The organism is Sivoneniella epilithica UHCC 1019 (genome assembly GCF_040830845.1).
Classification (GTDB): domain Bacteria; phylum Cyanobacteriota; class Cyanobacteriia; order Leptolyngbyales; family Leptolyngbyaceae; genus ULC077BIN1.
Genome location: NZ_JBFPDP010000012.1, coordinates 1 through 57671, shown reverse-complemented (window position 1 = coordinate 57671; position 57671 = coordinate 1). Strand labels below are relative to the sequence as shown.

Sequence of the window (57671 nt, the reverse complement as noted above, 5' to 3'; positions counted from 1 at the left end):
TTGAGCAAGCAGAATATGAAATCACGGTGGGTCTTGCCGATGATAAGGAAACCCCTATCAATTTGGCAACCTGTCAAACTTGGGTTGAAGCGGTGTTGAACAGCCCAGAGATTTGGATAGAGCAGACGACTAAATCTGGGAAAACTCGTGCCGTGAATTTGCGCGATCGTCTATTTCATCTAGAACTCATTGCCTCGGCTGGCTCCTTCCCTTTCTCTTCTCACTTTTCCCTAAAATATGTCGGTAGCTGCCGCAATGATGGCACACTACTACGTCCCGATGCGCTGCTTCGGATGCTGGAACAAGTCGCAAATCAACCGCTATACCTCCTCAAAACCCATCGCACCCGCTTGATTTTAAGGACGGCTTCAGATTGAAGACTTGCAGTAATTGTTATTCGGTCTTGTGCTTGCTCTTGTTTTTAAACTTTCTTCAAAATCAACAAACAGTTGCGAGCATCCGGCATCCGGGTATAGGTGAGAATATCTGAGATTCGCTGCATTAATCTTAGTCCCCGTCCACCTTCTGCCTCCGTATCCCATTCATGCGGCATGTCTTGGAGTCGCTTTTCCAAATCGAACGGTGCGCCTTGATCCCAAATCCGAATTTCAATACTATCTTCAAACACTTGTACTTCTAAATCAATCAAAGTTTCCGTAGATAAATTACGATGAGCATGACGCACTGCATTCGTAAATCCTTCGGCTACTGCCAATTGGCACTGCATCCAAGCTTGGGAATGAATTGGAGGATGATTAAATTGGTCAAACCACTCAAGCACTTGAGCAAGCGCGTCAAGATCTGTATTAACTTGAAGGAATGCTCGATGGAGTGGTTGCAATGTTGAGGCTCTGAAAAGTGTCACCAGTGTAGTCCTAATAAACTGGAAGAATGGTTTGATGAAATAGTCAGAAAATGGCAGATATCTGAACTATAGCCCCTGACTCTCTAGCCTTCCATCCTAGTGTATGGTTGATCCTTGACGATTTAATCGCTTCACTAAGTTAAAACTCCTTAGTCATTCCTTTGAAGACAAGTATTCCCTGACTATCCTGCACGGTATCTGTGTTTCTATGTCTAATTTTGCAACAAGAATTCTCATTATTGAAGATGATCCGATCGCTCAAGTCTTTTTAGGAAGAATCCTTGAAGAGCAAGGATATGAAGTTGTGATCGCGAATGACGGTGAAGAGGGCGTGAAGCAGGCGGAGTCATTTCGTCCGGCGCTGATTATTTGCGATTGGATGATGCCCCGCATGGATGGACTGGAGGTATGTCGCAAGCTGAAAGCTGATCCAGAACTTTCGATGATTTTTCTTATTTTACTCACGGTTCGGGGAAGCGTCGAAGATCGGATTTTAGGCTTGGATAGCGGGGCGGATGATTTTTTGGCAAAGCCCGTCGATCCAGACGAGTTGAGGGCACGGGTGCGGGCAGGATTGCGGCTGAATCGAGTTTATCAAGCACTGCAAGAGCAAAAACAAATGCTGGAGGCAGAACTGGTGGAGGCAGCGGGATATGTGCGATCGCTGCTTCCGGCTCCCCTAGATGGCAAAGTGAATATTGACTCGCGCTTTATTCCTTCTCGGCAGTTGGGCGGGGATTGTTTTGATTATTACTGGCTTGATCCAGATTATTTGGCGATTTATTTATTAGATGTGTCGGGACATGGGTTGGGGGCGGCGTTACCGTCGATTTCGGTCTTAAATTTGCTGCGATCGCAATCGATGGACGGGGTAAATTTTTATCAACCAAACCATGTATTGCGCGCCTTAAACGAAGCGTTTCAAATGGATGACCAAAACGATAAATATTTTACGATTTGGTATGGAGTTTACAACCAGGCAAAACGCCAGTTAGTTTACTCTAGCGCTGGGCACCCTCCAGCCTTGCTAATTTCCAACACGAATCCCGACGATACTGAAGTGAAGCAGCTTAAAACCATTAGTTTGCCGATTGGCATGATGCCAGACACAAAATTTAGCAATCAACGCTGCGATATTGATCTGGCTAGCACTCTCTATATTTTTAGCGATGGCATTTATGAAATTATGCAGCCCGATGGGGATATCTGGGGGTTAGATGGATTTATTGCGCTGCTGAGTGATCATCGCCGGACGATCGCGGATCAAGGACTCAACTATGTGTTAAATCACGTCAAAACCCTTAGCCCTAACGAATCGCTGGATGATGATCTATCCCTGCTGCGGATTAACTTTGGCTGAAGTCTCAACAGTGATTTTCTATCAAGTGTCGGGCATTTGTTGAATAACTTTCATAGTTTCTACGCTGACGGTGCAAACCTTTTGCAATAGTTCAATGACGTGTTCTTTGTAGTCGGCAAAGCGATAGGTATTGAACAGTTTAGCGATCGTTGGATCTTTAGGTTTCTTTTCTTTGTATTGATCTAAAATCCACTCTAAGGCGGAACGATTGCCAAGTTTATAATCCCACGCGATCGCGGGAATGCCGCTTAAGCTAGTCACACTATCCAACTCAATTGTTCCTGCCACTTTATCGGCTTTGAGTTTGCATTTAGGGGTTGCTTGGTTAGGGATAATTGTTTGTGTATTGGAGTTTTCATCTAACAAAGAAGCTTGAATTGTAGCGTGAGTTTCGTCTATTACCCCTTCACCAATGCGCTCTAGATCATAGAGTTCAACGTCCTCAAAGTTGATGTGTAAATCCATCAATTGTTTACCCCAATTTGCCCATTGTTGAAAGTTTTCATAAAACGGAATCCGGGGAAACTCGCGTTTGAGGTTGAATTCGTATTTACTGCGGTAAGCAGGATGATGAAGAACCGCATAAACGTAATGGAAAATATCAAGTTTGGTAATTTCAAGAGTGCTGTAGTGAGTTTGAAATTGATTTAATCCCCAGTCGGTAATGTTATCAATGCGAGTTCCATCTTTTTCGTAGCGATAAAGAGGAAGACATTGTGTTCCACCGGACGCGGGGCTAATACAATTCAAATCAGGAATTAGATTTGTTGCAATTACAGCAAATGGTTTACCCGCAGATTGTCCCATAAATCCAATCAGAGAATTCTCTCGATTCAAGTCGGAACCATAAATCTCGTAGTGATTTTTTGTAAGACGCTGACTAGTAAGTTTTTCAGAGTAAAAATATTGTGATGAATATGGTCTATAAAGTGCTTTTATTATTAACTTTGCTTGGTAAAGAATATTGATTTTACTATTTGCATATTCTGTTAGAGAAGAACTCCATTTAATGGAATCACAGCTTTTTTCATCAGTAATACTTTTATTATAATTTTCTATAAAAAACTTGATTTTATTTCTAATATTTGCTTGAGAGAAGTCATAAACCCATTCATCTCTCGTTGTTTCCACACCTCTAGAAAATAAAATAAAGATTGCCTGCTTAGATTTACCATCTTTTACTTCTTTATCAATTAATGGCAAAAGATGATCAAAATCGTTATCGCTTAAATTAATCCAATTTGCTTTCTTATCTGGCGTGATTTGCTCAAACGGGATCTTTTCAAACTTCGCCCGTTTAAACCAGGCAAGCTTTTCTGCTTTTGTCTGCTCATCTTGCAGTGTAAAGTAAAAGATTTTCGCTTTCTTCATGCCCAAATTCGTTGAATTGGATAAGCGTCAAGTTTAGAATCTTTGCTGACTAAAACTAGCGAGTAATTGATCGCTTGACTCACTAACATTCGATCAAATGGATCGCGATGATTTGATGATAAAGGTAGATTGATGTACGTTTGAGTATCTTCAATAGTGATAAGTAAGATCTCAGCATTAATAAATGCTAGGCGAGTTAGTAAATCATCATAGGAACAATTAAGCTGAAGTTTGCCAATATTTATTTTGATTGAAATTTCCCATAAACTAGCAATACTAAAACTTAACTCCGCCCTAGAATCAATAATCTCTCTAGCCTGATTACTTAAACTTGGATCACCCATCACGTACCAGATAAACGCATGAGTGTCTAAAAGCTTTTTCATACTACATATAGTCTTTTAAGTCTTCTAGCGGCTCATCAAAATTATCAGACATAAAAATTTTTCCAGCTAAGCTTCCATAGCCATATTTTTTTTCAATCTCGGTTTTAGATACAGCTTCTTCAGGCTTTTTTTCTGCATATTGACTAACCAAAAAACTAGTGTAAAGCAATACGGATTGCTTAATTGATTCAGGAAGTTTCTCAATATTTTTCAAAATAGCAGTTTCTGTTGTCATGATTTATTCTCCTTTTTAACTCTCACTAGAAACATTACAGCAATGCCAGTTTGGATACCAAATACGTTGTTTTTCGTACCTGAGATTTTGGGATTGTTTCTCACATCCGATTGCGTATCCACAATGTAAATATAATCAAACTCGCGATCGACACACTTACGAAAACCATCAAACGTTTTAGATTCAATAAACGACCGATTGGTGATGAAGGCAATCACGCCATTTTCCCCTAAGCGATCGCTTGCCCATCGAAGGAAGCGAGTATACATATCGTAGACAACAATTTGATTTTGCGCTGTCCCCTCTTTGATGTAAGACTCTTTGATTGCTTTATCAACATTTTTATAAGGACGGTTAGAATTACGCTGATTGAAATTTTCCTGGTGAGCGTTGTAGGGTGGGTTGCCAAGAATGACAGAAATAGTGCGATCGTTTTGTCGTTTGATCCGTGATGTATTCTCCACGCTCAACGCAAATAAATCACCTTGCTTGCCTTCAAAACTGGTGTGATCCAACGTATCGACAAAGCAAATATTTTGAAACTCTTCGTATTTGCCCATCTTTTGTTTATAGGTCAACTCAATATTTAAGTTGGCAACGTAATAGGGCAAAATTGCCACTTCGTTACAGTGAATTTCGTTTTTGTATTTATATTCCAGTTTGTGGGCTGGCAAATATTCAATCAACTCGGTAATAAACGTTCCGGTTCCGGTTGCCGGGTCAAGAATTTCCACACCTGGATCGGCTAACAGTTTGCCAAAATGTTTATGGGTTAAATAATCGGCGCTTTCGATCATGAAGCGAACAATTTCGTTGGGCGTATAGACAATTCCCAAGCGATCTGCTGCTTTTGGATTGTAGGCTTTATAAAAATTTTCGTAGATGACTTTGAGAAATTTTTGCTTTTCGTGATGGTTGGCAATACTCGCCGCTGCGCGATGAATGACGGCATAAAAATGGTTGGTGCGATCGCGGGTATCGCGCTTAATGTTTCCCTTAAAAAAGGTTTGGACAACGGCTTGTAATTCTGAGGCAATGTTGTTTTCTTGGTGAAACTGCGACTCGCCAAAAATGTTGAGAAAAATATCCTCAGTCAAAATATGCTGAATCAGCATTTCTTGAATATCAAAGGCGCTAATTTCAGGATTAATCGATGCCTGACAAATCTTCCAAAACTGGTCGCGCTTTTGCTTAAACGGCTCGTTGCTGTCTTCCTGCGCCTGAATTGTGCTGCGAAGTGCTTCCAAAATGTCGGGCACGTCTTCCTTAAATTGGGCGATCGCCGCCCGAAAATCGCGCACTTCTGGGCGATCGTAGTGGATAAATTGGGTCAGCAGGCGATCGAGGGCATCCACATCTTGCATTGATACGCGCAGCACTTCCTCCCCGTTCTGATATAAAACGGCTGACTGCGAATCCTCAAAAATGATGTTGTCGTTGGGGTAACCCTTGGCAAACTTTTTCTCAATTTCGTCATCCAAATTGTCGTACTGGTCTTTGCTTTCCCAATACCCGATCGCCATCCGAATCGCATCTTTCACCGTGCCATCGGGCTTGACTATCTTGCCGCTTTTCGTCGAATACTCCAGTTCGGCAATCAGTTCATAGTTTTTGGTTTTGCAATACTCATCCAGCAGATTCTCAAATGCCCGCCGAATCGAAGCCTCATTTTTGGAGCCGCCATGCTGAATCAGCTTTTCGATCTTGGTTTGATATTGCGACACCAAAAACTTAGACATCAGGATACCTGCGAGTGATTTTACTGCTGCTTGCGATGAAGCGAGATCTAAAACGCATTTTTTGACTAACTGATCATAGTGATCATTTTGTGGTGGCAGGTTGGCAGATGGGAATCTCAATCCGAAACTCCACTCCCTGCCCCGGCAGAGAGCAACATTTGAGCCTGCCGCCGTGAGTATCGGTGACGATTTGATAGCTGATGTAAAGCCCTAATCCGGTGCCCTGTCCAACCGGTTTAGTCGTAAAAAATGGATCAAATAGGCGATCGCGCAGGCTCTCATCAATACTGTCTCCATTGTTGTGAATCGAGATGGCAACCTGGTTTGGGGCGATTTGCTCAGTCCGAATGGTGATCAGCAGATTAGAAGCATGAGATACAGGGTACGGCGATCGCGGCGATCGCTCTACACGCTCCATTCCGCACTCCGAATTTTCTTCTAACGCATCAATCGCATTGCTTAAAACGTTCATAAATACCTGGTTGAGTTGCCCTGCATAGCATTCCACAAGGGGCAAATCGCCATACTGTTTAATCACTTCAATATCGGGCTGGCTGCCTTTCGCTTTTAGCCGATTTTGCAAAATGAGCAGCGTGTTGTCGATGCCTTCATGGATGTTGACGGGCTTCATGGCGGCTTCGTCTAGCCGAGAAAAGTTGCGGAGTGACAGTACAATTTGCCGAATTCGCTCGGCACCCATTTTGAGCGATCGCAGCAAATCTAATAAATCTCGCTGCACAAATTCCAGCTCGGCGGTTTCAATTTCAGCCTGAATTTCGGGTGCAGGTACAGGATAATGCTGCTGATAAAGATGCAGCAATCTGAATAAATCTCGAATATAGCCTTCGGCAGGAAAAATATTGCCATAGATGAAATTAACTGGATTGTTGATTTCATGGGCAACGCCAGCGACCAATTGACCCAAACTCGACATTTTTTCAGTCTGCACCAGTTGCGCTTGGGTTTTTCCCAACTCGATCAGCGTTTGCGTCAGTGTTTCGGCTTGCTGTCGCGATTGTGCTTCGGAAGTACGGAGGGCTGTTTCAGTCAGTTTTAGGGAGGTAATATCGTGGAAAACCGCTACGGCTCCCTTTTGGTTGTCGTAGTCATCTTTGAGCGATCGCGCCGTCACACTCAGCCAAGTGCCATCTGGATCATGGGCTGGATGAACCAAGATTTCAGCCCGGTCAATCCGTTTGCCGCCCATGGCTTGCAGTAAAGGAAACTCCTCAATGGAGCAGGGTGTTTTGGCATCCGCCAGATAGATTGCTTGAGAAACGCCGCCAGCCTCAGTCCAATCCTGTAACGAAGTATGAGTCGGAGCGATGCCTAAAACCTGTTGAGCATCTGGGTTGAGAAACAAAAACTTTCCAGTTTCATCAACCACGACTACGCCATCCCCCATACTGCCCAAAATGGACTTCAGCACCCGCAGCGCATCTTCTGAATAGGCTAACTGTTTCAGCGCTTTTTCTAGATGCCGTGATTTGTCTAACGTTTCTTGCTCATAGACTTCGAGTAATTCTTTTAAAGCACTAACCTGAGCTTTTAGCTGCTCTACTTCTGGGTTTACAGTTCGCTCATTCACAGCCAGATTGTCTGCGCTCATGGAATAGTTCTATCCTTAACTGGGCGATCGCGAATGATGCACACACTACTGAACTTAATGACTGATTAAAAGTTGTTGATCAAACACCGCACCCCGATCAAACGGCAACACTGCCAGTTTTACATTCAACGCCAATGTCTTAAACATGTCCGCAGTTTCCCGTGAAATTGGCACCTTCGAGAACACAATAATGGCAATCAGATTCCCTGAAGGCAGCATTCCCCCAAAACCCAACACCGATCGCACTTCTAACGGCACAACAAACTCCTGTTGGGCTGGCACATATGGACTGTTGACGGCATCCAACACATGGAACACGTTAAATGTTTTTTGCTCCAAATCGACTATCAGCGTTGGGTCAGGATCTAACACAGCATGAATGGGTAACTCAAACTGAGCAATCAGTTGAGAAATCATTGGCGATTGGGCAACCAACTGTTCACTAATCAAAGGAATGGCTTGATGTCCAACGGATGTCTGTCGCGATCGCCACTCAACGCGATCGCCCTGGGTCGCCAGCAAGGTCAAACACTTGGTTGCAGGTGGAACCGCTTGCTGATTCAGCATCGTTTGAGCGTAGATTTGTAGATCTCGGGGCAAGTCACCAAATGGATGAGTTTTGAAAAAGCGAACCAACGTAAACGCACTTGCGCCATTCGATAAATCAATAAACTGATCATAGAAATAATTGACAATCCGGTCTGCCACTTCCTCCATGCTGTCTGCACCTGTGCCCAGCTTGCGAAGAGCCACACCGCATTCTGTCATGTCACTGAGGGTAAAGGTTGCTGGGTTATACATGGATGGTTGTACTAAAAGAAATGCCTTTAGTTTGAGAAGAAACACCTGGAAAAAAGTGATAAAAATGTGACATTTCTATAGTTCCTTCAATAATCTTTAAACTAACTCTTCAATTGAAATATCTTGTGCAGGGGGCGGGTTCGGGGTTTGGGGTTTAGGGTTCGGGTATAGAGAGCAGAAACTGACTGATCAACTCTATCCGCCACTCGCCATTTTCGCCACTTGCTATAAAACTCAAAATTCCTCTCTGCTAATGACTGCATAGAATAGGATGCAAAGCAGGGGTTGATCTTTTCCAAAACGTTGGGGGCTGGTGATAGGTATGAATTTTGGAGTTTTGCCGCTGCGGGCGATCGCGTTTCAAGGGTTGTTTTTGTTGATTGCGATCGCGCTAGAGGCGATCATTTACTTCAGGCGACTCGGTTTCGATTATAAAACGAGTGTTCGCTATGCGGCATCGGTTAACCTGTTTTCTACTTTTATCGGCTGGTTAATCTTTTTTAATGTGCAAACACTTTTACCCCAGCCTTTAAAAGAGCAACTGATTAGCTACTTTTTTTTTGAACGGTTTTTTATCAATCCTTGGGCACCTAGTATTGCGCCTTTGCTAGCCCTTTCAGGATTATCTGTATTTATGGGTGTCTTTTTTTTAGAGCTTAAAAGCTTGGAACTGCTAGACCTTTTATTAGGAAAAATTAAGACAGAAGACACTCTACTGACTAGAGAAGAATCCCGCACATCGCGTTTGCGGCAGCAAGGTATCCTATTTAAGTCGAATAGTCGAGCGTATGCTGTTCTAGTCGCAAATGCTTATAGCTTTAGTGCAATATTGTTTCTGCTTATTGTTCGTTCGGTTGAAAGAATTCGCTAGCGTTTTATACCAAAATGCTTGATTTTTTTAGACAGTTTATCTCTTTCATTCCTCCAGCCTTGGTTCCCTTGGCGCTATTGGCGATCGCCCTACTGCTGGTTGCCCCTTTGGGATTATTTGCCTTTAACTTTTTGGCAATTAAAACACTTTTTGAAGAGCTTCGTAAAATCTTTCAAGATATTTTCAAGCTAATTATTCCTAAAAAGTGGGATTCTGCAAAAACACTCATTTGGCTAAGCGTTTTCTCTTGGGCAATGTCCTTGCCGACCCGATCATTTGTTCAAAGCTTTATCGCTTTTTGTGGATGGCTTCTGCTCATTCCAGGTATTCATTGGTTGATGCATGAAGAGAAGAAAATTAAAGAGTTTCTCACTATCGAAAAAATCTTGATTGCTCCTTGGATTACGGGTGCCTTAATTTGCTTTTTCTTATTTGCAACTCCAGAAAGTTTACCTGGCATTATGGTAATAAGCTGGCCCATTGTTTCTGCCATTATTGCGGCACTACCAAAATTTATTAAATCGGGTCCTGCTTATAAAGTGCCTGATCCTCCGGTGCGGCAAGATTTGATTATTATGGTGCTGTTTAACCTATTGCTAAGCTGCTGGATTCAGCTTTGTTATTCAACTCAGGTCTGGTTGGCGCAATATCCTAGCTTTCAGGCAGACGATTTAACCAATAGTTCTTTTGTCGTCAAAACCCCATCAAACGAGAGTGCTGTTTCTCAAGGCTTTGATATTTTGAGACAAGCAGAAACTGCATTAAAAGACTCATTGCAAGGACAATCATGGTCACAGGTTGAACGGTGGCTATTGAATTTTGACGATCGCATCCGTGATTTGAATGAGCAAATTATTGACCGACTCCCACCTAAAGCAGAGAATGCTTATTGGCAAGTTGAAGGGCGGGTTTTACCGGGCGAGTATAATGTGCAACTGTTTGCAGTCTGGAAAGGTCCATCTTCCGATAACTTGGGGTATCACCTGGCAAAAACCTGTCAAATTTCGCAAGGGGTGCCAGTTGATCGCACGCCGTGGCAAACCTTGTCGCCCGTGGGAAGTGCTTCTCCAAATACACAGGTTGATACCGCCACCGTGTCTTGTGAGCCAGTAACAAAACGGATTAAGGGACAGCCAGATATGGCACAGTGAATTGAAAGGCTGAATGGTTGTGAGGGGTTGACCGGATGAACATTGGCAGAGTATTTGTAATTGCGTCGAATGTATTTCGAGAAGTGATTCGCGATCGCGTCTTATATCTGATTGGGCTATTTGCTCTATTTCTGGGTGTCTGTTTTCGCTTACTGCCCGAAGTTGCAGCCACAACAGAAGACAAAATCATTTTAGATTTAGGGTTGGCAGCCATGCACCTACTGGGGTTAGTGGTGGCTATTTTTGTTGGTACAGGTTTAGTGAATAAAGAAATCGAAAAACGCACGGTGCTAGTGCTGATGGCAAAACCAATTAGCCGCACCGAATTTATTGTGGGTAAGCATTTAGGGTTAACGGCGGTGCTAGCGGTGCTAGTGGCAGCAATGACCGCAATTTTTATGGCGTTACTGGCGTTTAATCAAGTCGCTTATCCACTGCCTAGTCTTTGGGTTTCGTCGTTGTTTCTTTGGTTGCAGTTGTCTCTCATCACTGCGATCGCTATCGCTTTTGGAGTATTCACTGGCTCCCTTCTCGCCACGCTGCTCACCTTCATGGTTTTTCTCATGGGCAGCTTTAGCGCCAATTTGGTTACCTTAGGGGCGCAAAGTAAAGATGCCACGGTTACCGCTATCACCCGCAATCTATACCTAGTCCTACCCGACTTATCGCGACTCGACTTAAAAAATCAGGCAGTCTATGGGGTGCTGCCGCCGTTGAATACCCTGCTGCTGAATACAGGCTACGGGATGCTTTACATCATTTTGCTACTGGCGATCGCCACGTTGCTTTTTTCCCGCCGCGAGTTTTAGGCAAGTCTTCGGCAAGTTTTTCGCAAGTCTTCGGCAAGTCAACACCTACGCCGCCATATCAAACAGAAGCACCTCAGCCGGGGCGATCGCCTCTAGCCACAGTAACGATTCCTGAGCGATCGCGGCTCCATCGCCTGCTGCCAAGGGGCGATCGTTCAATTGCACTTCACCCCGCGCCACTTGCAACCAAGCGACCCGTCCTGCTACTAACTCATGGTTTACCGTGTCCCCTTTTTCTAAAACAGCGGCATATAAGTCTACATCTTGATGAATCGTAATCGAGCGATCGCGTCCATCACGAGATCCAACCAGCCGTAAAGTGCCACGCTTTTCAGCCTCGGTAAAGGTCTTTTGCTCATAGCTGGGTTCAATGCCCGTTTGGTCTGGCAACATCCAAATTTGTAACAGGTGAACTGGCTCGGTGCTAGAAGCATTAAACTCACTGTGACGAATGCCTGTTCCAGCCGACATTCGCTGAACGTCGCCCGGTCGAATAATTGACCCCGTACCAATGCTGTCTTTATGTTCTAAGGCACCTGACAAAACATAGGTAATAATTTCCATGTCACGATGTCCGTGAGTTGGAAACCCTTTGCCGGGGATAACTTTATCTTCGTTAATCACCCGCAACGTCGCAAAACCCATGTGTTGAGGGTCATAATACTCTCCAAAGGAAAACGTGTGCCGACTGTCGAGCCAGCCAACATTTACCGCCCCTCGTGCTTGAGCGGGACGAATTGTAATCATTTTGCAGACCTCCTGAAAGATGTGGCAACGGATGAATGGGGTAGAACACAAAGATCCTTGAGTAACGGCTAGCTGTTGTCTTGACTTTGCCTCGTCCCGCTATAAGAGCAAAATAAGCTGTTGTTTTAAGGACTGACCAATGTGGGTTGTTCTGGAATTTTAGGTTGCTCTAACTTTTGCTCTATTCTAACTGAGGGCGTTTTGGGCGTTTTCATCACAGGAACCTCTACAGAAGCCTTTGGAGAAGGTGGGGGTTGAGGGCTGACGATGGAAGTATCCCGACGTAGCCGCTGCCGTAGTTGATTCAGTTGGGATGTAAACCCTGATTTTAATTGAGCGGTTTTTTCGCTGACCTGCGATCGCAGGTCTTTTTGCGGCACGGCATCCTGTGGCGATTGTAGTGGTTTAGGAATGTTTGGTGTCTCAGGAGTGTTTGAAGGCGCAGGCTCTTTTTCTAGCAACTTTACGGGTGATTCAGGAGTGATTAAACGCGGGGCAACCGTTTTAACAGGTTCATCAGAGCGAACAGATTGACTAGAATTGGCTGGCTCCGATTGAGTGGAGTCTTTGAGCATCGGCTTCTGCTCAGGAATAGGCGTTGGCTTAACTGTCGGTGCTGTAGGTGGCGAAACCAATGGCTTGGGAGAGGGCTTAACTAACTCTTTTGGAGCTTTGGTTTGCGGTTCATGAGTTGTGATCGGGGCGGGAGTGGGTTTGGCGATGGGCGATCGCATCGGTGCCGGGGATTTGTAATTTGGATCGACAATTCCCTGAGCGTCGGCTGTCAAAATCTCTCCGCGCACCAGTTTAGCCAACGTATCCTGACCGCCAGGTTCATAGGTAATCACACGCGCCGTGTTATTAAACGTGTTTTTTACCGGGTCGCCATTTTCGTCTAAAAACTCTAGCTGTACCCAATTTTTGCCAGGTTTAAACCCTTTGAGATAAATAGGTTGCCATTGATCCAAGATGAAACTGCTGCCGTTCACAGTGCAGCGAATTCGCCAATCGGCAATGTCATCTTTTTTAGATTCACGGGCAATTAGGTGTAAAGGTGCATTAGTTAGATAAAAATCCACCATGATTGGCTCTGCGCCATAGGAGCCTTGCGGACGGCTGTAGGTGAGCAAAGGCAAAGTGGAGCTTGGGCTATTGTCTTGAGTTTTGGTGAAAATGTGAAAGGTGGTCTGAGCGAAGGCACCCTCGTTTTTAAAGCTTTCATGCCAAGGACGGGAAGCAAAGGCTCGAATCGTATGGGTTCCGGGGGCAAGATGATCAAAAATGATGGGTTTGCTCGTATCGTAAACCGCTTGATAAGTTTGGTTATCTAAAAACACATGGAGATGATTGCCTAGTCCTAATGCAGCGTTTTTGAAGATGGGCAAATCTTTGACCTGAAACTGAACAGATAGTTTGTCATCGTCCAGAATTTGGTTTGGTTTAGGACTCAAGATAAAAACTTGGGGTTGATACCCGTCTAAAGATGGTCTCAGGTTCTGAATTGCGCCAGGAGGAGCTACTTCTATTAGCTGACCTGCTGCTTTTTCTGTTTTGGCTGCATCAGGTGCCGTTTTCTTAGCACGGGCTGCTAATGCATGGGGTGCAGCGATCGCAGTCAGTGAAAACAGCAACACCAAGATCAACGCAGTTAAAGCGTTAATAACACTACCCCAGTTAAATTTGCCCCAGTTAAATCCAAGCACCAGCACTCTACTCCTTGCGCCTTTTCATAGGGAACTATAGCGGAATGCAGGACAGACTATCTACATATAGATACTAGATATAGAGAGTCTACGGGTGAATTCACTGGCTTGACAAGAATTGGTATCACACGATGGGTAGAGAAAGCGATCGCAATTTGTTGCTTAATAAGAAGTTTTAAGATGCAAAATTTACAACGACTAGACCTCAAATTTGTCATGCTTTGTCAGTAGAAGTAAACTTTAGTAAAGCTAATGCCTGAGTTTGAAACCCTCCTTTAGCTGCTTTGAAGTACAGCGATCGCCCTCAATGCCATACCCATCAAGCAAATTAAGGATGGATAGGAGATTCTTACCGTTTACATAGATCAAACCCAACTTTGAACTTATCCTTACTTTCAGAAAATCGCTTAATCCTCTGCTGTATATGAATTTCACAGTATTTAATAGCGTCTCTTTTGCTTAACCTCGTTACCATAGGTCTTGACTTTCGCAGTGATTCCTGGATATGCAACCTAAGCTACATCTGCACTTGAGCGGTTTTTAATTATTGTTAACCCCGTACAATCGGGTCAGCAGCGATCCTATAATGTCACGATGAGAACCCCGATTAGGCTTCCACTCTGCTTTTTGGACTTTTCCAAGGTTCAACTAGCAAAAGTCGCTCTGATTCCCTCGAATCTCTCGAAGTGATGCCGAGTTGTTCTCTCCAAAAAGCCATGCATCGGAACTTCCCCAATCCTGTCTCCTAGACTTGGTGTTGATAAAGTTTCTGTCTTGGTGAACTTAAGGAGCGAAACGCAGAGCCATCAGAGCCAGTCTATTAAGGGGGGATTCCTCGTTGCCTTGTCTAGAGAGAGGAGAGTCTCAATGACAACTACCCCACAGCGAGAAGCAAAAGTGAGAGTTGTTGTCGATAGAGATCCGGTTCCTACTTCTTTTGAGAAGTGGTCACAACCGGGTCACTTTGACCGCACCCTTGCCAGAGGACCCAAAACTACCACCTGGATTTGGAATCTTCATGCTCTCGCTCACGACTTTGATAGCCATACTTCCGATTTAGAAGACGTATCCCGTAAGATCTTTAGCGCTCACTTTGGTCATTTAGCCGTTGTTTTCATCTGGCTCAGTGGCATGTATTTTCATGGCGCAAAATTTTCAAACTATGAAGCTTGGTTAACTAACCCGACCGTTATTAAACCTAGCGCTCAGGTTGTGTGGCCAATCGTGGGTCAAGAAATTTTGAATGCCGATGTTGGCGGTGGTTTCCACGGAATCCAGATTACTTCTGGGCTGTTTTATCTGTGGCGAGCTTCTGGCTTTACGAATAGCTTCCAGCTTTACTGCACCGCGATCGGCGGTTTAGTGATGGCAGGCTTGATGCTGTTTGCAGGGTGGTTCCATTACCACAAGGCAGCACCCAAGTTGGAGTGGTTCCAAAATGCTGAGTCGATGCTTAACCATCATCTAGCTGGTTTGTTTGGTTTGGGGTCACTGGGCTGGGCAGGTCACCAGATCCACGTTTCCTTGCCAATTAACGAGCTACTAGATAGAGGTGTTGCAGCAAAAGATATTCCTCTGCCTCATGAGTTCATCCTGAACTCCAAGCTGATGGCAGACATCTATCCGAGCTTTGCTCAAGGATTAACCCCTTTCTTCACCCTAAACTGGGGTGCTTATTCAGACTTCCTTACTTTCAAGGGAGGCTTGAACCCAGTTACTGGTGGACTTTGGTTGACTGATAGTGCCCACCATCACTTAGCGATCGCGGTGATGTTCATTGTGGCAGGTCACATGTACCGAACCAACTGGGGTATCGGTCACAGCATCAAAGAGATCTTAGAAGCTCATAAAGATCCCATCATGATCACGGGTGAGGGTCACAAAGGTCTCTATGAGGTTTTGACCACCTCCTGGCATGCACAACTGGCAATTAACCTGGCAATCGGTGGCTCTGTGAGCATCATCGTTGCTCAGCATATGTATGCCATGCCGCCCTATCCCTATATGGCAACCGACTACGCAACTCAGATATCGCTGTTCACACACCACATGTGGATTGGGGCATTCATGATTGTTGGCGGAGCCGCTCACGGTGCCATCTTTATGGTGCGTGATTACGATCCCGCTGTAAATCGTGGCAACGTTCTAGATAACATGCTGCGTCATAGAGATGCCATCATTTCTCACCTAAACTGGGTCTGCATTTTCTTGGGCTTCCATAGCTTTGGTTTGTATGTCCACAATGACACCATGCGTGCATTAGGTCGTCCCCAAGATATGTTCTCCGACACTGCAATTCAGCTACAGCCCATCTTTGCTCAATGGGTTCAAAACCTTCATACTGTTGCACCTGGCGCTACTGCCCCCAATGCCCTAGCTCCTGCTAGTTATGCATTTGGCGGTGGCATCGTTGCGGTAGGCAGTAAGGTGGCAATGATGCCGATCGCCTTGGGCACAGCAGACTTCATGGTTCACCATATTCACGCCTTCACAATCCACGTCACCGTGTTGATCTTGCTGAAGGGTGTGCTGTTTGCTCGTAGCTCTCGCCTAGTTCCAGATAAAGCAAACCTTGGATTCCGTTTCCCTTGCGATGGACCCGGACGCGGTGGTACTTGCCAAGTTTCAGGCTGGGATCACGTTTTCCTTGGCTTGTTCTGGATGTATAACTGCATTTCTGTTGTAATTTTTCACTTTAGTTGGAAAATGCAATCGGATGTGTGGGGAACTCTGAACGCGGATGGTTCCGTAGCTCATATCGCGGGTGGTAATTTTGCTCAAAGCGCAATTACTATCAATGGTTGGTTACGTGACTTCATGTGGGCACAAGCAGCTCAGGTGATCACCTCTTATGGATCTGCCCTGTCTGCTTACGGTCTTCTGTTTTTGGGTGCTCACTTCGTATGGGCATTCAGTCTGATGTTCTTGTTCAGTGGTCGCGGCTACTGGCAAGAATTAATTGAGTCGATTGTTTGGGCACACAACAAGCTGAAAGTGGCTCCTGCAATCCAACCTCGCGCACTGAGTATTATTCAGGGTCGGGCAGTTGGCGTTGCTCACTACTTATTAGGCGGAATTGTGACCACCTGGGCATTCTTCCTGGCTCGCACACTTGCACTTGGCTAAGCGAGGAGAACATACAAAATGGCAACCAAATTTCCAAAATTTAGCCAAGACCTCGCTCAAGATCCGACTACTCGTCGGCTCTGGTACGGAATTGCAACAGCCCATGACTTTGAAAGTCATGACGGTATGACGGAAGAAAATCTTTACCAAAAGATTTTCGCTTCCCACTTTGGTCATATCGCCATCATCTTTTTATGGACTTCTGGCAGTCTGTTCCATGTAGCGTGGCAAGGCAACTTTGAACAGTGGATTAAAGATCCTCTGAATATCCGTCCCATCGCCCATGCGATTTGGGACCCTCAGTTTGGTAAGGCGGCAGTTGAAGCCTTCTCTCAAGGTGGCGCTTCTTATCCTGTCAACATTGCTTACTCTGGTGTGTACCACTGGTGGTACACCATCGGAATGCGAACCAACGGCGACTTGTACAGTGGCGCGATCTTCCTATTGATCCTGTCTTCCTTGTTCTTGTTTGCGGGTTGGCTACACTTGCAACCTAAGTTTCGTCCTAGTTTGGCTTGGTTCAAGAATGCTGAGTCTCGCCTTAACCACCACTTGGCTGGTCTGTTTGGGGTTAGCTCTCTGGCTTGGGCGGGTCACTTGATCCATGTGGCGATTCCTGAATCTCGTGGTCAGCATGTCGGTTGGGATAATTTCCTATCAACATTGCCTCACCCGGCTGGGTTGGCTCCGTTTTTCACGGGAAACTGGGGGGTTTATGCCGAAAATCCTGATACGGCTAGCCATGTTTTTGGCACCGCTCAAGGATCTGGAACTGCTATCCTGACCTTCTTAGGTGGCTTTCATCCTCAAACAGAGTCTCTCTGGTTGACGGATATGGCGCATCACCATTTGGCGATCGCAGTTCTGTTTATCATCGCGGGACATATGTACCGCACGAACTTTGGGATTGGTCATAGCATCAAAGAGATGATGGATGCCAAGACATTCTTTGGCAAACCCGTTGAAGGTCCCTTCAACCTGCCTCACCAAGGCATTTATGAAACCTACAACAACTCTTTGCACTTCCAATTAGGTTGGCATCTAGCAGCGTTGGGTGTAATTACCTCGCTGGTAGCGCAACATATGTATGCGATGCCTCCCTATGCCTTTATGTCAAAAGATTTCACCACGCAGGCGGCGCTATATACCCATCACCAGTACATTGCTGGATTCCTGATGGTTGGTGCTTTTGCTCATGGTGCGATCTTCTTGGTTCGGGATTATGATCCTGAGCAAAACAAAGGCAATGTACTGGCGCGGATGCTAGAGCATAAGGAAGCGTTGATCTCCCATTTGAGTTGGGTTTCTCTATTCCTTGGCTTCCATACTTTGGGTCTATACGTTCATAACGATGTAGTCGTTGCCTTTGGCACTCCAGAGAAGCAAATCTTGGTTGAACCTGTGTTTGCACAGTTCATTCAAGCCTCTCACGGCAAGCTGCTATATGGCATGAACACGTTGCTGTCTAATCCTGATAGTGTTGCGACCACCGCTTGGCCCAATTACGGCAACGTATGGCTACCTGGTTGGTTGGATGCGATTAACAGCGGCACCAACTCTTTGTTCCTCAGCATTGGTCCTGGCGATTTCTTGGTTCACCATGCGATCGCATTAGGTCTACACACCACCACATTGATCTTGGTCAAAGGTGCATTGGATGCTCGTGGCTCTAAGTTAATGCCTGATAAGAAAGACTTTGGCTACGCCTTCCCTTGTGATGGTCCGGGTCGTGGCGGTACATGCGATATCTCAGCTTGGGATTCGTTCTACCTAGCGATGTTCTGGATGTTGAACACCTTGGGTTGGGTGACTTTCTACTGGCATTGGAAGCATTTAGCGCTTTGGTCTGGTAATGCTGCGTCTTTCAACGAGGGTTCAACCTATCTAATGGGCTGGCTGCGTGATTATCTATGGCTCTACTCAGGTCCATTAATCAACGGCTATAACCCATATGGCATGAATAATCTGGCAGTCTGGTCATGGATGTTCCTCTTTGGACATCTAGTTTGGGCAACAGGCTTCATGTTCTTGATCTCTTGGAGAGGGTACTGGCAAGAGTTGATCGAAACCTTGGTTTGGGCACACGAGCGCACTCCTCTGGCGAACTTGATTCGTTGGAAGGATAAGCCTGTGGCAATGTCCATTGTTCAAGGGCGTGTAGTGGGTCTAGCTCACTTTACGGTGGGTTACGTCTTAACATACGCTGCCTTTGTAATTGCTTCAACAGCCGCGAAATTTGGCTAGCGCTGAATTAGCCCTGTAGTCACCCTATTAAAAAATCCCCTACCTTACTGGTGGGGGATTTTTTATAGTTGGAGATCTATCGCTTCTTCAATTGAATAACGATGTAGTGAGCAAGATCTGTTTAGTCGAGGTGTAGACTCTGATACAAACAACCTAAAAATGGATGGAAAGCGACGTGATTAAACTATCAACTAAATTGTTTGCTACCTTAGTTGCTGCGGTTGCAGTAGCACTGATTTGTTTACACTCCTTGGGCACAAGAACCGCTTTATCTCAAATGCCAGAAGCATCACTCGATCAGCAAACTCTGCTCGCGACGGCGGCGGCTCCCCCTGCGCTCATTCCTGCCAAACTAGGAGGAAAACCAGTGTATGTCCTCTACGTGACTCGGTCTGAAGATACTGTACTGGTGCGTTGTTATCCTGGCTATCAGCCTGAGATCGCAGTTCGAGCAATGGGTGACAAACCGGGCGCAGATGCCCAAAAAGAAGGAGTGATGACTTGTAAACAGGGTGGCTAGAGGCTGCACACTAGAATTAAATTCCTACCATCGACAGGGCAGTATCAAATCCTAAAACAGTGTGCGCGTCGTTAGAAATCAAGGCTTCACTCTTAGGAAAGTACTTCTTTAAAAAGAGAACTAAAGTTTTTAAAGTAGGAAAATTCCATTGAACTTTGCAACGAGGACAACCATTGCTGTCGATTTCAGAAATTTGAAGCTGGTAGCGACCTTGAGGATGAGTGCTGCCGTGAAACCGAATGGTGTGTCGAAACTGGGAATTCATATCAATCAACTTTTGTCTAGAGGCTTATGTCTTTATTCTCCTAGAGCTTCCTAGCTTTGAAAGTGAGTCTAGCCGCTGATTTCAGTTGATCTTAAACTGATTATCAAGTGAGATAAAGGCACCTTTTGAATGATGCAAATCACAACTAACCGTCCTATAAAAAATCAGATGTTAAAAGTTTAACTTTTAACATCTGACACTTTTGAATCTCCTATTTTTGATTGCTTTAAGCTTCGTTTCGTGATTGACGAGCCATTTCTAGTAGACTTCCCCAACGCTTTTGAAATTGTTTGGTAGTCAGCTTAAGCGTCTGGGCAATTTCAGCATCGTCCATTTGATGTTGCTTTAGTTGCAGCATCTGGCGTTGTTCAGAGGTGAGACGATCTAGGAAGCTGTCCCATTGGGAGGTTGCCATGCCCAGATTTTGATCAAGGTCAGCACCAAGCCATTGATGCACCAGTTTCCAATTACGGGAAAGGGTAAATTTTTCAACGTGATATTTGAAGCGCTGTTGTAAATAATCGCGCTGACGGGGGGTGAGTCCCAAAATATCATCAATTTCAGGCGCTGACATATCTTGCAATTTAAGCACAAGATAGTCTACACAGTCAGTTTGATCTTCTGATTCTAAATATTGCACCAGTTCGGAAATCACGCGATCGCGCAATACCGCTTCCGAAGCATCCACCGTATCAGATACCATGCGTTCCCGTAGCTGTTGCACAATGGGCATACGATTGTGCATTTCTGCATCTTCGCCGCGTGCCGACTCCAGCGCTTGTTCAATATCTACCGACACTTCCAGAGGTTGACGTTTCCCAAACCGCTGCGATCGCAGCACAATTAGCTGCTGATTTTGCCCAGCAGGTAAGGAAATGCGACGCTTCGCATACTGTTCTGTAAACGCCATATATTCTGCTAGCTCTAATCGACTACGAGGTTGATAGGTTTCTGGTAAGACATTCTCACGCCGAAACGCTTTGAGTGACTCGGTATAAAACCCTTGTAAAAAATCTTCAATTAGGGTGTATCGCGCCTGAAACCCAAGCTGCATACGGGAAGGAGCCACATAGCGATAGACCATTGAAGCGAGGGTGCTGTGCAGTTCAGTCCGCCCCCGTTGGGAGCCAAGCTGATAGTAGGTAACGCATTTTTGCAGACGATGACGTGCTAATGAAATCTGCCAGGATTGCGCTTGTCCAGAGGCTTGAATCCGCCCACTTTTTTGGCAAACTCGCTCAACTTCAGCAGCAATCCGTCCGGCAAGACTTTCTACGCTGCCATTCAGGTTACTCACTTCTTCACGAAATTCTTGCGCTAGCATTTGAACAAGAGCCGTTTGATCGAGAAAGCGAACGGCTTTTGGTGAAGAAATAGAAGCATCTGGACGACTGCGTTGGCTAGGTTGGGGCAGGTCGGCGATCGCTCGATGCTCTGATGGGGCAGAATGAATCGCAACTGATTGGGCGCAAGGGGGGGGAGATTCAATATTCATGGCTTGGTAATGCACATTTAGGGGAGTTGTTAAGACAGAAGATGTTTTAAGGTTCTGCTCTTGTTTTCTAACGTTTTGCTCAGCAACTGTCATAACTATCTACACACTCAGATTTATGAATTACGGGCTAGCGTTTGGTGAGTCTGCGGCACTTCCTATTAGGCAACACCTAACAAAAAATAGAGGCTTCTTCATCGGGTTAGTACACTGAGCTAAAAAGCCTTCAAACCCAAGAGAAGTAGACAAGATGATCCTCGTCATTTCTCTTAAATAGTGCCAATCCGCGTTGACAGTAAAATCCGCTTTGACAGTAAACAGTTGACAAGCTGCTTTCTCCTGATTGCCTCTTTAAGGAAGCCTGCTTCTACTAGCCAGTTTGGGGGGGGGAGCCATCCGGATCTGTATGACGATAGAGAGATGAAAAAAGTTCATTTTGTTGAAATGGGTCTCAGAATTCCCCAATGTCAAAGGTTTTCGCGGATTTTGTCAGCGTCCTGCACTTGTCCACAGTTCTACGGCTTCCCATCCAAGACCCTTCCGAACTAGCACAGGTTCCTCACTGCTCAAATCTAAAATAGTGGAAACCTCATAGCCCGGTTCCTGCTCATCGTCTACAATTACGTCCACCAATTTATCTAAACACTCAAATAAATCTAGGCGAGATGGGTAGTCGATCGCGCTTTGGCTACGGGCGGAATCATTCTCTAAAACATGGGCAGAAGTCGAAATAATGGGATTGCCCAAGCCTTCTAGAAGTGCCTGACAAATGGGGCGATCGGGCACCCGAATTCCTGTAGTGCGGCGTTTGGGACTCATGACCAGTTTTGGAACCAGTTTGGTTGTTGGTAGCAAGAAAGTATAAGGACCAGGAATTAAGCGCCGCATAATTCTGTAAGCTTCATCACTAACGATCGCATACTGAGCGATATTAGATAAGGACGAACACAAAAACGTCAGCGGCTTATCATTAGAAAGTTGTTTAATTTGCCTAACCCGCTGCACAGCACTTTTCGAGTTCAAATCACAGCCGATCGCATAGACCGTATCGGTCGGATACAGCAGCACTGCCCCATCTTTTAGCGCTTTAACAATACGATCTACCGTGCGGGCTTGAGGATTTTTAGGATGAAGCGTATGAAGAGTTGCCATGATAGAAAAGTGCAGAATAAATAATTCAGAACTCAAAACTTAAGACATTTCCTGCGGAAACGCTGCGCGAACAAAACTTGCCTAAAACGCCAATGACCAAAATTGCTTACTTACAATGCCCGACGGGAATTGCTGGAGATATGTGCCTGGGTGCGCTTGTAGATTTGGGCGTACCGATAGCCTACTTAATTGAGCAACTGGGACGTTTAGGAATTTCGCAAGAATATAAACTGTGGACAGAATCAGTCGATCGCAACGGGCAGCGAGCGACAAAATTTCATGTGGATCTGGTGTTTGAGTCGGGGGAAGTGGTAAACCCAGATAACTTTGCAACGTTTGATTCACGTCCTTATCCCCTCCATTCTGCTACAGAAGCGACCGCTTCCGAGAATTTAATTGCAGACCACTCTCATAAGCATAGACATTCCCATTCTCACAGCCATTCCCCTGTTGAGGATTTCGCCCATCCGCTTCCCCCCATTCGACACCTGCCAGAAATTGAACAGTTAATTATGATGGCTCAGCTACCGACACGAGCAGAAACCTGGAGTTTGGCGGTGTTTCGGCAATTGGCAGCAGCAGAAGCCGCAGTGCATGGTGCTCCTATTGAGCAGGTGCATTTTCATGAGGTGGGTGCAACAGATGCGATCGTCGATATTGTCGGAACTTGCTTGGGTTTGGACTGGCTACAAGTTGAGGAACTCCACTGTTCTGCCTTACCCACGGGCGGCGGCACCATTCGAGCCGCCCACGGACGGATGCCTGTGCCAACTCCTGCGGTGCTGAAGCTGTTTGAAATGCGCCAAGTGCCGATTTATTACAATGGTATCGATCGCGAATTAGTTACCCCTACAGGCGCGGCGATCGCCACAACATTAGTCACTCACTTTGGTTCACCTCCCACCATGACGCTGCACAAAGTGGGCTTAGGTGCGGGGACTCAAAATTTGCCGATAGCGAATGTGTTGCGGCTGTGGGTTGGAGAACAGGGAATAGGGAACAGGGAGCAGGGAATAGGGAACAGGGAGCAGGGAATTAGGGAGCAGGGAATAGAGGGCAGAAAACTCAAAACTCAAAACTCAAAACTCAAAACTCAAAACTCAAAACTTCACTCTACTGAAACCCAACGCCTAGCACCTGACACCTACGTTACTGAAACCATTACTGTTTTGGAAACCCAAATTGATGATCTCAATCCTCAAGCGATCGCTTATGTGATGGAGCAATTGCTGGCGATGGGAGTGCTGGATGTGTTTACCCAGGCGATCGCGATGAAAAAATCTCGACTGGGAACGCTGCTCACGGTGATCTGTCGGGTTGGTGATGAGGATGCTTGCGAAGCGATGATTTTTCGAGAAACGACGACCTTGGGAATTCGGCGATCGCAGCAGCAGCGACAGATATTACCGCGAGAAATTCAGTCGGTGCAGACGGACTATGGCATCGTGCGAGTCAAAGTTGCTTGGGCGGAAGGACGCGATCGTGCTCCGACCAATGTGCAGCCCGAATATGATGACTGTGCCCAAATCGCCCATCAGCAGAATGTTTCTTGGCGTGAAGTACATCAAGCGACCTTAGAAAAGTGGCAGCAGACTAGGCAATAGAAGGAATTGAATGGGTTGGCAGGGTTTTGATCACAAGTTTTTTAATCAGTGCGATCGCGCTTTTTGTGCTGCCTCGCCCATCGCTCAAAGTTGTAAAAATCTGAAAAGGCTTTAATAACGATAAAGGGTACAGCGGTATTTAGGCATTAGGTAGTGCGTAAATATCGCGACCACGACCCAGAGAATATTTAAGCGAATGGCTCAGATCCTTGCTGCATAGGGTAACGAAACTGATCACTGCAAGTAAGGCAATGCCTGCGGCAACCCCAAACAGACCTCGATAGCCGATCGCCTCAGCAAAATAGCCCATCACCGGACCCGCGATCGCCATGCCACAGTCAAATCCAGCTAAACATAACCCAAACACCCGACCGCGCTCATGGGGTTCTGAGCGATCCGCCGTCAACACGATGATCATCGGAATGAAAATACCGCCGCCTGCTCCTTCCAAAAAACCAGCCAGCAAAAATTCGGGGGCACTATGGGCACGCCACAGCAGCAGCATGGAAACGGCGTATAGCAACAGGCTAATCGTGATAAAACGTCCCCGTCCGTAGCGATCGGAAGCGCGACCTGTGAGTAGCCTGACCCCAAAACTGGCGATCGCGGCAGCCGTATAAAACAACCCCGCATTCAAATTCACGCCCGTTTCTTGAATGTAAAGTGGCACAAACACGGCTAAAGTGCCAAATGCAATTCCAATCAAGGACAGCACTAAAGTAGGAATTCGCAAACGGGGACTCCATAAAAATTTCCAAAAGGGAATATTGTGAACTTTTTGAGAAGCAGCAGACGATGCTAATTCAACAAAGGGCGCTTTGATTTGAGTCGCACACAAAATTCCGGCAAAGCCTAACCCCGCCGAGAACAAAAATAAGGGCGTGTAGCCTGCCCATACCTGCAAAAAACCACCGATCGCGGGTCCTAATGCCATCCCAATTGGATTTACCAAGGTCAGGTATCCTAACACTTCGCCACGATTTTGAGGCGGAGCCAGATCCGTCACTAATGCGCTGAAAGCGGTAGTGAATGCGGCAATGCTCAAGCCATGAAAGGCGCGAATAGCAAACAATAGAGGAATGGATTGAGTCATCAGGTAGCCTAAAGGGGCGATCGCCACCGCCACCAGCCCGATCATTAGCACTTGAGTACGACTTTTTTGATCGGCTCTGCGTCCTAACCAAGGGCGAAAGACCAATAGCCCAATGGCAAAGGCTCCCATAACTACGCCCACTTCGCGATCGCCGGCTCCCGCCTGCTTGATATAAGGCGACAGCGTTGGTAACAGCGATGCTAAACTTGCCCAAAACAACAGCCCAGACGCAAACAAAAACACCAGATTGCGGCGTTGCTCTGGTTGAAGGGTTTGAAATACTTTCAATCGATGACCTCTGCGATCGCTCCTCTTAATGATGAAGAGATTTGAAGTATTTGGCTATCCTCCGATTGGGCAGAAAGCAGCGCGATCGCGTGTGAAGTAAGTAGAAGTAATAAGCACGATCGCCCCATGAAAAAGCGACAGATGAACATCACCTATCGCTTGAAATGAGTTGAGTTTTTAAGCTACGCGATCGCGCTTTAAACCATTGAATAAATGCGAGTCGCTTCCTCTTTAAGCAACGCTGCCTTATCAGTTTGTTCCCAAGGCAGATCCAGATCCGTCCGTCCCAAATGACCGTATGCTGCTATCTCCTGATAAAAGCGACCGCCGCGCTCAGCAGGCAACTTCCGCAAGTTGAACGTTTGAATGATTCCAGCAGGACGAAGCTCAAAATGCTTTTGTATCAGTTCTAGCAGGCGATCATCATCAATCTTTCCAGTTCCAAAGGTATCAATCATAATGCTGACCGGGCGCGCCACCCCGATCGCATAACTCAGTTGCACCTCACACTTATCTGCCAACCCAGCCGCCACAATGTTTTTTGCCACATGTCGGCAAGCATAAGCAGCACTGCGATCGACTTTTGTGGGATCTTTTCCAGAAAATGCACCCCCACCATGACGAGAATAGCCCCCGTAAGTATCCACAATAATTTTGCGACCCGTTAGCCCCGCATCTCCTTGAGGACCACCAATCACAAATTTTCCAGTGGGATTGACCAAAAAGCGAGTCTTGTCATCCGGCTTAACGGCAATATCCGCAAATACAGGTTGAACAACCAACTCCCACAAATCAGCTTTAATTTTTGCCTGAATTTTTTCATTATCAGTAATGCTACCGATTTCTGCCGCATGTTGGGTAGAAACCAAAATGGTATCAATCCCAACAGGACGATTATCCTCATAGGCAACAGTCACCTGGGTTTTGCCATCAGGACGCAGGTAAGCAAGTTGTCCTGTTTTACGCACAGCCGCCAATTTCCGAGAAATACGATGGGCTAGGGAAATAGGCATCGGCATTAACTCAGGCGTTTCATTACAAGCAAACCCGAACATAATACCCTGGTCACCCGCGCCAACACCATCCAGTTCATCATTGGATAACTCGCGTGCTTCCTGAGCCGTGTTGACCCCTTGAGCAATATCGGGAGATTGATCGTCTAACGCAACTAAAACCGAGCAGCTATTGGCACAGAAACCATTATCTACTCCGGTATAACCAATTTCAGCAATTTTCTGGCGCGTAATATCGATGTAATTCACTTTTGCCTTGGAGGTGATTTCACCTGTGATCAAGACTAGTCCAGTGTTCACTACAACTTCCGCAGCAACTCTGCTCAATGGATCTTGAGCTAGCAAGGCATCTAGAATAGTGTCTGAAATTTGGTCACAAATCTTGTCAGGATGACCTTCAGTAACAGATTCGGACGTAAAAAGGTAACGACGAGCCAAGGACAACTCCTCTCTTCACACTAGAGTTAATAAACAAAGCTAGGTCTTAAAAAAACTTGTGAAAAATTTATTAGTCAATCAGGCTTTATACCTAATTTATCTACAAAGATACACAATGATGAGACTTCAGCGGATCATAGCATTTGTAGGCGCTCGGATGAAGTGAAGGTTAAAAGTTGACGAAGAATTCAACAAAGATAGAACTTAGTACTCTGCTCAAAGATTGCTAGGTTGCAACAATCTGAATGGTTGCGAAGGTTTGCACTAAGGCATTTGCTTGTTTAAGAGAGGCTCGATTGATGGGTTCCCACATCACGCCAATGCAACCAGCCGCTTTTGCGGCACAAGCCATTTCGATGTCAGCGGCAGAATCTCCAATGACGATTGCCCGTTCAGGTAAGACATCCAAGGCCGCACAAGCTTGTCGAAGTAATTCTGGATTCGGTTTGCTTAACCCAGTATCGGTTCCCATGGCAAGTTGAACGAGAGAGTTTAGCTCATATTTATCTACAAAATCTTGCACATTAGCGGTGGTATCTGAAGATAGAATACCGATTTTGAGCGATGCTTGGGCGATCGCCTGCATTAATTCCTTTGCCCCTTCATACAGAGGAGTATTGTCTGCTTTACGATCAAAGACGCGATCAGCTTCCGTGAAGGCGGATTGCACAATACTCAGTGATTCTAGCCAATCTCGTCCTGTTTCAGCCACATAAGCAGCAGCAGCAATTTCGTTTTCTAAACGGGTTCCCACTGCCATTAATCCAGCCGAATTGAGGCGATCGCTCTCTATACCAAATGCCATTAGCAGCGGCTCTTGAACTCCAGGAATCTGAGCATCAATCAAGCGCGCGCGCTTTTGAGCCAGATTCCGCAAAAAATGGTGAGAATTTGCCAACGTTCCATCTTTATCAAAAATAACAGCTTCGATATTTTCAAAGCGCACAGTTCCACATTGAATCAAGGTCATAAAATTCTTATTCGGCAACACTTAAAAAAAAAGAAGAGGATTTTTCCTCTTCTTGAAAAACAAGTTAAATACAGTCTGACCTATTACAAAGCTATTCAGCAGCAGAGATTTCTTCAGTTTCGGTCGTCGTAGCAGAACCTTCGTCCTCTACAGCTAAAGGAACTTCTTCCTCTGTTGCAGCAGGAACTTCTTCCTCAATGTCTCCAGAAATCTCTTCTGCCACCGCAGCAGGCACCTCTGCCTCCTCCATAGCATCAGGAATTTCCGCATCTTCCATTGCGGTAGGAACGTCTTCCTCAATGTCCTGAGGAACCTCCTCGATCAAAGTTCCCTGCTGTTTTGCCAAGATCTGCTCACGATATTTCACCGCCATTTCCTCAGCTTTGTCATAGACGACCTGGGGATTCTTAACCATGTCGCCGGGTTCTGGCTCAAGCTGTTTAGTGGAAAGAGAAATCCGACCGCGGTCGGCATCAAGATCAATAATCATGACCTTTAGCTCATCATTCACATTGAAAACGCTATGAGGCGTATCAATATGGTCGTGGGAGATTTCTGAAATATGTAGTAATCCACTGACCCCACCAATATCAATAAACGCACCGTAGGGCTTGATACCGCGCACGGTTCCAATCACTACTTCGCCCACTTCGAGCTTGTTCATCTTACGCTCAACCAGCGCACGACGATGGCTTAATACCAGGCGATTACGCTCCTCGTCTACTTCCAAAAACTTCAGGGGTAGCTCTTCACCAACGAGTTCTTCCTTCGGTTTACGGGTACTAATATGGGAGCCAGGGATAAAGCCCCGCAACCCTTCAATCCTAACTAAAGCACCACCTCGGTTGGTTGCAAAAACCAGAGAACGAACTGTTGCGTCTTCTGTCTGAAGTTGACGAACTCGTTCCCACGCCCGCATATACTCAATGCGACGGATAGAGAGCGTTAACTGTCCATCTTCGTTTTCATCCGCAAGAATATAAAACTCGCGAGTTTCATTAGATTGCAGCACTTCTTCAGGAGTATCAATTCTATTAATTGACATCTCTTGAATGGGGATGTAGGCAGCCGTTTTCGCGCCAATGTCAATCAGAGCGCCCCGTGGCTCTAAACTAAACACCGTCCCTGCAACTACGTCACCTGGATTAAAGTGATAGTCGTAATCATCTAGTTTTGAAGCGAAGTCTTCGTAAGTAAAGCCAATATCTAGCGTTAATGTGTCCTGATTGACCATGCGAATCGTTTCCTGGTAGTTATCTCCGTGTAAAGTTTGCCTCCTTGATGGGTAAGCACGCCATAACGGGTTACCACACCTGGAAATCTTCTATTCACAGTGTAGAAGATTTAAACGTTCAGATCGATTTAGGCTCGGAAGACCTATCATACCTTAACAGATCGCCCTACGCACACTACTGAGAAAATAGATTTAGAGAAAAGTTTATTTGAAGCAGGTTGTTCACGTGGTAGAAACGGTATGAACAGAGTTATCGTCTGGTTCATTTAACCCCATTGGCTTAGCTTGGTTCCCATTCTCTATTGATCGCAGTGTTTGAGATTTCGGAGTAGTGTTTTGCAGATGAGCGAGAGTATCTACAAAATCACGAATGCCTTGAAATTTTCGATAAACTGATGCAAACCGGATGTAGGCAACTTCGCTAAGAGCTTTCAAATTATCTAGAACAAGTTCGCCAATTTCGCTGCTAGGAACTTCTCGAATGACACGCTGCTGCAAATCGGATTCAATTTCATCGACGATATTTTCCATTTGTGGAGCAGAAATTCCTGTTTTTTCGCAGGCGCGAACGATTCCTTTCAAAAGTTTATAGCGATCGAAGGATTGGCGATCGCCATTGCGTTTGATCACCGTAACGGGAACAAATTCGATCCGTTCATAGGTCGTAAATCTACGCGAACATTTCAAACATTCGCGCCGCCGCCGAACACTTTGACCTGACTCTGCGGAACGCGATTCAAGAACACGATTGTCGCCGTGCTGACAGAAAGGACATCGCATGGTGATAAAGCACTCCAAGCGAAATGAACAGTTGTAGAGTTTTCTGATACTAAAACCTTAAAAATACTTTGCGAAGTACTTTTATTAGCTAGCTTTAATCAAATTAAAAACTCTTACACTTTAGTTAGGCTGATGCACTAACTTAAAGACGATTATGCCCGATTTACTTTGATTGCATTAATATTTTTCTGGTATTTATTTTAGACCCGTCAATGAACTCATTAGGGGTGCGTTATAAACTGCTTTGGGAAGGGCAGTCTAAGAAAGCACGGTTCATCCTAGTGCATCTGTGTGAGTTACTTTTCGTAATCTTTATAGAGTTTAACTAAGTGACCAGATGGCTGGATGCTGTACTAACTGACTTGATTTAAGCTTGTAGATGCCATAGTGGTATACAAGATTAAGATAATAGGGGTGTAATCTCGGTGCTGAAACAGTTGGGGAATGGAGTATATAGCCTTTTGCTTTGGAAGACTTCCTGTTTGACCAAAGGATTTTTAATCCAACTGCCCTTGTAGCAGGAGAGCGGTTCATGAAAGCCCAGCCGAATAACAAACCAAAAATTCTGGTGGTGGACGATGAACCAGATAATTTAGATTTGCTTTATCGCACGTTTTACCGAGAATTTAAAGTGCTGCGTGCGGAAAATGGACTCGCTGCATTAGAAATTTTGTCTAATGAGGGCGATGTTGCTGTAATTATTTCCGATCAGCGAATGCCTCACATGAGTGGGACTGAGTTTCTTAGTTTGACTGCCACTCAATATCCAGACATTATCCGAATTATTTTGACTGGGTATACCGATGTTGAAGATTTGGTGGAGGCAATTAATGCTGGCAAGGTGTTTAAGTATGTGACGAAGCCTTGGGATGATGAGGAACTGAAAGTTGTTGTGCGGCAGGCAGTAGACATTCATACGGTGCTGAAAACTCGGACGCGGGAGTTACGGCGATCGCTCCGACAAGAATCTTTACTCAATGCCGTCACCAGTACGATTCGCAGTGCCTTGAGCTATCGGCAAATTTTGCAAACCATGGGTCAAACTGTGGGTCATATTTTTGAGGCGAGCTACTGTCTCGTGTCTCCTTTTCAAGATGGACGTTTTGATGAGGACAATTTTGTTTATGTCAGTGCCTACGAAGAGCAGGGAATTGAACCCAAGTCTTTCGTTCCTCCGAAGGGCGCAACAGAACAGGTTACCCATGCGAGATCGACTCCATTGCGCGATGCCCTTTTTCAAACGATTTGGGTAACTCAAGACATTCAAATTATTCAAAATACTGAAACAGACGATCGCCTTCAGATAGACACTCCACATACACAACCCCTGCGACAGGCTTATCACGAAGTCAACATCCAATCCAGCTTGATTGTGCCGTTGTGCTATCAACAAGAATTAATTGCAATTTTAGCGCTGCATCAATGTGGGCACCCGCGCTCCTGGCAAGATGACGAAGTGCAGCTTTTAACCATGGTGGCTGATCAAGCAGCCTTGGCACTGGCACAAGCCCGCGCTTATGAACAACTGCAAGCTCTGGCAAAACGAGAAGTGCTGATTAACACTATTACCACCGCCATTCGCTCTAGCCTCGATCCTCAAGATATTTTTGCTGCCATTACTCAACAGCTTGGACAGGTGTTACAAGCCGATGGCTGTGCCTTGTCGCTGTGGACAGAAACCGATGAGTATGTGCAGTGTGTTGGGTTGCATGATGCGGCTTATCCAGGACATTCCCTCTCCCAAAAAGAAACGCTTGAAGATGATCCGGCATCTATTACGACAGTAAATCCGGCGTTTCAGGCTCAGCCGAATCGTCTGCTGGATTTGGAGGAGGATAACCGCCCGTTGCCAAAATCGATGGTGCCCATAGATCGCAACCCAGTGTTAAGGCAATTGATGCTCACAAAACAGCCCGTCGTGCTAAATGACTTAGAACTTTCTACCGAAATGCAGGGGGAGGAGCAAACCTTTCGTAACCCAACGCGGGCGCTGCTCGTGGTGCCGTTGTTGTCAGATGGCAAGATTATTGGCAGTATTTCCTTACGCCAAAATCATCAGCCTCGGCGTTGGAGTTTGTCCGAAATTGAATTAACCCAGGCAGTGGCAGCCCAAGCGGCGATCGCGGTGCAGCAAGCGCGGTTGTATCAAAAAACTCGCCAACAAGCAGAACAACTTTTGGCACTCGATCGCCAAAAAACTGAGTTTTTCCAAAATATTTCCCATGAATTTCGCACCCCGTTGACGCTAACGATTGGTCCATTAGAAGGAGCGGTTGCCAAAGAGCAAGGGCTTTCCTATGAGCAATCTGTGATTGCGCTGCGAAACTCTCGACGGTTGCTGCGGTTAGTCAACCAGCTTTTAGATTTGCAGCGACTGGATGCTAAACGGATGCAGCCAAGTTTTCGCCCTGCTGACTTGGTAGAATTTGTCAGCCAAACGGTTGATTCTTTTCGTGCCTATTGCGATCGCAAAGATATTCGTCTACTGACCCATCTGCAATCTTGCCCAGAAGTTTATCTAGACCTAGAAAAATTTGACAAGGTGCTTTACAACCTCTTGTCCAACGCCATGAAATTTACGCCCACAGGTGGCTCTATCACCGTGCTGCTTAAACCTGCCGGGGATCACTGCTCACTTCAGGTCATCGACACCGGAATAGGCATCCGTCCCGACCAAATTCCTCACCTATTTGAGCGGTTTCGGCAGGCAGAGGGTTCTGCAAATCGCAGCCATGAAGGAAGTGGTTTAGGCTTAGCTTTAGTTAAAGAACTGGTTGAACTCCACGGAGGGCAAGTTTCGGTAGACTCGACCTATGGCGAAGGAACCACCTTTACCGTATGGATTCAAACTGGAGTTGCCCACCTCCCGCCTCAACAAGTGATTGACATGCAAGCCGAGTTGCAACCCAATCGCGCGGCGGTCGAGCTAGCAGACATTGAAGGAACTCAAGATTCTGAAGCAGCCTCTATTTTTAACTTAGAGGGTCTGCCCCTTTTAGGGAGTCAAGACGGTGCAACTGGCTCTACTGCAATGAATCCCGAAGATGGGCGGGTGTTGGTAGTAGACGATAATCCCGATGTGCGGACTTATATCTCTAGCATTTTGCGAGAAAAAGGGTATCAGGTGCAAACCGCTCGAAATGGCGCAGAAGGCTACAAAACGGCTCAAGCCTATGCTCCACACTTAATTGTGACAGACTTAATGATGCCCCATGTGTCTGGTTTAGACCTGATTCGGATGATTCGTCTGGATGACGGTCTTAAAGGGGTTCCTATAATTCTCCTGACTGCCAAGGTGGATGAGAATACACGCATTGAAGGTACAGAACAGGGGGCTGATGCCTACTTATCTAAGCCGTTTAACGATCGCGAATTGCTAGCAGAAGTCCGAAATCTGCTGGCGCTCAAAGCCAATGAACGGCGCGTGGCGGAGTTAAACCAATATCTGACAGAATCGGTGTTGAAGCGATTTTTGCCTGCATCCATGGTCGATCGCGCGGCTCAAGGCGAATTGGTGTTAGATCTCCGCCCTGAACCCCGGTTAGTGACGGTGCTATTTAGCGATATTGTCGGGTTCACCCAACTTTCAAATACGCTGCGATCTCGCCGAGTGGCTGAATTATTGAATGAATATTTGGCAGAGATGACCCATGTGATCTTTAATAATGGCGGCACGATTGACAAATTCATGGGCGATGCCATTTTGGTATTATTTGGCGCACCCGAAGAACTGTCTCCTAATGAACAAGTTCGTCGGGCGATCGCGGCGGCTCGTGAAATGCGGCGATCGCTGCAAACCTTAAACAAACGGTGGCAGGAGCAAGGGATCAACCAAGTGCAGTTCCGGTGTGGCATCCACCAAGGCACCGCAGTTGTAGGGATGTTTGGCTCTTCTGAGCGATCGGATTACACCGCGATCGGTCCTAGTATCAACATTGCTTCCCGGATTCAAGAAGTCGCTGATCCAGACTGTATTCTGGTTTCTGCGGCAGTTGCAGACTATTTAGAAGAAGATGAAATCGTCAAATTTAGCCCGTTAGAGCTAAAGGGAGTGGATGAAACCGTCCTCACCTTTGTGGTTACCCCTGAACCTAGAGCCAGTAAAGACGAAGCGAGTAGAGACGAACCATGAGTGATACCGTTTTGAGTTTTGAGTTTTGAATTTTGAGTTTTGAGTTTTGAGTTTTGAATTGTAGAAGCGTTACTCAGTCACGGTTTCATCTTCAGATCTGCCGTATGCTCCATTTAAATTGGTATGACTTAAATATTGGGTTGCAAACTTGATGAAGCGTTTGGCTGCTATACCTCCTTCCATTCTGCTAGACCCCTTGTTGCGGGGTTGGCTGTTAGAAGATATCGGTCGGGGCGATCGCTCAACGGCGGCTCTTTTTGAAGGTAAACCTCCGATGGGGCAGGCTGAATGGATTGTGAAGGAATCGGGCAGCATTGCTGGATTGCCCATCGCCAAACGGGTGTTTCATCTGCTGAATGAGCAAGTTGCCTTTGAACCTGTTGCTCAAGAAGGAGAAAGCTATGAGCGGGGTCAAGCGATCGCCCAAATCTCTGGCGCGATGGATGCGTTGCTCACTGGGGAACGGGTGGCATTGAACCTGGTCATGCGGTTAAGCGGGATCGCCACTCTGACCCGCCAGTATGTGAATCAAATTGCCGATTTACCTGCTCAGTTAGTCGATACTCGCAAAACTACTCCAGGGTTACGGCTATTGGAAAAATATGCAACGCAAGTTGGCGGAGCCGTAAACCATCGCATGGGTTTAGATGATGGAGTGATGCTGAAAGATAACCACATTGCGGCGGTCGGCGGAATTGCCACCGCGATCGCCCGCATTCGAGGGCAAGTTCCCTACCCGTTGACGATTGAGGTAGAAACGGAAAAGCTCGAACAAGTGGAGGAAGCGATCAAGCATGGCGCAGACATTATCATGCTGGACAATATGCCTTTAGATCAAATGCAGCAGGCAGTTGTCATGATTCGTCAAACCAATTCGCGCATTAAAATCGAAGCATCTGGCAACATTACCCTAGAAACAATTCGCGCTGTAGCTCAAACTGGAGTGGATTATATTTCTAGTAGTGCCCCGATTACGCGGTCTACTTGGCTGGATATCAGCATGAAAATGGCATAGCTGGAACCGGAAATTTTGAATCTGCGATCGCCAAAACAAGGCAAAATAGGTTTTCTGCCAGCTTTTGTTTGGGATGATAGAAGTAGTGCAATGTGCGACTTTCTTAAAATCGCCTAAAAGCAGCCCTCACCCTAGCCCTCTCCCACAGGAGAGGGAACCAAAGATCTCTTGAAAGCTCTTCTCCTGCGGGAGAGGGGTTTGGGGTGAGGGTTCTTAGTTGCACATCGCGTTAAGTAGTGCAATTCATAGTGCAACCCTGTGCGGCTCGAAATTAGGATATTGATAGTTTTATGATTCTTACGATCGCCGAATTGAAAAAGCGCTTAGAACAAGCCATCAGCACCGCTTTTGGTTCAGAATATGCTGCTGTCGATCCAATTTTGGTGCCTGCCAGTAATCCCAAGTTTGGCGACTATCAAGCGAATGTGGCGATGGCGTTGGCGAAACCATTGAGGCAAGCACCACGGGCGATCGCGGAACAAATTGTGCAGCATTTAGAGGTCAGCGATCTCTGTGAACCGCCGACCGTTGCGGGTTCCGGCTTTATTAATTTGCGGTTAAAAACAGAGTATTTGGAAACCCAGTTAAGCAGGATGCTGGCAGATGATCGCTTGGGCGTAGCGTCTGTTAGCAAACCGCAGCGGGTCATCGTCGATTTTTCCAGTCCTAATATTGCCAAGGAAATGCATGTAGGGCACCTGCGATCGACCATTATTGGAGATGCGATCGCCCGTGTTTTGGAATTTCAGGGGCATGATGTCCTCAGGCTCAATCATGTCGGCGATTGGGGCACTCAATTTGGTATGTTGATCACCTATCTGCGAGAAGCGGCACCCGCAGCCTTAATCACGGCTGATGCCATTGATCTCGGTGATTTAGTTGCCTTCTACAAAAAAGCCAAACAGCGATTTGATGAAGATGAAGCCTTTCGCGACACTGCCCGACAAGAAGTGGTACGGCTGCAATCGGGCGCAGAAGACACCTTAAAAGCATGGCGGCTACTCTGCGATCAATCTCGCCGCGAATTTCAAATCATCTACGATTTGCTGGATGTCACTGTGACCGAGCGCGGCGAATCGTTCTATAACTCGCTGCTGTCAGAGGTGGCGGTAGATCTAGATAAACTTGGCTTGCTCGTCATCGATCAAGGCGCAAAATGCGTGTTTCTAGAGGGCTTTTCCAATAAGGAAGGCGATCCCCTGCCGCTGATTGTGCAAAAGTCGGATGGCGGCTATAACTATGCCACGACTGATTTAGCTGCGATTCGCTACCGCATCCAGCAAGATCAGGCAGAACGGATTCTTTACTTAACCGATATTGGGCAGTCCAACCATTTTGCCCAAGTGTTTCAGGTGGCGCGACGAGCCGGATGGCTAACGGATACGGTGGAAGTAGAACATGTGCCGTTTGGGTTAGTGCTGGGAGAAGATGGCAAAAAGCTAAAGACGCGATCGGGGGAAACTGTCCGACTGCGAGAGTTATTGGATGAAGCCGTGAACCGCGCTCGAACCGATTTGGAAACTCGCATTCAAGCGGAAGATCGACCAGAAACAGAGGACTTTATCGCCCATGTTTCTCACGTGGTAGGCATCGGCGCGGTGAAATACGCTGACTTAAGCCAAAACCGCACCGGCAATTATGTTTTTAGTTTTGACAAAATGCTGGCGCTCAATGGCAATACGGCTCCCTATATGCTCTATGCCTATGTCCGCATCCAAGGCATTACTCGCAAAGGGCAGATAGATTTTGAGCAGCTAGGACGCGATCGCAAAGTTCAGCTACAGGATGAAACCGAGTTTGCTTTGGCAAAGCATTTGCTTCAACTAGATGAAATTATTGCTCAAGTGGGTCACGAGTTATTTCCAAATCGACTCTGCCAATATTTATTTGAACTAAGCCAAAAATTTAATCAGTTCTACGATCGCTGCCCCGTTTTGCAAGCCGAAGAACCCCTCCGCACTTCCCGCCTAGCCCTTTGTAACCTCACCGCTAATACCCTAAAACTGGGACTCTCACTATTAGGCATCCCTGTTTTAGAAAGAATGTAGCCCCAAAAAACTAAAGAGATAAAGTTCCGATAAGAACTCAATCTCTTTAAGAGTTAAAACCAAAAAGTTAAAACCATCTGAACTGAGGTGAGCAATTTACTTGCCGATCCGAGGAGGCTCCCGAAACGCGATCGCAAAGAACAACACCCCAATCGCTAAAGTCAAAACCAAAATATACGCAACCGCTTCCATAATCAAATCTCTCAACAACAACCCGACTCACTCTATCTGAGAAAAGGGAATGGCAACCTCTATAAATCTGCCACTCCCTTTCATTGAAGAACTTGCCTAAATAGCTTCTTTCCGACGGGTAGATTTATCACCCAGCTTCTGATAGAAACCCCACTCAACTTGCTCCTCAGATAGTTCTGGATCGATCCCAGCAAACACATCTCGGAATAACGTCCGAGTGCCATGCCAGATGTGACCAAAGAAGAACAGCAGTGCAAAAACCGCATGTCCAAAGGTAAACCAACCTCTGGGGCTGGTGCGGAATACACCGTCCGAGTTTAAAGTTTCACGATCAAAATTAAATGATTCGCCTAACTGAGCCGCACGAGCATATTTCTTAACCTCTGTAGGTTCAGAGAAGGTTTGCCCATTCAACTGACCACCATAGAAGTTAACTTTTACACCCGCTTGCTCAAAACTGTATCGTGATTCAGCCCGACGGAATGGAATATCCGCTCGTACAATCCCATCTTTATCAGTCAAAACAATAGGGAAGTTTTCAAAGAAGTTAGGCAGACGACGAACATTGAGTTCGCGTCCCTCTCGATCCGTGAAAACTCCATGTCCTAACCAACTTTGGGCAATACCATCGCCTTTGTCCATTGCCCCTGTTCTAAACAAACCGCCCTTCGCAGGACTGTTGCCTACATAGTCGTAGAACGCTAACTTTTCAGGGATAGCTGACCATGCTTCTTCTAGGCTTGCCCCCTCTGCCAAGTCAGCTTGAACTTGTTTTTCAATCTCTTGTCTGAAGTATCCCCCATCCCATTGATAACGGGTTGGTCCAAACAGTTCGATCGGAGTCGCTGCATTGCCGTACCACATTGTCCCAGCAACAATGAAAGCTGCAAAGAAGACGGCAGCAATACTACTAGACAAAACCGTTTCAATGTTCCCCATTCGTAGAGCCTTATAGAGGCGCTCAGGAGGACGAACACTCAAATGGAATAATCCAGCAATTACCCCCACAACACCCGCAGCAATATGGTGAGCAACAATGCCACCTGGATTAAACGGGTTGAAACCTGATGGACCCCATTCAGGAGCCACAGGTTGCACACTGCCAGTTAATCCATAAGCGTCTGAAACCCACATTCCAGGACCAAATAGCCCCGTCAAATGAAAGGCTCCAAACCCAAAGCAAAGCAGTCCAGATAGCAATAGGTGAATCCCAAACATTTTGGGTAGATCTAGAGCAGGTTCACCTGTTCTAGGATCTCTAAAAAGCTCCAAGTCCCAATAAACCCAATGCCAACATGCGGCTAGGAATAGCAAGCCCGAAAGAACGATGTGAGCCGCTGCTACGCCTTCAAATGACCAGAAGCCTGGATCAACACCAGACTCTCCAGTAATACTCCAACCGCCCCAAGAACCTGTAACGCCTAGGCGAGTCATGAAGGGTAGCACAAACATTCCTTGCCGCCACATTGGGTTCAAAACGGGATCACTGGGATCAAAAATAGCAAGTTCATAAAGTGCCATTGAACCCGCCCACCCTGCTACTAAGGCAGTATGCATTAGGTGAGCAGCAATCAACCGTCCTGGATCATTAATTAGGACGGTATGTACACGGTACCAGGGTAGCCCCATTGATTACGCTTCTCCTTAGTAGTTAGATCAATTCTGCTTGATGTCTCTTTTTGCATTTTATTAAAGTGCTGCCCCCTTGGTAAATCTATTAAGACAGTCTTTAATCAAAAAAAACATCCTTCAGGCGCTGCACTTGGCAGTTTATCCAATACACAGCCCTAGAAGGGCGTTTGTAAAATGAAAAGGTATAACGAAGTGTAAACTAGTATTTAAGGCTATTGCAAGCAACCTAACGCTTCGTAACGGTACTAAAAGCGTTTTGTTTGAAAAGTTCTAATTTTTTTAGCATAGATTAATTTTTTGACATCAATGTCTATGTTTTATATTGAGTTTTGGCTTTGCAGCCGTTTTCCAAATTAAGGCTATCAAAGCTTATACAGTTAGGTGAACTGATGACTATCAAGTTTGTTAAGGAAAATCAAGAAATCGTTGCGGCAGATGGCGCAAACTTAAGATTTAGAGCGCTTGAGAGTGGCATTGATCTCTATACCTTTACTGGCAAGATGATGAACTGCGGCGGGTATGGGCAATGTGGTACGTGTGTTGTGGAAATTTTAGAAGGAATGGAAAATCTTTCGCCCAGAACAGATGTGGAAAGTAAAAAGCTCCGTAAAAAGCCTGAAAGTTATCGTCTGGCTTGCCAAACCACAGTTCATGGATCGGTGGCAGTTAAGACTAAGCCTTAGTTCTAGCGCTTATTGTAATAAAAATGATTTTGTCAGCTTCTAAGCTCGGTGTGATTGTATTGTCATTGGTTAATCATGACCATTGGCAATGGTATTCTGGTAACAATTGGCGATCGCGAATTTATAGAGAGGGTTAAGCTTATGCAGGTCAATGACCTTGGTTTCATAGCAACGATCTTGTTTGTTTTAGTTCCTACTGTTTTTCTACTGATTTTGTATATTCAAACAACTAGTAGTGAGAGAAAGCAGTGAGGGAAAGTAAAGCACCATAGACCAATCAGCAGGTTGTTGTTAGTCTAATTGTTTTTATTTACCCTACACTTTTCCACTCTAGTGCTGATTCTGGCTGAAATGCTGTAGTTCCTAGTTAATTTCAGTTTTTAGCTAAATGGCTCAATTCATTTGGAAGGGGTAGGTTTTGAGGAGTCCAAGTCCATTTTTGTTGCCTCTTCTAAATCCATTTTTTCCATGATTGATTGCAGCCTCATGCGGTAGATGTAAGGCCAGCCTCCTTTGGTTTCTATATCCCTCAGCAGCTTGTATAGAGACTGCCGATTATCAGGCAAAGATTGTTGAAATAAGCCATCGCGAATTTCTTGATGAACTTGTTCCAATAATCTTAAGATTGCTAAAAGGGAAAGGCTGTCGCTCTGATGTTCTTGAGCGATCGCCCAAGTTATGTGTCTAATAGATTGAAGACCCTCTTCAAGATTAATTTTAGGGATTTCCTGACTGCTCATAAAGTGAACTCGCAAGTAGCTTTGTGGTGAATTATTTTTCCCTAGATGAACCAAAAAATCATAACTTTTGATGGAATCCCTAGGTATCTCAAATTGAGGCGAAGCTGACTGAGTTGTAGCTACAAAAGTGTACTACTTTGTCCTATACAATTTTCAATGAGGATGGGTTGGCTAGATTGGAAACAGGTTAGCTTGTTTAGTGACCCAAACTGCTGACAAATCAGACTTTTTTCCTCCATCTTTTTGAGATAAAAACGTTTTTCTCAAAGTTTCTGACTTATTTACTTGTCTGCCTGTTCAATGAACAGATTGTTTTCGAGAGAAATCAGAAAAAATCCACAGATTAAATTAACGTTATTGAGGTTATTCATGAGGTATCGCACACTGATTGTTGCCCTGTTGGCAATTTGTCTTAGTGTTTTGACAGCTTGTACAGATAGCCCTGCTTCAAGTAAGGAATTGCTAACTTACGACGAGATTAGAGGAACAGGTCTAGCAAACTCTTGTCCTCAGCTAAGCGAAACTAGCCGGGGATCAATTCCTTTAGAGGGAAATAAATCTTATTCGCTAACAAGTTTATGTCTCCAACCCACTGCTTTCTTTGTCAAAGAGGAAAGCGTTAATAAACGTCAGGCTGCTGAATTTGTTGCTACTAAGCTAATGACTCGGTACACATCATCGATTGATTCAGTGCAAGGAAAACTGAAGATCAATTCGGATGGCAGCGTCACTTTTATTGAAGAAGATGGAATTGACTTTCAGGCAGTTACAGTACAGCTTCCTGGGGGCGAACGAGTTCCCTTCTTGTTTACTATTAAAGAACTTGTTGCCACCACACAACCAGGATTATCAGCCATTAGCGCATCTACTGATTTTGAGGGTGAGTTTAAGGTTCCATCTTATCGAACCTCTAACTTCTTAGATCCCAAAGGTCGGGGGTTGACCTCTGGATATGATAATGCCGTAGCTCTTCCGGCTCAGGCAGATAGTGAGGAATTGGCGAAGGAAAATGTAAAACGTTTTCAACTTGACAAAGGTAATATTTCACTCCAAATCACTAAGGTTGATAGTTCAACAGGCGAAGTCGCTGGCAATTTTGAAAGTATTCAGCCCTCTGAGACTGATATGGGTTCGCACGCTGCCAAAGATGTCAAAATTCGTGGTTTGTTCTATGGACGAGTTGAATCTACGACCTGACTTAGTTATTTGTCGAGAGGCTAGCTCAATGCTTTAACTTGCTAAATGCTGCTAGTTTTTACACTTTGAAACTTAAAATAAGGGAGAAATAGTTTTCCCTTATTTTAAGTTTTTTTACATAAACTATAATCTTACGGAAATCATAAATCTTCAGACGTTTTCGGCTTACTGCCATAACATCAATTTCGTAAGATAGTTTTTTAATAAATCCTTTTAAAGAACTTAGAAACGAACTTGGAAGGATGAGCTTCCGTAAAAATGCTATTGCCAGAAGGCTGTCCTAACAAATAAGTTAGATATATGCAAGTATAGAACCGTTCTAAGTAGTGCTTTAAGCTTGAATTACTTTCATTGCCTAAGCCACTGACTTAAAAGCTTTTAGAGTCTATGAAGCGTTTGTGATTGGTAGTTTAGGCTGTCGTCTGCTACGTTTCTGCTCTATTTATTAACAAGTGAGTGTACTTATCAATAGTTCTAGGTTTAATGCTCTACCACTGAAACTCGTCATGCCTACGATCGCTAATTATGAACTGAAGAGTGAAAGCTTACAACTTTTGCGAGACTACCAAAAGGTTCCTTCCCCTCAGCTTAGAAATCGTTTAGTAGAAATCAATTTTGGGTTAGTTAGAAGAGAAGCTCATCATTGGATCAACCAATGTACTGAAAGCTATGAAGACCTGCTGCAAGTCGGCAGTATTGGTTTAATTCGAGCGATCGAACGATTTGATATTTCTAAAGGGCACGCCTTTAGCTCTTTTGCTATTCCATACATTAGAGGTGAAATTCAGCACTATCTACGCGACAAAAGTCCCTCTGTTCGGATTCCACGTCGCTGGCAAGCGCTTCAGAGACAAGCGATTTGGATTTCACGAGAGTTACAAGTCACGTTGAATCGTCATCCTAATGATTTTGAAATTGCTGAAGCATTGAAAATTTCTACAGCAGAGTGGCAAGAGATCAAGTTAGCATGTCAAAATCGCTCTGTTCTTAGCCTAGATGCTCCAATAGGCGATGAGGAAAATGGGAATGCTTCTTTGGGCGAGCTTGTTCCCGATACTCAGTATCGTAGTTTCCAACTTGCTCAAGAGGATCAAATTCGTTTGCAACAATCATTAGCGCATTTGGAAAAGCGAACTCGCCAAATTTTGGAATTTGTTTTTCTACATGATTTAACTCAAAAAGAAACCGCAGAACGATTGGGAATTAGTGCTGTGACTGTATCTCGCAGAGTAAAGAAAGGACTAGAACTTTTACAGCGTTTGATGAATGGAGTAGAAGAATAGCTTTAATAGCTTCAGCGATCACTAAAGTATTGGCATCAAAAGTAATACAGCTATCTCTTCAGTACAAATTCTGAAAAGGTAGCTGTATTTAATTGTCTCTAGGTATTCTTTACTCGACTACCTCGTTTATCTCAGCGAAGCTAACCCTGGGATAAAGCCAACCCGGCGATCGCCTTAAGGTAATGCTTGACGTGTAAACAAAGAACCATAGAAGTCTTAATTGGTCAGCAACAAATGTTTTAGATGGCTCAGGCGGGGTTTGAACCTGCGACCTTGGGCTTATGAGTCCCCTGCTCTACCACTGAGCTACTGAGCCTTAAATTGAGTATTTTATTAAGGTAGCATAACTTAAATCAATACCAAAATAATAATTGATTTAACCGATCGCATTAAAGCGTAAGGGGGAGAAAAATCTCCCCTTTTGCACTGCTGATAGCAACAAGACTAACTTCGAGACAGATATGCCATAGGATTAACAGCACCTTTTCCTGAGGGATGCACCTCAAAGTGAAGGTGAGGACCGGTACTATAGCCAGTGCTTCCCATTTCGGCAATCTGTTGTCCTTGGGCAATTTGTTGACCCGTTTGGACTAAAACCCGGTTATTGTGAGCGTACAGCGTTAAACTGCCATCAGGATGTTGGATTTCTACAAGATAGCCATAGCCACCTGAATTCCAGCCAGCAGTGACTACTACACCGTCTGCGGCTGCTACGACAGGAGTGCCAACGGGTCCTGCAATGTCAATTCCCTTGTGCATTCGTCCCCAACGCCAACCAAAGCCAGATGTTAAAACTCCTTTTGTGGGCCAAACAAAACCATCTAAGCGTTCACCTGCTCCAGGCAAGTAGGACTCGCTAGTTCCCAAAGAAGGCAATTCAGGGGATACCGCTTTACCAATTTGAGATTGCAACAGCGGATCATAACTTTCAGAGCCGAGCGGTGCTACTGCTACGACTTGTGGTTGTCTTTGAACTGGACTATTTTGCTGAGGCAATGCATTTGTCTGAGAGGAAGAATCTACTTTGACTCGACTACGCATTTCTCGCAATTGAGTTCTTAAAGTAGCCGTCCTATCAGAATTGAATTCTGAATTAACTCGATCGCTCAAACCAGAAGTGTAGTTACTAGCTGCTGCACTGGTAGAAGCTATACTTTCAGACGGCACAAGTACATTTGTTTGAGGGCGAAGTGCTTTAGTTTGGTAGCGTTGTCGGAGTTGATCGATCTCTTGTCTGAGATTTTCAACATGGTTGTAACGCACAAGCCTAGAATCAGATTCACCCGTCGGCTCAACCTGATTTTTGCCAGAAAAAGATGTTGCAGCAACTGACACTCTGGTTGAAGGCGCTGGCACAAAAGTTGCAGCCGAGCTTGGTAACGCAGTAGTAGAGGAAGCACTTGCGACAGTCGATTCCACTGGGATAGATGCGATCGAACCCTGATATTCCGAGCGCTCAACAGCAGAACTCTGAGAGGGTGGAATAATTAACGTCTGATTGACGAAAATATAGTTTGGGTTAGAAATTCGATTTGCCTCGGCTAGCTGCTTCACAGAAACATTGTGAGTGCGGGCGATCGCAGCAAGCGTATCTCCAGAAGCAATCCGATAGGAAGAAGCTTTGCTATCTTGAGGAGCAGACTTTGGAAGCTGAGTGTTTACAGGAGAACGAAACGCCACCGACTGCCGACTATCGGGCGACCCCAACAAGTTTTGTGGTAGCACTTGCTCAGAGCCACGATCAGCAGGCAGAGTAGAGACTACTTGAACCTGCGGCTCTGCTTGAGGCACTTGCTGTGCTGATTGGGGAACAGCCTGATATTTTTTAGAGCTTAACGTGGCTAAACCGCTCTGCAAACTCTGCGTTTTTTGCTTAAGGTTTTCAAGTGCCTTATGCTGCTTATCCTCTAAATCCTTGGTATTTGCAGAATCAGCTTGAGGCTCAGATATTTGAGCTTGACCAGAGATGGGACCGTAATAACTAGGTGAAATGGCTGAGGCTGAAGTATCAGATGTTTGCGCCAGACGACTGTCTGTGGGAACGAGCAGTACCTGACCTACTCGCAGAATCGAATTAACAGACAGACCGTTTGCCACTGCAACTAAATTGGCATCAGTTCCATAGAACCGGGCAACATCCCAAAGCGTCTGACCTTCTTGAACCGTATGGCTGGCTTTGCGATCGCTTCTAGGAACGGATGATTCAATCGCCTCAGAATTAGGTGAAAGCGCGGCGGCTTCAAAAGAATCTGAAGATGCCGAAGTCACGGGTTCATTCTGAAGAGGCTCTGCTGCAACAGCGCTATCTCCTTGACGAGAAATCGGCAGGCCATAAGCCCCCATTGAAATTGCCAGACCAATCATCGCTGCCGAAGTCCGAACTCGGCGATTAGTTTCTGGAGTAGCCTGCTTTGCTTGAGCCATTGTTTCTTCGTGCTCGTTCATACAGGAAGGACTAGGCTTAACCTTCTGCGGAAATGTTCGTCTCAAAAAACGACCTCCTAAACTTCCAGCGCTTAACTGTCTTTGAGCCATTAATCCACCCTGTGCTAACAACTTAAATCACACTTGAAGGCGATCCAGATCACACATGGCAAATACACTTAGGCAAGAGTACCCTGCTTTTACGATTTAGACAAGTTCATCCTCACATTAAAAAATTTAAAGTAAGTATCAAACTCGCCTGGATAGGGACTTTAGAACGCTAGCAACACTAGAAAAAGAGTTGATTTGACCGTGCGCTAAGACAATTCAAAAGGCTAAGCTCTACAGAAGCCTGTAGAAATTGCTACCCTAATCAACCCAAAAAATCAAAAAACAGGAGCAAAAATCCAAAAATGTACCTTGTGGAAACGACTTAAATATCCAAACAATCAACACTCCTCACAGTCTCGCAGCAAAATTGATCATGCTCTAAATCACCTTGCCGCTCAAGACACTGAACTTTACCACAGACTCAAGCGACATTTTTTGGTTGGTCTAAATCCTAAAATCAACCCTGTGCAATCAAAAAGCTTACTGTATCTAACCTTCAGGAATTGGAAAGGGTATTAAAGCACTAATTGATCAACTCGACAAAAGTATTAAGGAAGTATAGAAATTTCTTATTGTTTCGCAGCAAATCTGTAGCATAAAAGACTATGTTTCAATTTTTTTTGATCGCTTTGTTATTTGAGCTAGATCAGAGAGGTTTCATTTAAGTATTCAGATCTTAGGCAAGTTCATCAAAATTTCTCCTCTCGCCGCCATTCTGGAAGAATAAGCGATCAAAGTCTCCCAGAATTAAGGAATCTAGGGGCGAATGCATCAGTTCTAATGTCAAGTCTGAAAAGTCTTTGCAGCGTTTAGAAAAGTCAATCCAGCACTCCATTCATGTATAGATGCATATATGTGGATGGAGTGCTGCTTAGATTCAAATTAGCTCGCGTAGTTACTAACGATATTAGTAAGTCATGTAATGGCGCTATTCTTTTTGGGCGAATCCCAATGAATGATGAATTGTGATAGTGACACACTATTATTACAGCAATCCTAACTGCCGACGTGCTTCAAATAAGCCAATAGCGACACTTACAGAGAGATTGAGGCTGCGTACTTGGGGCTGAGCCATCGGAATATAAACAGCTTCTGTACAAGTTTGCAGGAGATCTTTGGGTAGCCCAGCCGTTTCACTACCAAAGAGTAGCCAGTCGGATGGTAGGAATTTAAATTCAATATAGCTGCATCGCCCTGAAGTGCTGAAGCCAATCCAGCGACTTTTTGGCTGCTGAGAAAAATTTTGAAAGTCTTCGATAGAGGGATGGTAGGTCAGGTTGACGAAGGGCCAATAGTCTAAGCCAGCGCGTTTAAGATGGCGATCGCTAATTTCAAAGCCTAGCGGTCCAACTAAATGTAGCTCTGTGCCTGTTGCAGCACAGGTTCTAGCAATATTGCCAGTGTTGGGTGGAATTTGTGGATGAACTAAAACAACCTGCACCATTGGATAAATTGCCTTTTTTAATGAGCTATCGGCTAGCTCTTAACTTTTTCCTATCATAGGAAGACTTTGATAGCTTTTCTTAATACTTCCTTTAGGTGTTGGACTAATTAAAATTTTTGTGCCTAATTTCTCGCTAAGCATTTATACGTTTTCTAGAGGAAACTGGTTTCGACACAACTTCATCCTTTGGGTGTTCTAGCTTTGGAGCTAAAATCGATGGATGCTAAGCGGGTTAAACGGATTTGATTCAGCAATAGTTTTCTTCAGATTAAACCTGTCTGTATTTTACTTATCAATCTCATAAGTTTTTTATCTATATATAGACATCAAATTCCAAGGTTTTCAGTCTAAAGAGAGGGCAATGAGGAAGAGGCTTTAGCCGCTATTTGCCTAGATAATTCGGTTAGCGATCGCTGAAAGCGGTTAGGGTTAGAAAATGTAGGGCTTAGAGATGATTCGATGGCAGTCACAACGCAGCAAATTGGGCAGTGGAAACAGCAGGGACGGGCGATCGTGGCGCTGACTGCGTGGGATTTTGCCTTAGCAACGGTGTTGGATGAAGCTGGAGTCGATCTGATTTTGATTGGCGACTCTTTGGCAATGGTGGCTTTGGGATATAACACCACCCTACCGATCACGTTAGATGAAATGGTGCATCATGCAAAAGCGGTGCGGCGCGGAGTGCAGCGAGCCTTGCTGGTGTGCGATTTGCCTTTTATGACTTATCAAGAAAGTGTCCAACAGGCATTGCAGTCTGCGGGTCGGCTCTTAAAAGAGGCTGGAGTCCAAGCGGTGAAACTGGAGGGAGGCAACCCGATCGCGGTTGAAACCGTGACGCGACTGGTGCAGGTTGGCATTCCTGTAATGGGACATGTAGGGCTGACTCCCCAATCGGTACATCGATTAGGCTATCGGCAGCAAGGAACCTCATTGCCAGCAGGGGAAGAAATTTTGGCAGAAGCGATCGCTTTGGAACAGGCGGGAGCTTTTGCGATCGTGTTAGAGCATATTCCCAGTGAGCTTGCCCAACACATTACTCAAAAGCTTTCCATTCCAACGATTGGCATTGGAGCAGGACGCTATTGCGATGGACAGGTATTAGTTACTGCGGATTTATTAGGATTATCAGCGCGGCAGCCCCCGTTTGCAAAAGCCTATGTCAACTTACGAGAAACTATTACGGGTGCAGTTCAGGCGTTTGCTCAAGAAGTTGGCGATCGCGCTTTTCCAGAGGAATGATCGCCCTACAGTTTTTCTTCCAGTGGCTTGCAAAAATTGACTGCGCCAACTTTGATTACATAAATGGCGACGGGGGTTGCCAGCTTAATTGGCAAATCAGTGTTTGTGGTTAAGGCTGCCAAAACATCGCCACTCAGTCCATCTTCAAAAGGTTCTTTGAGTTCGGGTTGGCAAATAATATGCCGCCAGCGTTTGGCGAGTCCATCAATCCAGCGATCGGAGGTGTCTGGTTGTTGACCGCATTGAATGGCAAGAGCGATCGCGGCATCATCTAAATCGCCTTCACAATCTTCTAAAACATCCAAAGCAATCAGCGCGTCAGGATATTCTGAGAGGTCTGTCCGAAAGTAATTGATTTCCTCAAGCGTCACAATCATAGACATCCAGGCAAGGTGATAAGTCAGAGAATATATTAGCGCATGTCTTTTTGGCGCGTAGAGTAATTTCTAGCCTATTGATAAGACAGGTAGCTGCATCACAGAGCGATAATGGGCTTCGACCTGTTGCACGGTGGGAGATTTACGGTTCACTGACCATTGACTCCGGTTAAATAATTGCGATCGCAACTCATCCACGTTAATTCGCGTGGGTTTCCCGGCTGCAATCACGCGATCGCCCTTGACCCAAACGCTGTCTACCACCTGAGTCGGGCGACCTAATACCAGCAGCCCAATCGGATCGGTGCGAGGCAACATCGACAAATTCGTCAGGTCATACAATACCAAATCTGCCTGTTTTCCCACTTCTAGAGAACCAATTTCACCCGCCATCCCTAGCCCGATCGCGCCACCCAAGGACGCAAGTTCAATCGCTTGGCGCGGCGTAACCCAGTGGGTATAGTCTAAATCAGTGACGTTGTGCAAAATAGTGCCAATTTTGATTGCCTCTAACACATCTTGCGAATCGTTACTGGCAGCACCATCGCAGCCAAAAGCAACATTAATCCCTGCTTGGCGATATTTCAAGATTGGAGCAACTCCGCTACCTAACCGCAGATTACTTAAGGGGTTGTGGACTACGGTGGAACGGGTGGTTCCTAAGAGGTCAATGTCGTGTTCATCTAGCCAAACACAGTGGGCAAGAGATGTTTGAGAACCCAAGAATCCCAGTTGCTTGAGATGTTCGACAGCACTACAGCCATACTTTTCGTGCGCCAAAAGTTTCTGCGCTTTTGTTTCGAGCAGATGGGCATGACGGCAAAGAGTGTGGCGATCGCTCAACTCTACGCAACCCTCAAACAGCGCATCGGAACACAACTGAGCGCCCGTCGGAGCGACCATGATTGAAATTCCTTCGGTTGGACGATGAAACTGGGCGATCGTCTCCTGCAAAAACTCTAAGGTTGCCGCTGCTGATCGCAAATAGGTTGGGTGCTTTGGTTCTGTGCCACCGCAGGGAATCCCCGATTCAAACACTTCATCTTGAATCAGTGGACCCACAAAAGCGCGAATTCCCACTTCTCTGTAAGCTCGAACCACCGCTGCAACGGTTTCTAACTCTCGACCCGGAATCAGGACTAAGTGATCTACAACCGTCGTTCCGCCCGTGAGCAGGGTTTCCACCGCAGTTCCCACGGCGCTTAGATAAATCTGCTCCGGATCAAGCGGCGTAAAGTCATACAGTTCTGCCAGCCAAAGTTCCAAAGGATAGGGCGGAATCATGCCGCGTTGCCACATTTCTGAAGAGTGCGTGTGGGCGTTGACAAAGCCAGGGAGTAACAGCTTGTTGCGACCATCGATCGCAGTTCCCAAAATGTCTAAATTGGGGGAGATCGCTGCGATTCGTCCTTCCACAATCTGGACGCTGACCTCTTCATACCCTTGATCTACCGGAATTAAAACATGTTCAATTGTAAAATTCACCTGCATTAACCCTGCTGCATTTTTTCCATTGTTTCAGGTCAAGTCTGCTTTCAAACAGACCCAGTTGGATGAATGATATCGATATTAGGGGCGTTGCTGAATCTAGATATGAAATTCGTAGGGGCAATCCCTTGTGGTTGCCCTGATCCCAGCAAGGGTAGGCACAAGGCGCTACCCCTACCAATGAAAATCATGGTGGTTGCCCTGATCCCAGCAAGGGTAGGCACAAGGCGCTACCCCTACCAATGAAAATCCTGTCTGCATCAGCAATGCCGATTTGAATACTTGGTTTTGAAGCTGCGTTTTAGACGCGCAATCATTAGCTTCAGAAGAACTATGCATGATCACCAATTACGTCATCGAGATCGCTTTTCTACCTTTAGAAGGATTTTCTGAAAGCTAACTAACATTGCCCTGTATGCTAATACCAACTCTTTTGGCTAGTTGGTTAGATGTTTCCCATTAGCGACGATAATCCCGGAAAAACGACTCCCTACGTTACTTATGCCTTAATAGCGCTAAACGTATTGGTGTTTCTTTATGAGATTACCTTATCTCAACCTCAGCTAGAGCGCTTTTTCTACTCAGGAGCCGTCATTCCCGCTCAGTTGACTGCTAGTTTTGAAGGCGCGCCTGGGGCACGGGCAGAATTACCTGAACTGACAACGTTGATTACCTCTCAATTTCTTCACGGCGGCTGGCTACACATTTTTGGCAATATGCTGTTTCTCTGGATTTTTGGCAACAATGTGGAAGATGAATTAGGACACTTTAAGTTTTTAGTGTTTTATCTCACCTGTGGCGTTATGGCGGTTTTGACCCAATGGTTTTTCTCACCAATGTCGGCAATTCCATCGTTGGGAGCAAGTGGCGCGATCGCGGGAGTGATGGGTGCCTATATTGTTCGCTTTCCCTTAGTGCAAATTCTCACCATCGTGTCGGTTTTTCCATTGCGGGTGCCTGCTTTTATCTTTCTAGGCGTTTGGTTTTTGCAACAGGCGGCGTATAGCTTTGCTAGTTTAGAAGTCCGCACCAATATCGGTATGGAAAGCGGCGGGATTGCTTACTGGGCACATGCTGGCGGGTTTGTATTTGGGGCACTCATTGCCCTCTTGTTTGGGATGCGTCGCGAACCCACTGTGATTGCGGAATAGAATACTGACTGAAGAACGGGCTGAAAACCCGATGCTGTGAGGCACAATGGTAAAGTTCTCTCTCGGCTGTCCCCTATGCCTGCGCCTTTAGATGCCCGACAACACTCTCCCGCCACGCTGCGTAATCGTGAGCCTATTCTGGCAGTGTTGCAGGCGGTTTTGCCACCTACGGGTACGGTGCTAGAAATTTCCAGCGGTACGGGGGAACATGCGGTGTTTTTTGCCCCACGGCTACAACCGCGCTACTGGCTGCCTTCTGACCCAAACCCGATCGCCCGTGCCAGTATCGTTGCATGGCAAGCAGAACTGCCATCCGATACGTTGTATCCACCTATATTTTTAGATGTGCGCGATCGCGTTTGGGCAGTGGAGCAGCCTGAAATGAAACTGCATGAGCCGATTTGGGCGATCGCGAACGTCAACATGATTCATATTTCTCCTTGGACTGCCTGTCTAGGATTAATGGCTGGAGCAGAGCGCATCTTGCCCGAAGGCGGCATTTTATATTTGTATGGTCCGTTTAAGCAGAATGGTGAGCATACTTCCTCTAGCAATGCTCAGTTTGATCAGAGTTTACAACTGCAAAATCCTGAATGGGGTGTGCGTGATTTAGAAGAAGTGACTGCTGTTGCGGAGGCACAAAACCTGACGCTACTGAAAACGGTTGCCATGCCTGCCAATAATTTGTCTGTGGTATTGCAACGGCGTTAGAGGAGTTTTGAGTTTTGAGTTTTGAGTTTTGAGTTTTGAGTTTTGAGTTTTGAGTTTTGAGTTTTGAGTTTTGAGTTTTGAGTTGGAGATGGGAGTACAGAGTTTTGTTATCCCTGACCTCTGTTCCCTATAATCAGCGATCGCGTTCTTTCACCAAATCACAGGTTGGCTGCCAAGAGCCTCCAAGCTCAGCCATTGATTGGCTTGCCACCAACTGGACGCTGCCGTCTTTGCCTACTATCACGCGATCGGCTTCTATTAGAGGAGAAGGGAGGGAGTTTTGAGTTGGGTCGGAGGGGGGAATACTGCCTGATCTCACTTCGACCCAGGAGGCAATGTCTTCGCCACTCTGCAACGGATCGAAGGGATTTTCTGGCAAGCCACCCCGCCCGGTTACTGTAAACGAACTCCGCCGAAAGCCGCTCCCTACCGCACATTTCTGATCAATTCGGTTGGATGGATCGACTAATCCGCCGGGTAACTGCTGCAATCCGCGACTGGGATCAATACCTAAGGTGTTAATGGCGACGACTCCGTTTATGCCAAAGGTGGAACTGGCGGTAATGTCGCTGAACTCTGTTAGCCTTGGGCGAAACTGTAAGCCATAAATGCCCTGGGTGGTAATGTTGACCCGACCACCGCTGCCCGTAAATGCATTGGCGGTAATATCGCTGTTCTCGCTCTTTACCCCAACAATGAATCCTTTGGGAGCATTAATGGTAATGTTGCCGCCGTTGCCCCCAAATTGATCACTCCCTGCTGTGGTTGAAATTTGGCTACCGTATCGCAGGAGGAGGAGATCGCGCACATTTAAAGAGATATTGGCACCATCGCCGGAAACTGAGGTAGCAGTGATCGAGCCGCGATCGAGCCGAATATTGTGGGCGGTGATGTCGAGATTGCCAGCACTGCCATTACCAAAAGCGCTGGAACTGACCGTTGCTCGATTAGTGACGCTGAGGGAGTCTGTCTCCACAGAGATATCCCCACCGCGTCCGCTGCCTGTCGCCCCAACTTGGCTAGCAATCCTACTGGCAAGTTGACCATTCGGGTTGGTGCCATCTAGGGTAATGGTGTTGGCGATCGCCCGGATATTTCCAGCGTTGCCATTACCAAACGTACTGGCAGAAACCGCTGCGCCATTGGTCACGCTCAGGGAATCCGTCTGCACGGTAATGTCTCCACCCCTGCCACTGCCCGTGTTCTCAACTTCACTCAGCAGCCCGCTAGAATTTTGACCATCCGGGGAGGTGCCATCAAGGGCGATCTCATTGGCAGTGACTCGCACGTTTCCGCCATTGCCAGTCCCCGCTGTACCCGCAGAAATGGTTGCGCCATTCGTGACGCTGAGGGTCTCCGTCTCAAGGGTAATATCCCCGCCATTTCCACTTGCCAATTGGGTTGCCGTACTATTAATTGTGCTGGGAACTAGACCATCCGGGGAGGTGCCATCAAGGGCGATCGCATTTGCTTTCACCCGCACACTCCCTGCATTGCCGTTGCCCACTGTGCTAACAGCCACCAATGCGCCATTTGTCACGCTGAGAGAGTTCGCTTCAATCGTCACAGTGCCGCCATTGCCGCCTGTGCGGGAAACGGTGGCACTATTAATAGCGCTGGGAACCTGCCCACTGGGGTTGAAGCCATCAACAGCAATTCTATTCCCTTTGACCCGAACACTCCCGGCATTCCCCTCACCCCTTGTGCCAGTGGAGATTCCTGCGCCCCTAGTCAGTGTGAGAGAATCAGCTTCCACAGATATATCTCCACCATTTCCACGCCCTGTGAACCCCACGCCCCCAGAAATTCCACTGGCAAATGGAGTATTGGATGCAGTGTTATCGAGCGTAATCGTCTGACCTATCACCCGGATATTCCCCGCATTCCCAGTACCCAGCGTAGTGGCAGAGATTAACGCCCCATTGGTCACCGTCAGGGAACCCGTCTCAATGGCAATATTTCCCGCATTTCCAGTGCCCGTTTGGGCAACTTGACTGCCAATTCCACCAGCAAATTGACCGTTGGATGCAATGCCATCCAGGGTAATGGTGTTGGCGGTAACCTGCACATTTCCGGCATTCCCATTCCCAAACGTGTTGGTAGAGACTGCTGCCCCATTGGTGACACTGAGGGAACCCGTCTGAACTGTGACATCTCCACCGCGTCCCCGACCGCCATTCAGAACTTGGCTAGCAATCGTGCTTGAACTTTGACCATTGGGGGTTGTGCCATCAAGAGTAATAGTGTTAGCGGTGACTCGTACATTTCCCACCGTACCCATACTCCCAACAGTAGTAGAGATATTTGCCCCATTCGTAAGCTTCAGAGTGGCAGTTTCCACGGTAACATTGCCACTGCGTCCTCTACCAGGATTAAGAACTGAACTATTAATTTCACTGGGAAGTAGACCGTTAAGGGGAATGCCATCCATATCGATAGAATTGGCTGTGACTTGCACATTTCCCGCACTGCCAATGCCACCCACAAACGCTGAAATTAGTGAACTCTCGCGCATTTGAATATCAGCGGCAGTGACGCGGACGTTGCCAGCTTGCCCCGTTGTAAATGCGTCCACTGTATTGGCAATACCACTGTTTTGAGTTAATTGCAGAGTGGCAGTGGCATCAACGGTGACATCGCCCACTTGATTCGTCGCTGCATTGCCCAGTAAAAACTGGGTTCCCGAAAAGATAAGACCCTGATTTAAGAGAATGTTGCGCCCGGTCACTACCACATCTCCCCCCACATTACCGGCTGCTGCGCTAGCTCTCGACTGATTGCTTAAGGTGATATCTCGACGCGGCTCACCCGTCGCCAAATTGAGACTCAGGCGATCGCCATTTAGCCGCAGTCCCACTGTGCCAAGCTCACCGACACTGGCTAACTCCAGCCGTTGTCCGGCAGTAATGATGGTTGAGTTATCCAGCGTGATGTCGCCACCAACAAGAGCAAAGTCGGTAAACAGACTATTGATCCCTGCAATAATTAGCATCCTGGATTGAATTGTTCCTGGTGTTTGTCCCATTTGCAAGCCCACAGGTACACTCACCGTCAACAGGGGGGTTGCAGTCTGATTGCGAGTGTCAAACACCGTTCCATCCTGAAACAGCATTCGCTCTGCCGTGCTTGCCAGGAAAGAGCCACCCACAAAGATGCGGGCATTGGGACCAAAGACGATGCCATTGGGATTGAGCAGAAAGAAATTTCTGGGAGCCAAGTTAAAGGTGGGATCGAGGGTTGCGATCGTGCCATTGATATTGGAGATAAAGGGTTGCCCCACGCCTGTCACTCGCACAATCACATTTTGGATCGCGGGATTGGTGATAAACGCGGCAACATCTCCATTGGGTAAGGAAAATTGCTGAAGGCTATGAAATAGATTATTGCCTCGCGTGGTGCCGTTGATAATTCCGCAAGTGCCACCTGCTCCAGCACAGGCACCGATCGCCTGAGTGCCCAAGGTGCCATCTGGCACAATTTGCGCTTGAACTGATAAGGAAAGAAGTGTGGCGGAAACAACAGCGCTGGCAGAGGTGAGACAGCGTGACAGGCTCAACGGCATAATCGGCAACAGTAAAGTTTCCGTAATTCTACCAGCGATCGCTGAGAGGCAATGTTTTGTTTCTGTGAAAATAAAGAGATCGATCTAGCCCTACGATTGATCCTTTTGATGGTGCGCGATCGCAGGATAGGTTGACTCAAGCACTCAAATGGTGACTCAAGCACTCAAATGGTGACTCAAGTACTCAAATGGTGACTCAAGTACTCAAATGGTGACTCAAGTACTCAATGAGTACCAGCCGTAAATGATCGAGGGTTTCAACGGATTGTTTCAGCTTGGGATAGGAGCCTGGGCTAGTAAAATACCAGGCAGCAACATAAGGAACCTCCAGCAAAATCAATTGCCGCAAATGTTCAATGGGTGTCTGAGGTTGATCCGGGTAATGGTTTGCTAAAACCTGAGTAGCGTATCCTTGAACGTAGGCAGTATAGAGTTCAACCACCCCCAAGATCGAGAATTCCTGGTCTTCTTCCCAGGTTGCAAGTAATCGCCGCTCATCTCCCATCCCAAGATACTCACCATCTAAGCGCTCCGATAGATTACGAATTTGCTCACGAATTGGATCGTTGATTTCAGGCGTTAGCAACTCTAAATTGTACATAGGTTATTCGTTCTCGCCATAGGTCACAATCTTGCCATTGCGCTCAATTAAAAACTGGTTTCCTCGATTCCAGCGCGTTGCATTATTCGGTAAGTCTTTCCTTTTAGCACTCTTCTTATTGAAGTTTGCCGCTTTCCTCAAATATTTCAAGTAGTCGTTCTTAAACCCATGCTTGTCTGCATGTTTGACAATGCTGGTTGCCAACGTTGGATACGTGGCTCTATCCCAGTCTGCCATTAAGCTCTCCATTTCTGCGATTTCTGCTTCCGTACAGTGTTCAAAAAGAATACTTTCGTAGAAATCCAGAAATTCGTTGCCTGGGTTCATGGAAATGTTCGCAGTGCTTGGTCTGATGAGATGTCTGAAACCATTTGGGCAAGGGTAGTACGAAAGAACAGCCTGAATCGCTGGAGCATCCGCCAAGATACGCACAAGACGCTATTCCTATAGTCAGAAATACGTCAAATAATCATACTTGCAGTCAGCAACGCCCTAGCATTTTTTACGTTGCCAACTCGTTTGCTTTTTTGGCAAGATCCACATCTTTTTGAGTAATACCGCCTGCGTCATGAGTCGTCAGGTCAATAGTGACGCGGTTGTAGACATTGAACCATTCAGGATGATGTCCCATGGATTCGGCAACCAGTGCCAGACTCGACATAAATCCAAAGGCTTCCACAAACGATGGAAACTGATATTGACGGTGCAGTTTCCCGTTTTGGACGCTCCAGTTATCTAACTGACCTAAAGCAGCATCAAGTTGATTGGGAGAGAGAACAGAGGCGTTCATGGTGGCGATATTTTGAAAAGTTGGTTTGTTGGAAGTAGACGCAGATGTGGCGATCGCTAGAGTTTCATGCAAAAAGCTTGACGCAATCAATGGAGTTGCAGAAAACCTGAGAGACTGACCAAACGTCCCAATTCCAACAAACAAGAATAGAGCAACTAACTTCAGCCAATGACGTAACAAAGTTCGATGAAAACCTCGACAATCCATGGAAAAGCACTTAGAAATGACCTAAAAGCGGGCTAAAGCGATCGCCAAAAAATTTGGAACCCCAAAACCCTACTTTGCAGCCGTTAGGCGACTCAATATCATCACTAGCGATCGCTACTTAGACTTGAGATTCTCAATTGCCGTTTCCACGGAACCTTGAAGCGCCAAAAACTGCTCCAAACGCACAAGCTTTACGGTTTGGGTGACGCGAGGATTGGTGACGATCTGTAGAGTGCCGCCCGCAGTTTGAACCTTCTTGGCTAGTTGAACTAAAGCGCCCAGCCCAGAACTATCAATAAAATCAATTTTAGATAAATCCAAAATGAAGTGTTTGGGTCCTTCTTCTACGCATTGAGTGAAAACAGAACGGAATTTTGGCTCGGAGAAAGCATCCAAAAGACCTGTGAGGCGAAATAGTTGATAATCGTCCTTGACATCGCGTGTGCCTCGCAAGCTTACAGTCAAGGTTAGTGGCTCAGCAATAAAACCCTCCTAGTGGTGATAGCCCAAATTTAGACGCTTCAGTATACACTCTCCAAGTTCAATTGAACAGAGCGATCCTACGCTGAAGTTCAGAATATTTTAGCACCCTGGTTTCTGATCAGGCAGGTTTTTTGAAAGGGTTTCGGAGGGCTAAGAAGTTAAATCACCTAATGTGTAACTAATTGCCCTCACCCCAAACCCCTCTCCCTTGGGAGAAGCAGGGCGGTTTTATTGTGAGGGTAGGAAAGTGAGGATGGACTGAAATCCTATATCAGTATCAGTCCATGACCCTCAT

At 46.0% G+C, this 57671-nt stretch carries 49 protein-coding genes and 1 tRNA gene (1 of these 50 running past the window's edge); 19 read left to right on the top strand and 31 right to left on the bottom strand.

Features of this window, described 5'->3' with window-relative positions:
• Positions 1–377 carry the 3' end of a TIGR03960 family B12-binding radical SAM protein gene (locus AB3R30_RS09845; protein ID WP_458649004.1) on the top strand. Its footprint begins 2296 nt before the window's first position, so the window shows 377 of its 2673 coding nt (coding positions 2297–2673); its start codon lies off the left edge, out of view; its stop codon occupies positions 375–377.
• Positions 378–421: 44 nt separating this feature from the next.
• On the opposite strand, the gene AB3R30_RS09840 is transcribed toward AB3R30_RS09845, so the two are convergent.
• A complete protein-coding gene (locus tag AB3R30_RS09840) occupies positions 422–865 on the bottom strand; it encodes an ATP-binding protein (protein WP_458649003.1) in 444 nt (147 codons plus the stop codon).
• Positions 866–1073: 208 nt separating this feature from the next.
• Between AB3R30_RS09840 and AB3R30_RS09835 the strand changes: the two genes are divergently transcribed.
• Positions 1074–2225 carry a PP2C family protein-serine/threonine phosphatase gene (locus tag AB3R30_RS09835; protein ID WP_458649002.1) on the top strand — a complete coding sequence of 384 codons (1152 nt, stop codon included), beginning with the start codon at positions 1074–1076 and terminating at the stop codon, positions 2223–2225.
• Between the two features lie 21 nt (positions 2226–2246).
• Here AB3R30_RS09835 and AB3R30_RS09830 read toward each other — a convergent pair whose 3' ends face one another.
• The 6 genes from AB3R30_RS09830 to AB3R30_RS09805 all read right to left on the bottom strand — a co-directional run bounded on the left by AB3R30_RS09830 (position 2247) and on the right by AB3R30_RS09805 (position 8366).
• Positions 2247–3596 (bottom strand): type ISP restriction/modification enzyme, encoded by a 1350-nt coding sequence (locus AB3R30_RS09830; RefSeq protein WP_458649001.1) that lies wholly within the window; start codon positions 3594–3596, stop codon positions 2247–2249.
• Positions 3593–3982, bottom strand: coding sequence for a type II toxin-antitoxin system VapC family toxin (locus tag AB3R30_RS09825; protein ID WP_458649000.1), 390 nt, complete (start codon positions 3980–3982; stop codon positions 3593–3595). The genes AB3R30_RS09830 and AB3R30_RS09825 overlap by 4 nt, the downstream gene beginning before the upstream one ends.
• Position 3983: 1 nt before the next feature.
• On the bottom strand, positions 3984–4217 hold the full coding sequence (vapB, locus tag AB3R30_RS09820; protein ID WP_458648999.1) for a type II toxin-antitoxin system VapB family antitoxin: 234 nt from the start codon (positions 4215–4217) through the stop codon (positions 3984–3986).
• Positions 4214–5956: an N-6 DNA methylase gene (locus tag AB3R30_RS09815; protein WP_458648998.1), complete on the bottom strand. Its 1743-nt coding sequence runs from the start codon at positions 5954–5956 to the stop codon at positions 4214–4216. The genes vapB and AB3R30_RS09815 overlap by 4 nt, the downstream gene beginning before the upstream one ends.
• Positions 5957–6038: 82 nt before the next feature.
• The gene (locus tag AB3R30_RS09810; protein ID WP_458648997.1) at positions 6039–7565 is read right to left on the bottom strand and encodes a PAS domain-containing sensor histidine kinase; all 1527 of its coding nucleotides are present in this window, start codon (positions 7563–7565) and stop codon (positions 6039–6041) included.
• Between the two features lie 54 nt (positions 7566–7619).
• Positions 7620–8366 (bottom strand): hypothetical protein, encoded by a 747-nt coding sequence (locus AB3R30_RS09805; RefSeq protein ID WP_458648996.1) that lies wholly within the window; start codon positions 8364–8366, stop codon positions 7620–7622.
• A gap of 322 nt (positions 8367–8688) precedes the next feature.
• Between AB3R30_RS09805 and fraC the strand changes: the two genes are divergently transcribed.
• From fraC to AB3R30_RS09790, 3 genes are read left to right on the top strand one after another with little or no spacing between them, the layout of a single operon-like run.
• Complete coding sequence (gene fraC, locus AB3R30_RS09800; RefSeq protein WP_458648995.1) at positions 8689–9237, top strand: filament integrity protein FraC; 549 nt, start codon at positions 8689–8691, stop codon at positions 9235–9237.
• A gap of 14 nt (positions 9238–9251) precedes the next feature.
• Positions 9252–10388: a DUF5357 family protein gene (locus AB3R30_RS09795; RefSeq protein ID WP_458648994.1), complete on the top strand. Its 1137-nt coding sequence runs from the start codon at positions 9252–9254 to the stop codon at positions 10386–10388.
• A gap of 35 nt (positions 10389–10423) precedes the next feature.
• Positions 10424–11197 carry an ABC transporter permease gene (locus tag AB3R30_RS09790; RefSeq protein WP_458648993.1) on the top strand — a complete coding sequence of 258 codons (774 nt, stop codon included), beginning with the start codon at positions 10424–10426 and terminating at the stop codon, positions 11195–11197.
• A 45-nt stretch (positions 11198–11242) separates the two neighbouring features.
• Here the strand turns inward: AB3R30_RS09790 and AB3R30_RS09785 are convergent, their stop codons facing one another.
• Entirely contained in the window at positions 11243–11944 is a 702-nt protein-coding gene (locus tag AB3R30_RS09785) for a pirin family protein (protein ID WP_458648992.1), read from the bottom strand.
• Between the two features lie 125 nt (positions 11945–12069).
• Positions 12070–13647 carry a hypothetical protein gene (locus AB3R30_RS09780; protein WP_458648991.1) on the bottom strand — a complete coding sequence of 526 codons (1578 nt, stop codon included), beginning with the start codon at positions 13645–13647 and terminating at the stop codon, positions 12070–12072.
• Positions 13648–14514: 867 nt separating this feature from the next.
• On the opposite strand from AB3R30_RS09780, the gene psaA reads away from it, so the two are divergent.
• The 3 genes from psaA to AB3R30_RS09765 all read left to right on the top strand — a co-directional run bounded on the left by psaA (position 14515) and on the right by AB3R30_RS09765 (position 19537).
• Positions 14515–16773: a photosystem I core protein PsaA gene (gene psaA, locus AB3R30_RS09775; RefSeq protein ID WP_458648990.1), complete on the top strand. Its 2259-nt coding sequence runs from the start codon at positions 14515–14517 to the stop codon at positions 16771–16773.
• An 18-nt stretch (positions 16774–16791) separates the two neighbouring features.
• The gene (psaB, locus tag AB3R30_RS09770) at positions 16792–19017 is read left to right on the top strand and encodes a photosystem I core protein PsaB (protein WP_458648989.1); all 2226 of its coding nucleotides are present in this window, start codon (positions 16792–16794) and stop codon (positions 19015–19017) included.
• Between the two features lie 175 nt (positions 19018–19192).
• Positions 19193–19537, top strand: coding sequence for a hypothetical protein (locus AB3R30_RS09765; RefSeq protein WP_458648988.1), 345 nt, complete (start codon positions 19193–19195; stop codon positions 19535–19537).
• A 16-nt stretch (positions 19538–19553) separates the two neighbouring features.
• Here the strand turns inward: AB3R30_RS09765 and AB3R30_RS09760 are convergent, their stop codons facing one another.
• The 3 genes from AB3R30_RS09760 to AB3R30_RS09750 all read right to left on the bottom strand — a co-directional run bounded on the left by AB3R30_RS09760 (position 19554) and on the right by AB3R30_RS09750 (position 22446).
• Entirely contained in the window at positions 19554–19802 is a 249-nt protein-coding gene (locus AB3R30_RS09760; protein WP_458648987.1) for a hypothetical protein, read from the bottom strand.
• Positions 19803–20028: 226 nt separating this feature from the next.
• Positions 20029–21390, bottom strand: coding sequence for a HetZ-related protein (locus AB3R30_RS09755; RefSeq protein WP_458648986.1), 1362 nt, complete (start codon positions 21388–21390; stop codon positions 20029–20031).
• A gap of 393 nt (positions 21391–21783) precedes the next feature.
• Positions 21784–22446, bottom strand: a complete 663-nt coding sequence (locus tag AB3R30_RS09750; RefSeq protein ID WP_458648985.1) for an L-threonylcarbamoyladenylate synthase — start codon at positions 22444–22446, stop codon at positions 21784–21786.
• A 92-nt stretch (positions 22447–22538) separates the two neighbouring features.
• Between AB3R30_RS09750 and larC the strand changes: the two genes are divergently transcribed.
• The gene (larC, locus tag AB3R30_RS09745; protein WP_458648984.1) at positions 22539–24050 is read left to right on the top strand and encodes a nickel pincer cofactor biosynthesis protein LarC; all 1512 of its coding nucleotides are present in this window, start codon (positions 22539–22541) and stop codon (positions 24048–24050) included.
• A gap of 139 nt (positions 24051–24189) precedes the next feature.
• On the opposite strand, the gene AB3R30_RS09740 is transcribed toward larC, so the two are convergent.
• The 6 genes from AB3R30_RS09740 to nrdR all read right to left on the bottom strand — a co-directional run bounded on the left by AB3R30_RS09740 (position 24190) and on the right by nrdR (position 29866).
• Positions 24190–25431, bottom strand: coding sequence for an MFS transporter (locus AB3R30_RS09740; RefSeq protein WP_458648983.1), 1242 nt, complete (start codon positions 25429–25431; stop codon positions 24190–24192).
• Positions 25428–25580, bottom strand: coding sequence for a hypothetical protein (locus AB3R30_RS09735; protein ID WP_458648982.1), 153 nt, complete (start codon positions 25578–25580; stop codon positions 25428–25430). Before AB3R30_RS09735 ends, AB3R30_RS09740 begins: the two co-directional genes overlap by 4 nt.
• Before the next feature lie 48 nt (positions 25581–25628).
• Complete coding sequence (gene metK, locus AB3R30_RS09730; protein WP_458648981.1) at positions 25629–26882, bottom strand: methionine adenosyltransferase; 1254 nt, start codon at positions 26880–26882, stop codon at positions 25629–25631.
• Between the two features lie 226 nt (positions 26883–27108).
• Positions 27109–27852: an HAD family hydrolase gene (locus AB3R30_RS09725; protein WP_458648980.1), complete on the bottom strand. Its 744-nt coding sequence runs from the start codon at positions 27850–27852 to the stop codon at positions 27109–27111.
• A 91-nt stretch (positions 27853–27943) separates the two neighbouring features.
• Positions 27944–29086 carry a 30S ribosomal protein S1 gene (locus AB3R30_RS09720; RefSeq protein WP_458648979.1) on the bottom strand — a complete coding sequence of 381 codons (1143 nt, stop codon included), beginning with the start codon at positions 29084–29086 and terminating at the stop codon, positions 27944–27946.
• Positions 29087–29308: 222 nt separating this feature from the next.
• Entirely contained in the window at positions 29309–29866 is a 558-nt protein-coding gene (gene nrdR, locus AB3R30_RS09715) for a transcriptional regulator NrdR (protein ID WP_458648978.1), read from the bottom strand.
• 532 nt (positions 29867–30398) lie between these two features.
• On the opposite strand from nrdR, the gene AB3R30_RS09710 reads away from it, so the two are divergent.
• The 3 genes from AB3R30_RS09710 to argS all read left to right on the top strand — a co-directional run bounded on the left by AB3R30_RS09710 (position 30399) and on the right by argS (position 37061).
• On the top strand, positions 30399–33998 hold the full coding sequence (locus AB3R30_RS09710; RefSeq protein WP_458648977.1) for a response regulator: 3600 nt from the start codon (positions 30399–30401) through the stop codon (positions 33996–33998).
• A 151-nt stretch (positions 33999–34149) separates the two neighbouring features.
• Positions 34150–35013 (top strand): carboxylating nicotinate-nucleotide diphosphorylase, encoded by an 864-nt coding sequence (nadC, locus tag AB3R30_RS09705; protein WP_458648976.1) that lies wholly within the window; start codon positions 34150–34152, stop codon positions 35011–35013.
• A 290-nt stretch (positions 35014–35303) separates the two neighbouring features.
• Positions 35304–37061 (top strand): arginine--tRNA ligase, encoded by a 1758-nt coding sequence (gene argS / locus AB3R30_RS09700; RefSeq protein ID WP_458648975.1) that lies wholly within the window; start codon positions 35304–35306, stop codon positions 37059–37061.
• A gap of 96 nt (positions 37062–37157) precedes the next feature.
• Here the strand turns inward: argS and AB3R30_RS09695 are convergent, their stop codons facing one another.
• Both AB3R30_RS09695 and psbB read right to left on the bottom strand, forming a co-directional pair.
• Positions 37158–37253: a photosystem II reaction center protein T gene (locus AB3R30_RS09695; protein ID WP_171572162.1), complete on the bottom strand. Its 96-nt coding sequence runs from the start codon at positions 37251–37253 to the stop codon at positions 37158–37160.
• A gap of 96 nt (positions 37254–37349) precedes the next feature.
• Positions 37350–38882, bottom strand: a complete 1533-nt coding sequence (gene psbB / locus AB3R30_RS09690; RefSeq protein WP_458648974.1) for a photosystem II chlorophyll-binding protein CP47 — start codon at positions 38880–38882, stop codon at positions 37350–37352.
• A 392-nt stretch (positions 38883–39274) separates the two neighbouring features.
• Here psbB and AB3R30_RS09685 point away from each other — a divergent pair, with 392 nt between their 5' ends.
• Together AB3R30_RS09685 and psbM are read left to right on the top strand one after the other, a co-directional pair.
• Positions 39275–39568, top strand: coding sequence for a 2Fe-2S iron-sulfur cluster-binding protein (locus tag AB3R30_RS09685; protein WP_458648973.1), 294 nt, complete (start codon positions 39275–39277; stop codon positions 39566–39568).
• A gap of 75 nt (positions 39569–39643) precedes the next feature.
• Entirely contained in the window at positions 39644–39820 is a 177-nt protein-coding gene (gene psbM / locus AB3R30_RS09680) for a photosystem II reaction center protein PsbM (protein ID WP_458648972.1), read from the top strand.
• Positions 39821–39966: 146 nt separating this feature from the next.
• On the opposite strand, the gene AB3R30_RS09675 is transcribed toward psbM, so the two are convergent.
• Positions 39967–40308 (bottom strand): hypothetical protein, encoded by a 342-nt coding sequence (locus AB3R30_RS09675; protein ID WP_458648971.1) that lies wholly within the window; start codon positions 40306–40308, stop codon positions 39967–39969.
• 369 nt (positions 40309–40677) lie between these two features.
• Here AB3R30_RS09675 and psbO point away from each other — a divergent pair, with 369 nt between their 5' ends.
• Positions 40678–41505: a photosystem II manganese-stabilizing polypeptide gene (psbO, locus tag AB3R30_RS09670; protein ID WP_458648970.1), complete on the top strand. Its 828-nt coding sequence runs from the start codon at positions 40678–40680 to the stop codon at positions 41503–41505.
• Positions 41506–42011: 506 nt separating this feature from the next.
• On the top strand, positions 42012–42788 hold the full coding sequence (locus tag AB3R30_RS09665; RefSeq protein WP_458648969.1) for an RNA polymerase sigma factor SigF: 777 nt from the start codon (positions 42012–42014) through the stop codon (positions 42786–42788).
• Positions 42789–43032: 244 nt separating this feature from the next.
• Here AB3R30_RS09665 and AB3R30_RS09660 read toward each other — a convergent pair.
• From AB3R30_RS09660 to AB3R30_RS09650, 3 genes are all read right to left on the bottom strand, one after another.
• Positions 43033–43104 (bottom strand) — tRNA-Met (locus AB3R30_RS09660).
• Between the two features lie 128 nt (positions 43105–43232).
• Positions 43233–45233 (bottom strand): peptidoglycan DD-metalloendopeptidase family protein, encoded by a 2001-nt coding sequence (locus AB3R30_RS09655; RefSeq protein ID WP_458648968.1) that lies wholly within the window; start codon positions 45231–45233, stop codon positions 43233–43235.
• A 1075-nt stretch (positions 45234–46308) separates the two neighbouring features.
• Positions 46309–46767 (bottom strand): tRNA (cytidine(34)-2'-O)-methyltransferase, encoded by a 459-nt coding sequence (locus AB3R30_RS09650; protein WP_458648967.1) that lies wholly within the window; start codon positions 46765–46767, stop codon positions 46309–46311.
• 459 nt (positions 46768–47226) lie between these two features.
• Between AB3R30_RS09650 and panB the strand changes: the two genes are divergently transcribed.
• On the top strand, positions 47227–48006 hold the full coding sequence (gene panB, locus AB3R30_RS09645; RefSeq protein ID WP_458648966.1) for a 3-methyl-2-oxobutanoate hydroxymethyltransferase: 780 nt from the start codon (positions 47227–47229) through the stop codon (positions 48004–48006).
• Between the two features lie 5 nt (positions 48007–48011).
• Here the strand turns inward: panB and AB3R30_RS09640 are convergent, their stop codons facing one another.
• Positions 48012–48389 carry a hypothetical protein gene (locus AB3R30_RS09640; RefSeq protein WP_458648965.1) on the bottom strand — a complete coding sequence of 126 codons (378 nt, stop codon included), beginning with the start codon at positions 48387–48389 and terminating at the stop codon, positions 48012–48014.
• A 63-nt stretch (positions 48390–48452) separates the two neighbouring features.
• Positions 48453–49868 carry an amidohydrolase gene (locus AB3R30_RS09635; RefSeq protein ID WP_458648964.1) on the bottom strand — a complete coding sequence of 472 codons (1416 nt, stop codon included), beginning with the start codon at positions 49866–49868 and terminating at the stop codon, positions 48453–48455.
• 452 nt (positions 49869–50320) lie between these two features.
• On the opposite strand from AB3R30_RS09635, the gene AB3R30_RS09630 reads away from it, so the two are divergent.
• A complete protein-coding gene (locus tag AB3R30_RS09630) occupies positions 50321–51022 on the top strand; it encodes a rhomboid family intramembrane serine protease (RefSeq protein ID WP_458648963.1) in 702 nt (233 codons plus the stop codon).
• Positions 51023–51097: 75 nt separating this feature from the next.
• Complete coding sequence (locus tag AB3R30_RS09625; RefSeq protein ID WP_458648962.1) at positions 51098–51733, top strand: DUF938 domain-containing protein; 636 nt, start codon at positions 51098–51100, stop codon at positions 51731–51733.
• Positions 51734–51866: 133 nt separating this feature from the next.
• Here AB3R30_RS09625 and AB3R30_RS09620 read toward each other — a convergent pair whose 3' ends face one another.
• The 5 genes from AB3R30_RS09620 to AB3R30_RS09600 form a co-directional block, all read right to left on the bottom strand.
• Positions 51867–55295, bottom strand: a complete 3429-nt coding sequence (locus tag AB3R30_RS09620) for a two-partner secretion domain-containing protein (protein WP_458648961.1) — start codon at positions 55293–55295, stop codon at positions 51867–51869.
• Positions 55296–55491: 196 nt separating this feature from the next.
• The gene (locus AB3R30_RS09615) at positions 55492–55896 is read right to left on the bottom strand and encodes a hypothetical protein (RefSeq protein ID WP_458648960.1); all 405 of its coding nucleotides are present in this window, start codon (positions 55894–55896) and stop codon (positions 55492–55494) included.
• A 3-nt stretch (positions 55897–55899) separates the two neighbouring features.
• A complete protein-coding gene (locus AB3R30_RS09610) occupies positions 55900–56223 on the bottom strand; it encodes a hypothetical protein (RefSeq protein ID WP_458648959.1) in 324 nt (107 codons plus the stop codon).
• Between the two features lie 175 nt (positions 56224–56398).
• Positions 56399–56893, bottom strand: coding sequence for a 4a-hydroxytetrahydrobiopterin dehydratase (locus AB3R30_RS09605; protein WP_458648958.1), 495 nt, complete (start codon positions 56891–56893; stop codon positions 56399–56401).
• A gap of 114 nt (positions 56894–57007) precedes the next feature.
• Complete coding sequence (locus AB3R30_RS09600) at positions 57008–57358, bottom strand: STAS domain-containing protein (protein WP_458648957.1); 351 nt, start codon at positions 57356–57358, stop codon at positions 57008–57010.
• Between the last annotated feature and the right edge of the window lie 313 nt (positions 57359–57671).

Excerpts from the sequence above, each read along its gene's own strand:
- AB3R30_RS09835 (WP_458649002.1), top strand. The coding sequence starts at position 1,074 with ATGTCTAATTTTGCAACAAGAATTCTCATTATTGAAGATGATCCGATC.
- AB3R30_RS09830 (WP_458649001.1), bottom strand. The coding sequence starts at position 3,596 with ATGAAGAAAGCGAAAATCTTTTACTTTACACTGCAAGATGAGCAGACA.
- AB3R30_RS09825 (WP_458649000.1), bottom strand. The coding sequence starts at position 3,982 with ATGAAAAAGCTTTTAGACACTCATGCGTTTATCTGGTACGTGATGGGT.
- vapB (WP_458648999.1), bottom strand. The coding sequence starts at position 4,217 with ATGACAACAGAAACTGCTATTTTGAAAAATATTGAGAAACTTCCTGAA.
- AB3R30_RS09815 (WP_458648998.1), bottom strand. The coding sequence starts at position 5,956 with ATGTCTAAGTTTTTGGTGTCGCAATATCAAACCAAGATCGAAAAGCTG.
- AB3R30_RS09810 (WP_458648997.1), bottom strand. The coding sequence starts at position 7,565 with ATGAGCGCAGACAATCTGGCTGTGAATGAGCGAACTGTAAACCCAGAA.
- AB3R30_RS09805 (WP_458648996.1), bottom strand. The coding sequence starts at position 8,366 with ATGTATAACCCAGCAACCTTTACCCTCAGTGACATGACAGAATGCGGT.
- fraC (WP_458648995.1), top strand. The coding sequence starts at position 8,689 with ATGAATTTTGGAGTTTTGCCGCTGCGGGCGATCGCGTTTCAAGGGTTG.
- AB3R30_RS09795 (WP_458648994.1), top strand. The coding sequence starts at position 9,252 with ATGCTTGATTTTTTTAGACAGTTTATCTCTTTCATTCCTCCAGCCTTG.
- AB3R30_RS09790 (WP_458648993.1), top strand. The coding sequence starts at position 10,424 with ATGAACATTGGCAGAGTATTTGTAATTGCGTCGAATGTATTTCGAGAA.
- AB3R30_RS09785 (WP_458648992.1), bottom strand. The coding sequence starts at position 11,944 with ATGATTACAATTCGTCCCGCTCAAGCACGAGGGGCGGTAAATGTTGGC.
- psaA (WP_458648990.1), top strand. The coding sequence starts at position 14,515 with ATGACAACTACCCCACAGCGAGAAGCAAAAGTGAGAGTTGTTGTCGAT.
- psaB (WP_458648989.1), top strand. The coding sequence starts at position 16,792 with ATGGCAACCAAATTTCCAAAATTTAGCCAAGACCTCGCTCAAGATCCG.
- AB3R30_RS09760 (WP_458648987.1), bottom strand. The coding sequence starts at position 19,802 with ATGAATTCCCAGTTTCGACACACCATTCGGTTTCACGGCAGCACTCAT.
- AB3R30_RS09755 (WP_458648986.1), bottom strand. The coding sequence starts at position 21,390 with ATGACAGTTGCTGAGCAAAACGTTAGAAAACAAGAGCAGAACCTTAAA.
- AB3R30_RS09750 (WP_458648985.1), bottom strand. The coding sequence starts at position 22,446 with ATGGCAACTCTTCATACGCTTCATCCTAAAAATCCTCAAGCCCGCACG.
- larC (WP_458648984.1), top strand. The coding sequence starts at position 22,539 with ATGACCAAAATTGCTTACTTACAATGCCCGACGGGAATTGCTGGAGAT.
- AB3R30_RS09735 (WP_458648982.1), bottom strand. The coding sequence starts at position 25,580 with ATGTTCATCTGTCGCTTTTTCATGGGGCGATCGTGCTTATTACTTCTA.
- AB3R30_RS09725 (WP_458648980.1), bottom strand. The coding sequence starts at position 27,852 with ATGACCTTGATTCAATGTGGAACTGTGCGCTTTGAAAATATCGAAGCT.
- AB3R30_RS09720 (WP_458648979.1), bottom strand. The coding sequence starts at position 29,086 with ATGGTCAATCAGGACACATTAACGCTAGATATTGGCTTTACTTACGAA.
- nrdR (WP_458648978.1), bottom strand. The coding sequence starts at position 29,866 with ATGCGATGTCCTTTCTGTCAGCACGGCGACAATCGTGTTCTTGAATCG.
- AB3R30_RS09710 (WP_458648977.1), top strand. The coding sequence starts at position 30,399 with ATGAAAGCCCAGCCGAATAACAAACCAAAAATTCTGGTGGTGGACGAT.
- nadC (WP_458648976.1), top strand. The coding sequence starts at position 34,150 with ATGAAGCGTTTGGCTGCTATACCTCCTTCCATTCTGCTAGACCCCTTG.
- argS (WP_458648975.1), top strand. The coding sequence starts at position 35,304 with ATGATTCTTACGATCGCCGAATTGAAAAAGCGCTTAGAACAAGCCATC.
- AB3R30_RS09695 (WP_171572162.1), bottom strand. The coding sequence starts at position 37,253 with ATGGAAGCGGTTGCGTATATTTTGGTTTTGACTTTAGCGATTGGGGTG.
- psbB (WP_458648974.1), bottom strand. The coding sequence starts at position 38,882 with ATGGGGCTACCCTGGTACCGTGTACATACCGTCCTAATTAATGATCCA.
- AB3R30_RS09685 (WP_458648973.1), top strand. The coding sequence starts at position 39,275 with ATGACTATCAAGTTTGTTAAGGAAAATCAAGAAATCGTTGCGGCAGAT.
- psbM (WP_458648972.1), top strand. The coding sequence starts at position 39,644 with ATGACCATTGGCAATGGTATTCTGGTAACAATTGGCGATCGCGAATTT.
- AB3R30_RS09675 (WP_458648971.1), bottom strand. The coding sequence starts at position 40,308 with ATGAGCAGTCAGGAAATCCCTAAAATTAATCTTGAAGAGGGTCTTCAA.
- psbO (WP_458648970.1), top strand. The coding sequence starts at position 40,678 with ATGAGGTATCGCACACTGATTGTTGCCCTGTTGGCAATTTGTCTTAGT.
- AB3R30_RS09665 (WP_458648969.1), top strand. The coding sequence starts at position 42,012 with ATGCCTACGATCGCTAATTATGAACTGAAGAGTGAAAGCTTACAACTT.
- AB3R30_RS09655 (WP_458648968.1), bottom strand. The coding sequence starts at position 45,233 with ATGAACGAGCACGAAGAAACAATGGCTCAAGCAAAGCAGGCTACTCCA.
- AB3R30_RS09650 (WP_458648967.1), bottom strand. The coding sequence starts at position 46,767 with ATGGTGCAGGTTGTTTTAGTTCATCCACAAATTCCACCCAACACTGGC.
- panB (WP_458648966.1), top strand. The coding sequence starts at position 47,227 with ATGGCAGTCACAACGCAGCAAATTGGGCAGTGGAAACAGCAGGGACGG.
- AB3R30_RS09640 (WP_458648965.1), bottom strand. The coding sequence starts at position 48,389 with ATGTCTATGATTGTGACGCTTGAGGAAATCAATTACTTTCGGACAGAC.
- AB3R30_RS09630 (WP_458648963.1), top strand. The coding sequence starts at position 50,321 with ATGTTTCCCATTAGCGACGATAATCCCGGAAAAACGACTCCCTACGTT.
- AB3R30_RS09625 (WP_458648962.1), top strand. The coding sequence starts at position 51,098 with ATGCCTGCGCCTTTAGATGCCCGACAACACTCTCCCGCCACGCTGCGT.
- AB3R30_RS09620 (WP_458648961.1), bottom strand. The coding sequence starts at position 55,295 with ATGCCGTTGAGCCTGTCACGCTGTCTCACCTCTGCCAGCGCTGTTGTT.
- AB3R30_RS09615 (WP_458648960.1), bottom strand. The coding sequence starts at position 55,896 with ATGTACAATTTAGAGTTGCTAACGCCTGAAATCAACGATCCAATTCGT.
- AB3R30_RS09610 (WP_458648959.1), bottom strand. The coding sequence starts at position 56,223 with ATGAACCCAGGCAACGAATTTCTGGATTTCTACGAAAGTATTCTTTTT.
- AB3R30_RS09605 (WP_458648958.1), bottom strand. The coding sequence starts at position 56,893 with ATGGATTGTCGAGGTTTTCATCGAACTTTGTTACGTCATTGGCTGAAG.